At 68.9% G+C, this 57,671-nt stretch carries 44 protein-coding genes, 2 tRNA genes and 1 pseudogene; 28 read left to right on the top strand and 19 right to left on the bottom strand.

Features of this window, described 5'->3' with window-relative positions; genetic code table 11:
* The 4 genes and pseudogenes from HMPREF2883_RS03725 to HMPREF2883_RS03740 form a co-directional block, all read right to left on the bottom strand.
* Positions 1–985: pseudogene (locus tag HMPREF2883_RS03725) on the bottom strand (peptidase); the annotation flags it as partial.
* A gap of 225 nt (positions 986–1,210) precedes the next feature.
* Positions 1,211–2,314 (bottom strand): LCP family protein, encoded by a 1,104-nt coding sequence (locus HMPREF2883_RS03730; RefSeq protein ID WP_070659039.1) that lies wholly within the window; start codon positions 2,312–2,314, stop codon positions 1,211–1,213.
* Between the two features lie 157 nt (positions 2,315–2,471).
* Positions 2,472–3,434 (bottom strand): LPXTG cell wall anchor domain-containing protein, encoded by a 963-nt coding sequence (locus HMPREF2883_RS03735; protein ID WP_070659040.1) that lies wholly within the window; start codon positions 3,432–3,434, stop codon positions 2,472–2,474.
* A gap of 208 nt (positions 3,435–3,642) precedes the next feature.
* Complete coding sequence (locus HMPREF2883_RS03740) at positions 3,643–5,826, bottom strand: M13 family metallopeptidase (RefSeq protein WP_070659041.1); 2,184 nt, start codon at positions 5,824–5,826, stop codon at positions 3,643–3,645.
* Positions 5,827–5,924: 98 nt separating this feature from the next.
* Here HMPREF2883_RS03740 and HMPREF2883_RS03745 point away from each other — a divergent pair, with 98 nt between their 5' ends.
* From HMPREF2883_RS03745 to HMPREF2883_RS03755, 3 genes are read left to right on the top strand one after another with little or no spacing between them, the layout of a single operon-like run.
* Positions 5,925–6,431, top strand: a complete 507-nt coding sequence (locus HMPREF2883_RS03745) for a ribose-5-phosphate isomerase (RefSeq protein WP_070659042.1) — start codon at positions 5,925–5,927, stop codon at positions 6,429–6,431.
* A 2-nt stretch (positions 6,432–6,433) separates the two neighbouring features.
* Positions 6,434–7,435 carry an Fpg/Nei family DNA glycosylase gene (locus HMPREF2883_RS03750; protein ID WP_070659043.1) on the top strand — a complete coding sequence of 334 codons (1,002 nt, stop codon included), beginning with the start codon at positions 6,434–6,436 and terminating at the stop codon, positions 7,433–7,435.
* A 40-nt stretch (positions 7,436–7,475) separates the two neighbouring features.
* Positions 7,476–8,774 (top strand): alpha/beta fold hydrolase, encoded by a 1,299-nt coding sequence (locus tag HMPREF2883_RS03755; protein WP_070659044.1) that lies wholly within the window; start codon positions 7,476–7,478, stop codon positions 8,772–8,774.
* A 74-nt stretch (positions 8,775–8,848) separates the two neighbouring features.
* Here the strand turns inward: HMPREF2883_RS03755 and epsC are convergent, their stop codons facing one another.
* The 3 genes from epsC to HMPREF2883_RS03770 all read right to left on the bottom strand — a co-directional run bounded on the left by epsC (position 8,849) and on the right by HMPREF2883_RS03770 (position 11,830).
* A complete protein-coding gene (gene epsC, locus HMPREF2883_RS03760; protein WP_070659045.1) occupies positions 8,849–9,424 on the bottom strand; it encodes a serine O-acetyltransferase EpsC in 576 nt (191 codons plus the stop codon).
* A gap of 126 nt (positions 9,425–9,550) precedes the next feature.
* A complete protein-coding gene (gene cysK, locus HMPREF2883_RS03765; protein ID WP_070659046.1) occupies positions 9,551–10,480 on the bottom strand; it encodes a cysteine synthase A in 930 nt (309 codons plus the stop codon).
* Positions 10,481–11,041: 561 nt separating this feature from the next.
* Positions 11,042–11,830, bottom strand: a complete 789-nt coding sequence (locus HMPREF2883_RS03770) for an IMPACT family protein (protein ID WP_070659047.1) — start codon at positions 11,828–11,830, stop codon at positions 11,042–11,044.
* A gap of 155 nt (positions 11,831–11,985) precedes the next feature.
* On the opposite strand from HMPREF2883_RS03770, the gene rpmF reads away from it, so the two are divergent.
* The 4 genes from rpmF to tig all read left to right on the top strand — a co-directional run bounded on the left by rpmF (position 11,986) and on the right by tig (position 14,033).
* On the top strand, positions 11,986–12,150 hold the full coding sequence (gene rpmF / locus HMPREF2883_RS03775) for a 50S ribosomal protein L32 (protein WP_065362189.1): 165 nt from the start codon (positions 11,986–11,988) through the stop codon (positions 12,148–12,150).
* Positions 12,151–12,184: 34 nt separating this feature from the next.
* A tRNA-Gly gene (locus tag HMPREF2883_RS03780) sits at positions 12,185–12,255 on the top strand.
* A gap of 48 nt (positions 12,256–12,303) precedes the next feature.
* A tRNA-Pro gene (locus HMPREF2883_RS03785) sits at positions 12,304–12,377 on the top strand.
* A 291-nt stretch (positions 12,378–12,668) separates the two neighbouring features.
* Positions 12,669–14,033 (top strand): trigger factor, encoded by a 1,365-nt coding sequence (gene tig / locus HMPREF2883_RS03790; RefSeq protein WP_070659048.1) that lies wholly within the window; start codon positions 12,669–12,671, stop codon positions 14,031–14,033.
* Between the two features lie 172 nt (positions 14,034–14,205).
* Here tig and HMPREF2883_RS03795 read toward each other — a convergent pair whose 3' ends face one another.
* Positions 14,206–15,339, bottom strand: a complete 1,134-nt coding sequence (locus HMPREF2883_RS03795; protein ID WP_070659049.1) for a glycosyltransferase family 2 protein — start codon at positions 15,337–15,339, stop codon at positions 14,206–14,208.
* Between the two features lie 577 nt (positions 15,340–15,916).
* Positions 15,917–16,285 (bottom strand): cupin domain-containing protein, encoded by a 369-nt coding sequence (locus HMPREF2883_RS03800; protein WP_070659050.1) that lies wholly within the window; start codon positions 16,283–16,285, stop codon positions 15,917–15,919.
* 326 nt (positions 16,286–16,611) lie between these two features.
* On the opposite strand from HMPREF2883_RS03800, the gene HMPREF2883_RS03805 reads away from it, so the two are divergent.
* The 4 genes from HMPREF2883_RS03805 to HMPREF2883_RS03820 all read left to right on the top strand — a co-directional run bounded on the left by HMPREF2883_RS03805 (position 16,612) and on the right by HMPREF2883_RS03820 (position 19,805).
* A complete protein-coding gene (locus tag HMPREF2883_RS03805; RefSeq protein WP_003786603.1) occupies positions 16,612–17,250 on the top strand; it encodes an ATP-dependent Clp protease proteolytic subunit in 639 nt (212 codons plus the stop codon).
* A gap of 1 nt (position 17,251) precedes the next feature.
* Positions 17,252–17,926 (top strand): ATP-dependent Clp protease proteolytic subunit, encoded by a 675-nt coding sequence (locus HMPREF2883_RS03810; RefSeq protein WP_070659051.1) that lies wholly within the window; start codon positions 17,252–17,254, stop codon positions 17,924–17,926.
* 254 nt (positions 17,927–18,180) lie between these two features.
* On the top strand, positions 18,181–19,482 hold the full coding sequence (gene clpX / locus HMPREF2883_RS03815) for an ATP-dependent Clp protease ATP-binding subunit ClpX (protein WP_070659092.1): 1,302 nt from the start codon (positions 18,181–18,183) through the stop codon (positions 19,480–19,482).
* Positions 19,479–19,805, top strand: a complete 327-nt coding sequence (locus HMPREF2883_RS03820) for a chorismate mutase (protein WP_070659052.1) — start codon at positions 19,479–19,481, stop codon at positions 19,803–19,805. The genes clpX and HMPREF2883_RS03820 overlap by 4 nt, the downstream gene beginning before the upstream one ends.
* Positions 19,806–20,187: 382 nt before the next feature.
* Here the strand turns inward: HMPREF2883_RS03820 and HMPREF2883_RS03825 are convergent, their stop codons facing one another.
* Both HMPREF2883_RS03825 and HMPREF2883_RS03830 read right to left on the bottom strand, forming a co-directional pair.
* Complete coding sequence (locus tag HMPREF2883_RS03825) at positions 20,188–22,089, bottom strand: AMP-dependent synthetase/ligase (protein ID WP_070659053.1); 1,902 nt, start codon at positions 22,087–22,089, stop codon at positions 20,188–20,190.
* 47 nt (positions 22,090–22,136) lie between these two features.
* Positions 22,137–23,966 carry an AMP-dependent synthetase/ligase gene (locus HMPREF2883_RS03830; protein WP_256277313.1) on the bottom strand — a complete coding sequence of 610 codons (1,830 nt, stop codon included), beginning with the start codon at positions 23,964–23,966 and terminating at the stop codon, positions 22,137–22,139.
* A 372-nt stretch (positions 23,967–24,338) separates the two neighbouring features.
* Here HMPREF2883_RS03830 and HMPREF2883_RS03835 point away from each other — a divergent pair, with 372 nt between their 5' ends.
* The 6 genes from HMPREF2883_RS03835 to HMPREF2883_RS03860 all read left to right on the top strand — a co-directional run bounded on the left by HMPREF2883_RS03835 (position 24,339) and on the right by HMPREF2883_RS03860 (position 31,600).
* Positions 24,339–25,631, top strand: coding sequence for an ABC transporter substrate-binding protein (locus HMPREF2883_RS03835; protein WP_070659055.1), 1,293 nt, complete (start codon positions 24,339–24,341; stop codon positions 25,629–25,631).
* A gap of 105 nt (positions 25,632–25,736) precedes the next feature.
* Positions 25,737–26,774, top strand: coding sequence for a carbohydrate ABC transporter permease (locus tag HMPREF2883_RS03840; RefSeq protein ID WP_070659056.1), 1,038 nt, complete (start codon positions 25,737–25,739; stop codon positions 26,772–26,774).
* Positions 26,771–27,634: a carbohydrate ABC transporter permease gene (locus tag HMPREF2883_RS03845; protein ID WP_070659057.1), complete on the top strand. Its 864-nt coding sequence runs from the start codon at positions 26,771–26,773 to the stop codon at positions 27,632–27,634. The genes HMPREF2883_RS03840 and HMPREF2883_RS03845 overlap by 4 nt, the downstream gene beginning before the upstream one ends.
* Before the next feature lie 187 nt (positions 27,635–27,821).
* Positions 27,822–29,606, top strand: coding sequence for a glycoside hydrolase family 13 protein (locus HMPREF2883_RS03850; protein ID WP_070659058.1), 1,785 nt, complete (start codon positions 27,822–27,824; stop codon positions 29,604–29,606).
* A complete protein-coding gene (locus HMPREF2883_RS03855) occupies positions 29,587–30,600 on the top strand; it encodes a LacI family DNA-binding transcriptional regulator (RefSeq protein ID WP_070659059.1) in 1,014 nt (337 codons plus the stop codon). Before HMPREF2883_RS03850 ends, HMPREF2883_RS03855 begins: the two co-directional genes overlap by 20 nt.
* Positions 30,601–30,679: 79 nt before the next feature.
* The gene (locus HMPREF2883_RS03860; RefSeq protein WP_070659060.1) at positions 30,680–31,600 is read left to right on the top strand and encodes a hypothetical protein; all 921 of its coding nucleotides are present in this window, start codon (positions 30,680–30,682) and stop codon (positions 31,598–31,600) included.
* Positions 31,601–31,666: 66 nt separating this feature from the next.
* Here HMPREF2883_RS03860 and valS read toward each other — a convergent pair whose 3' ends face one another.
* Complete coding sequence (valS, locus tag HMPREF2883_RS03865; protein ID WP_070659061.1) at positions 31,667–34,483, bottom strand: valine--tRNA ligase; 2,817 nt, start codon at positions 34,481–34,483, stop codon at positions 31,667–31,669.
* A gap of 192 nt (positions 34,484–34,675) precedes the next feature.
* Here valS and arc point away from each other — a divergent pair, with 192 nt between their 5' ends.
* The 11 genes from arc to HMPREF2883_RS03920 all read left to right on the top strand — a co-directional run bounded on the left by arc (position 34,676) and on the right by HMPREF2883_RS03920 (position 49,878).
* The gene (gene arc, locus HMPREF2883_RS03870; protein WP_070659062.1) at positions 34,676–36,325 is read left to right on the top strand and encodes a proteasome ATPase; all 1,650 of its coding nucleotides are present in this window, start codon (positions 34,676–34,678) and stop codon (positions 36,323–36,325) included.
* Positions 36,326–36,330: 5 nt separating this feature from the next.
* Positions 36,331–38,106, top strand: coding sequence for a proteasome accessory factor PafA2 family protein (locus HMPREF2883_RS03875; RefSeq protein WP_070659063.1), 1,776 nt, complete (start codon positions 36,331–36,333; stop codon positions 38,104–38,106).
* A complete protein-coding gene (locus tag HMPREF2883_RS03880; protein WP_003786115.1) occupies positions 38,103–38,291 on the top strand; it encodes a ubiquitin-like protein Pup in 189 nt (62 codons plus the stop codon). The genes HMPREF2883_RS03875 and HMPREF2883_RS03880 overlap by 4 nt, the downstream gene beginning before the upstream one ends.
* Positions 38,288–39,832, top strand: a complete 1,545-nt coding sequence (locus HMPREF2883_RS03885; RefSeq protein ID WP_070659064.1) for a proteasome accessory factor PafA2 family protein — start codon at positions 38,288–38,290, stop codon at positions 39,830–39,832. The genes HMPREF2883_RS03880 and HMPREF2883_RS03885 overlap by 4 nt, the downstream gene beginning before the upstream one ends.
* A gap of 406 nt (positions 39,833–40,238) precedes the next feature.
* Positions 40,239–40,874, top strand: coding sequence for an ECF transporter S component (locus tag HMPREF2883_RS03890; RefSeq protein ID WP_070659065.1), 636 nt, complete (start codon positions 40,239–40,241; stop codon positions 40,872–40,874).
* 70 nt (positions 40,875–40,944) lie between these two features.
* Positions 40,945–43,278: an ATP-binding cassette domain-containing protein gene (locus HMPREF2883_RS03895; protein ID WP_070659093.1), complete on the top strand. Its 2,334-nt coding sequence runs from the start codon at positions 40,945–40,947 to the stop codon at positions 43,276–43,278.
* 10 nt (positions 43,279–43,288) lie between these two features.
* The gene (locus tag HMPREF2883_RS03900) at positions 43,289–45,136 is read left to right on the top strand and encodes an ABC transporter ATP-binding protein (protein ID WP_070659066.1); all 1,848 of its coding nucleotides are present in this window, start codon (positions 43,289–43,291) and stop codon (positions 45,134–45,136) included.
* Positions 45,137–45,138: 2 nt separating this feature from the next.
* A complete protein-coding gene (locus tag HMPREF2883_RS03905; protein WP_070659067.1) occupies positions 45,139–46,878 on the top strand; it encodes an ABC transporter ATP-binding protein in 1,740 nt (579 codons plus the stop codon).
* 214 nt (positions 46,879–47,092) lie between these two features.
* Complete coding sequence (locus HMPREF2883_RS03910; protein ID WP_070659068.1) at positions 47,093–48,049, top strand: ABC transporter ATP-binding protein; 957 nt, start codon at positions 47,093–47,095, stop codon at positions 48,047–48,049.
* Between the two features lie 117 nt (positions 48,050–48,166).
* Positions 48,167–48,976, top strand: a complete 810-nt coding sequence (locus HMPREF2883_RS03915) for an ABC transporter permease (RefSeq protein ID WP_070659069.1) — start codon at positions 48,167–48,169, stop codon at positions 48,974–48,976.
* Between the two features lie 98 nt (positions 48,977–49,074).
* Positions 49,075–49,878 (top strand): TetR/AcrR family transcriptional regulator, encoded by an 804-nt coding sequence (locus HMPREF2883_RS03920; protein WP_070659070.1) that lies wholly within the window; start codon positions 49,075–49,077, stop codon positions 49,876–49,878.
* A 101-nt stretch (positions 49,879–49,979) separates the two neighbouring features.
* Here the strand turns inward: HMPREF2883_RS03920 and HMPREF2883_RS03925 are convergent, their stop codons facing one another.
* From HMPREF2883_RS03925 to HMPREF2883_RS03955, 7 genes are read right to left on the bottom strand one after another with little or no spacing between them, the layout of a single operon-like run.
* The gene (locus HMPREF2883_RS03925; protein ID WP_070659071.1) at positions 49,980–50,666 is read right to left on the bottom strand and encodes a sirohydrochlorin chelatase; all 687 of its coding nucleotides are present in this window, start codon (positions 50,664–50,666) and stop codon (positions 49,980–49,982) included.
* The gene (locus HMPREF2883_RS03930; RefSeq protein WP_070659072.1) at positions 50,663–51,706 is read right to left on the bottom strand and encodes a sulfite exporter TauE/SafE family protein; all 1,044 of its coding nucleotides are present in this window, start codon (positions 51,704–51,706) and stop codon (positions 50,663–50,665) included. The genes HMPREF2883_RS03925 and HMPREF2883_RS03930 overlap by 4 nt, the downstream gene beginning before the upstream one ends.
* Before the next feature lie 17 nt (positions 51,707–51,723).
* On the bottom strand, positions 51,724–52,539 hold the full coding sequence (gene cobA, locus HMPREF2883_RS03935; protein ID WP_070659073.1) for a uroporphyrinogen-III C-methyltransferase: 816 nt from the start codon (positions 52,537–52,539) through the stop codon (positions 51,724–51,726).
* A 3-nt stretch (positions 52,540–52,542) separates the two neighbouring features.
* The gene (locus HMPREF2883_RS03940) at positions 52,543–53,901 is read right to left on the bottom strand and encodes a sulfate adenylyltransferase subunit 1 (protein WP_070659074.1); all 1,359 of its coding nucleotides are present in this window, start codon (positions 53,899–53,901) and stop codon (positions 52,543–52,545) included.
* Entirely contained in the window at positions 53,901–54,905 is a 1,005-nt protein-coding gene (gene cysD, locus HMPREF2883_RS03945; RefSeq protein ID WP_070659075.1) for a sulfate adenylyltransferase subunit CysD, read from the bottom strand. The genes HMPREF2883_RS03940 and cysD overlap by 1 nt, the downstream gene beginning before the upstream one ends.
* Positions 54,902–55,693 carry a phosphoadenylyl-sulfate reductase gene (locus HMPREF2883_RS03950; RefSeq protein ID WP_070659076.1) on the bottom strand — a complete coding sequence of 264 codons (792 nt, stop codon included), beginning with the start codon at positions 55,691–55,693 and terminating at the stop codon, positions 54,902–54,904. The genes cysD and HMPREF2883_RS03950 overlap by 4 nt, the downstream gene beginning before the upstream one ends.
* Complete coding sequence (locus HMPREF2883_RS03955; RefSeq protein ID WP_081384533.1) at positions 55,690–57,393, bottom strand: nitrite/sulfite reductase; 1,704 nt, start codon at positions 57,391–57,393, stop codon at positions 55,690–55,692. The genes HMPREF2883_RS03950 and HMPREF2883_RS03955 overlap by 4 nt, the downstream gene beginning before the upstream one ends.
* Positions 57,394–57,671: the final 278 nt, after the last annotated feature.

Raw genomic sequence — 57,671 nt, forward strand, 5'->3', positions numbered from 1 at the left:
CCTGCTTGTCGCTACCGCCGTTGTTCTCGGAGGTCTTCTGCTCGGTGGTCTTGTCACCGCCGTTGTTGTTCTCAGTGGTCTCGGTCTCTGTGGTGGAGCGCTCGGTGCTCTCGACGGTGAAGGTGTGGTGGGAGACCGTGGTGACGGTCTGGCTGGTGGCCGTCTCGCTGTGGTGGGAGCCGGTCAGGACCAGGACGTACTCCCCGTCGGGGGCGTCAGCGGGAGCGGGCAGGCTGCCCGTGAGGTTGCCGTTGGCGTCAACCGTCAGCTCTCCGAGGGTGTAGCAGATGCTGGAGTCGCTCTTGCCCTTGAGGAGAACAGTGACTCTCTCGCTGGCATAGAAGCCCTGGGCGTTGAAGGTGAAGGTCTGGGACTGGCTCTCCGTGCGGGCGGAGACCTCATAGGAGCCGGAGATGCGTGTGTCGTCGAAGTAGATCTGCGTCTGCTGCTGCTTGGTCACCTGGGTCGTCTCAGTCTTGTCGCCGTAGGTCATGCAGCCGGCGCCAATGGTCCACCCGTCAGTAGTGGTGGCCGTGGTCGAGCCGATGGACTTGATGAGCGCAGCCAGGTCGAGGTTTGACGTCCAGCTGCCGTCCGCAGCCGCCTTGGTTTTGACGACGTCGGACACGGTGCCGTCCGGTGCGTACAGCGCGATGCCGACGGTGGCCTGCTTCCCGGTGCAGCCGGTTCCCGAGACGGTGAAGGACGTGTTGGTGCTGGCCGACACGAAGGTCTTCTCCTGGGTGATCTTGAAGCTGCTGCCCTCACTGGTCTTGCCGGGAGTGGGGGTGGCCTCGCTGGTCTTGCCGGGAGCCGGGGTGGGCTGAGCAGGGCTGCCGGGGGGTGTAGTCGCCTCGGCGGTGCTGCTGGGGGTGCTCGGGCTGTTGCTGTTGGAGCTGTTGGCGAGAACAGGGGAGGCAATGAGCGAGGCTCCGGTCATTGCGGCCACCGCGCTGGCTGTGGCCAAGGGACGTCCAAGACGCATGTGTCCTCCTAGGTCTGACGAGGGGAACGATGGTTGTCGGCGATCCGATTCTTCGTCGACTCGTTATCTACCGTAACGATGAATAGGGCGAGGGCGTGGGTCTCTGAAGTGATACCAGACACATGTGCTGGTGTCCTCTCTCACGTGAAAAAGTGGGGTGTTGAGCGAGGACGGCGACGAAAGGCTGATACGGCGGGGAAGACTCGCAGTCTCGAAGGTTAGCGACTAGGAGCCTGCTGGCCGACAGGTTTTGGGGCTGTACCCATAGCGGGCCAGCAGGTCACGCGACTCCTGGTTGGGTGAGACGATGATCGACTCGTCCCGAGGTCCTGTCGGAAGGTCGACGATGGTCGTGGCTCCGGCCCGCCCGGCTTTCGAGGCGCTGCGTCCCAGTGCGGCCAGGTCGCTGAGCCCGGTACCTGAGTCCAGGGTGATGTTCCCGGCCATGGTGTGTGCCAGCTGATGGAGCGAGACGGGGTTGCTGGCCTTCTGCCCGATGGCGGACAGCACGGCCTGCATGACGGTGGCCGTGGACTGGCTGCGGCGTTGGGCGCCATCAGCCTGGCTCATGGCCACCCATCTGCCGTCGCGCAGGATCTCCGGATGCCGTGAGCGGACGAGGGCCAGGGCGTCGATTCCGCTGAGCCGGTGGTGGCCGGCGGAGGTGAGGTTCAGTCCGGTGTAGGCGTCCCGAACCGGCTCGGGGACGTCCACCTCGATGCCTCCCAAGGAGTCGATGATGGTGGCGAACTGAGCCATGTCGATGGTCACCAGATGCGAGGTGGGGATTCCCAGGCCCGTGCACAGGGCGTTGACCGTGTTCTGCGGTCCCGGGACGTAGGTGGTGGCCAGGCGGTCCAGCTCCCTTCCCTTGCTGTTGATGGTCAGGTCCCGGGGCAGGTTGATGACGGTGAGTCCCTCCTGGGAGGGGCGTACCAGGGCGATGACGTCGGCGCGGGAGCCCTCCACCTCCTGAGTGGTTCCGTAGCGGTTCTGGTCTCCCGGCACGGTGGCGCGCGAGTCGGTTCCCAGGATCAGCCAAGTCTCGCCCGCCGTCGGGGAGGACGTGGAGGGCATGGCGATATCGACGCGCGCGGGGCGATGAACCAGGACGGCCACGTCGGTTCCCAGTGCCAGAGCGGTCGTCATGACCGCGGCGCTCAGGCCGACGACGATTCTGCGTCGCCTCGACCAGCGCTTGATGCTTGTGCCTGTCCGACGTCGACGGCCTCGCTGAGGCGGAGGGGAAGCGGCGTCGGTGGGGTCCCCGGTGGCGTCCGAGGCCTCCGAGGGGGCTGCGCTGTGCTCGTCGTGGGAGGTGGGGTCCATGGTCTCAGTGTCCGCTTCGGGGCAGTGCTGTGCCGTCAGGCGCGAACGTGCGCGCCGCATGAGGGCTGCGGGATGGGACAAGGCCGCCGGGGAGACGGCACGCGGTGGTGCTGTCTCCCCGGCGGGACATGTTCCCAGTCAGACTGGAAGGAGACGATCAGGCCTTGCGGCGACGCACGACGAGGACGCCGCCACCGATGGCCACGAGGGCCGCGGCGATGCCGCCGAAGAGCAGGCCGTTGGCACCGGTCTTGGCCAGGGGCTTGCCCGAGGTGGAGGCCGCCGGGGTGGCGTTGGTGCTGGCCGGGACGTTCACGCTGCCGTTGCTGGCGGGAGCGGTCGGGTTGGCGGTGGCGCCACCGTTGTCACCGATGCCGTTGTCACCGTCAGCCACAAGGCTGAGGGAACCACCCTTGATCACGACGGTCTTGTTGGAGCTGCCGCCTTCGCCGTAGCGGGCGCCCTCGATGGTCAGCGTGTACTCGCCGTCAGGCACGTCCGAGGGGGCCGGCAGCTCACCCGTGACATTGCCGTTGGCGTCGGCCTTCAGCTTGCCGACGGGGTAGGTCTTGGAGGGGTCGTTCTTGCTGACCAGGGTGAGGGTGACCTCCTCGTTGGGGGAGAAGCCCTTGACGTCCACCGTGATCTTCTGAACGCCGTTCTGGTCGGTGGTGACCTCGTAGGTACCCTCCACCTTGGTGTCGTCGAAGGCGATGGCCTCCTGAACCTGGCCCTTCGCCTCGCCGTAGGCGACGCAGCCGGCGACGATGGACCAGCCGTCGGCCGAGCCGTCCGTCTTGGCCTCAACGCCGGTGGACTTGACCAGCTCGGGGATGTTCAGGGCGGTGGACCAGTTGCCCTCGGCGTCGGGGGTGGCCGTCACGACGGTGGACATATCACCCTTAGGGCTGTAGAGGGCGATACCGACTGCCGCGTCCTTGCCGGTGCAGCCGGTTCCCGACACCGTGAAGGCGGGGTCCGAGGGGCTGACGATGTTCTGCTGGTCCTCGGCGAACTTGAAGGCGAGAGAGTTGTCAGCCAGCGCGGGGGAGGCGGCGAGGGAGGCGCCGATGGCAGCGGCCATCACGCTTGCGGCGGCCAGGGGGCGTCCGAGACGCATGAGTACTCCTAGATAGATATGAGGGGGATGGGTGGCAACCGGTGAGTCGGGGTATCACCGCGTTGCCCCCACCTTAGCGTTCCTCGGGACGAGGTTCCACGATTTTTTGTAGATGAGGTATCGACCTCAGTGGTGGGTAGTTGTGGATTCGTCTAACTGGGGCAACGAGTTTTGGTTGCTTGGGCTTGATTCCGAGCATCCGGGCCATTTACCAAATGGAGACCCGTTCGTTGGGATCCAACCACAAGGCGTCGTTGGGATCCACCTCAAAGGCCTGGTAGAAGGCATCCACGTTGCGCACGATTCCGTTACAACGGAACTCCGCCGGCGAGTGCGGGTCGACGGTCAGGAGCAGCTCGGCGTAGTCCGGGCGGCTCTTGGAGCGCCAGATCCGCGCCCAGGAGTAGAAGAAGCGCTGCAGGCCGGTGAACCCGTCGATGACAGGAGCCTCATCCAGTGAGGGGATGCCGGAGTCGGCCAGGGCCAGGGAGTAGGCCTTGAGGGCGATACCCAGACCACCCAGGTCGCCGATGTTCTCCCCGATGGTCAAAGCGCCGTTGACGTGCGGGATCTCCGCCTGCGCCGTGCCCGCGTCCCGGTGCTTGGTGACGACGACCTCGGGCGTGTAGGCGTTGTACTGGCTGATGAGCGCGCTCGTGCGCTCAGTGAAGGCCTCCCGGTCCTCCTGGGTCCACCAGTCGCTGACCTTTCCGGTGCCGTCGAAGGTGGAGCCCTGGTCGTCGAAGCCATGGCCGATCTCGTGACCGATGACGGCGCCGATGCCCGCGTAGTTCACGGCGTCGTCGGCCTGCGGGTCGAAGAAGGGAGGCTGAAGGATCGCCGCGGGGAAGACGATCTCGTTCATGGTGGGGTTGTAGTAGGCGTTGACCGTCTGGGGGGTCATGTGCCACTCGTCGTGGTCCACCGGCTTGGTCAGCTTGTTCAGCGAGTAGGCCATATCGGCCCGCTCCACGCTGCGCACCGAGGCCAGCACGTCCCCGGGGACGACCTCCACGGCCGAGTAGTCGCGCCAGCGCACCGGGTAGCCGATCTTGGGGGTGAACAGCGCCAGCTTCTCCAGGGCCCGCTCCCGCGTGGCCGGACTCATCCACTCCAGCGAGGAGATGGACTGGTGGTAGGCCTCAATGAGCCGCCCCACCAGGGCCTCCATCGCCGACTTGTGCGACGGCGGGAAGTGCCGCTCCACGTAGATCTCGCCCAGTGCCTCGCCCAGGCAGGACTCCACCAGGCCGACGCCGCGCTTCCAGCGGGGCCGCAGCTCGTCGGTCCCCTGGAGCGTACGGCCGTAGAAGTCGAAGTTCTCCTCCACGAAGGCGCCTGACAGCAGGGTGGCGCGTCCGTGAACGACGTGCCAGGCGGCCCAGGCCTTGAGGTCCTCCAGGTCGGTCTGTCGCCAGATGCCTGCCGCGTGGGGGAGGTAGTCGGGCTGGGTGACGATGGCCTCCTCGAGGAAGGTGGTCTGCTCGATGCCGGCGGTCCGGGCCGCCGCGCGGATCCCCTCGCGCCACTCGTGCCAGGGCAGGCCCGGGGCCGAGTCCACGATCTGCCGCCAGGACATCGGGTTGTTCATCTTCTCCACGTCACGGCAGGTGACGCGGTCCCAGTGCCCCTTGGCCAGGGCGGTCTCCACGGCCATGACCCGCTCGGCCAGCTCCTCACCCGGGGCGCCGAAGGACTCCGTCAGGCCCGCCAGAGCCAGCATCCTGGCCACGTGCTCCACATAGGCCTGGCGCAGCGGGGCCTGAGCCTCTTCGCGGTAGTAGGACTCGTCCGGCAGCCCCAGCCCTGACTGGCCTATCCAGCTCGTGTAGCGCTCCGGGTCGTTGATGTCCACCTCGACATCGGCACCGACCACTCCCATGAAGCCGGCGGGCGTCATCTCTCCCAGTGCTCGGCCCAGATCCTCCTTGGAGGAGGCGCCCAGCACCGGCGCCAGCTCCTCAGCCAGTGGCTCGGCCCCCAGCTCCTCCAGGCGGGACTCGTCCATGAAGGCCTCGTAGAGGGCGCCGACTCGGCCCCGGTTGGTGGCCAGGATCTCTGAGACCTCCTCGGGTGCCACGGAGGAGAGCTGCTCGGCGAGCTCCTCAACGATCTGGCGGCAGGCGGCCTCGGCCTCGTCACGCAACGTCGTGAAGGCTCCGGTGCTGGGACGGTCCGCTGGGATCTCGGCGGTCGCGAGCCACTGGCCGTTGACGAATCGGAACAGGTCGTCCTGGGGGCGCACGGAGGTGTCGGTGTGCGCCGTCTCCAGCACGCCGGCAAGGACCGCGTCGACGGTGGGGCCGGGGGAACCCTCCGGCTGAGAGCGGCGGGCCGGTGAGTCCGATGCAGGGCCGGTGGAAGTCGGTGAGGTCGCGCAGGCGTCAGTCATAGCGGACACGCTAACCCGCTCCGCTGCTCTCAGGTGCTCTGACAGCGCCCGTTGACTCATGGTGCGAAGCGCTGTTCGCGTGAGGCACAATTCTGCCCATGCGCATCCATATCGCCTCCGACCACGCCGGTTTCGAGCTCAAGAGCGCCGTGATCGAGCACTTGAGGGAGCAGGGGCACGCCGTCGTCGACCACGGAGCCCACTCCTACGACCCGGATGACGACTACCCCGCCTTCTGTCTGGCCTGCGGGGAGGCCGTCGTGGCCGACGCCGGGAGCCTGGGCATTGTTCTCGGGGGCAGTGGAAACGGGGAACAGATCGCCGCCAACAAGGTTGACGGGGTGCGCGCCGCCCTGGCCTGGTCGATCGAGACCGCCCGACTCGCCCGCCAGCACAACAACGCCAACGTCGTCGCCCTGGGTGGCCGCATGCATGATCTGGGGGCGGGCCTGGCCATCATCGATGCCTTCCTCACCGAGCCCTTCAGCGGCGATGAGCGCCACGTGCGTCGCATCGCCCAGCTCGCCGACTACGAGAGCCGCGTTCATGACGCCGCCGCTCCAGCGGCTGATCCCACCGACGACTCCACCTCCACCGGGGCCTGAGCATGCCGGAGGGGCACACCATCCACCGGCTCGCCGCCGCCCTTGACGAGCTCTACGGTGGCCAGAGCCTGCGCGTGTGCTCACCGCAGGGGCGTTTCGCCGACGGGGCGAGCCGTCTGGACGGCCAGGTCCTCCTGGGTAGCCAGGCCCACGGCAAGCACCTCTTCCTGCCCTTCGGCCCCCGCGCCGACATGTCCCTCGACGACGCCTCCGTCACCTGGCTGCGGATCCACCTGGGTCTCTACGGGGCGTGGACCTTCGACGGCGACCGTGAGTTCACGGCGCCCCACGCCATCGGAGCGCCGCGTCGGCGCGTCGGGGAGCGCGGCGAGCACGCCCTCAAGGGCGGGGGAGGATCGGCCCTGAGCGGACTGAACGGCGGGAGCCTCGAACCCGGGGACCAGGGCGCTGGCGCGCACGGGCCCGCCCCCGAGGAGTGGGAGCCGCCCGAGCCGCGCGGTGCGGTGCGGCTTCGGCTGCTCGGCGAGCACGGGGTGGCCGACCTGACCGGACCGGCGGCCTGCGAGCTGCTGGACGCCGAGGGCGTGGCCACCGTGCGCCGCCGCCTCGGCCCGGACCCGCTGCGCGCCGACGCTGACGTGGAGGCCTTCGTGGCCAAGGCGCGCTCGCGGCGCAAGAGCATCGGGGAGCTCCTCATGGACCAGGCCGTCATCTCCGGGGCCGGCAACATCTATCGGGCTGAGACGCTCTTTCGGGTCGGGGTCTCGCCCTTCCAGGCGGGCAACCGCATCAGCCAGGAGCGGCTGCGGGCCATCTGGGAGGACCTGCGCCCCCTCATGGAGTACGGGGTGGCCACCGGCTTCATCACCACCGTCGACCTCGACGACGTCCCCGACCCCCTGCCGCCCCACGACCCTGAGGCCGGCCGGTGGTACGTCTACCACCGCACCGGCCGTCCCTGCCTTCGCTGTGGGACCCCGGTGGCCGAGCGGGAGGTAGCGTCCCGCCGGCTCTTCTGGTGCCCGACCTGCCAGGCCCGCTGAAACCGGCTGGAGTCCCGCCGATCACCATTAAGGTGGCGGCATGTCGAACGCCTCGCCCGCCCTGCACTCCTCGAGCTGGTCCTCCTCGACTGCCGGGCTGCTGACCCGCGACCACCACCTGACCGTTCCCCTGGACCGCAGCGGGCAGGGGGACTCAGCCTCCGACGGGACGGAGCCCATCACCGTCTACGCCCGTGAGATCTCAATTGCCGGCATCGACCCGCTCTCCAGGCCCCCGCTGGTCTTCCTCCAGGGCGGGCCGGGCTGCGAGGCGCCGCGCCCCAGCGCCGACTTAGGGCTCGGCTGGATCGGTGCGATCCTGGAGCACCACCGACTCATCCTTGTCGACCAGCGCGGCACCGGCGCCTCCAGCCCGGTGGACCGGCCCGATGCCGCCGGCGCTCCCGCGGACACCGCCCGGCTGCTCACCCACCTGCGCGCCGACGAGATCGTCGATGACTGTGAGGACCTGCGCCGCGCCCTGGGCCTGGAGCGCTGGAGCCTGCTGGGCCAGTCCTTCGGGGGGTTCTGCGTCACCCGGTACCTCTCCGAGCACGCCCAGAGCCTGGAGAAGGTCTACATCACCGGTGGCCTGCCCGCCGTCGGGCACAGCATTGACGAGGTCTACGCCCTCAGCTACGAGGCGATGCGCCTCAAGAGCGAGGAGTACTACGCCCGCTTCCCCCAGGACCGCGACCGCATGGCGTCCCTGGCCGAGAAGGCCGGTCGGGGTGAGCTGAGGACGGCAGGAGGGGACCTCGTCGGACCTGAGCGCCTGCGCTCGCTCGGTGCTCTGCTGGGCGGGGCCGGGGGAGCAGACACGATCCACTACCTCCTGGAGCGCGACCCCGACTCCTGGGCCTTCCGCTATGACCTGGGGCAGTGCCTGCCCTTCGGCGGCAGGTTCCCGCTCTACGCCGTCATCCACGAGTCCTGCTGGGCCGACACCGGCGCCACCGACTGGGCCGCCCAGCGGGTGCGCCCCGCGGTCTTCGACGACGATCCCACCCTGCTGACAGGTGAGCACGTGCGCCGTGAGGTCTTCGTCGAGGACGCCGGTCTGCGCCCCTGGCTGGAGGTGGCCGACCTCCTGGCCGCGCACGAGTGGCCGGCGCTCTACGACCCGGCCCGCCTCAGGTCCACGACGACTCCCGGTGCGGCCGCCGTCTACGCCCGCGACGTGTTCGTGCCGATGACCACCTCCCTGGAGACGGCCGCGCTCATCCCCGGCCTGCGCACCTGGATCACCAGCGAGTACGAGCACGACGGCTCACGCGCCTCCGGCGGCCGGGTCTTCAAGCGCCTGCGCGACCTGGCCGCCGGAGTGATCGCCCGCTGACCGCGTGCGCGGGTGGCTTCATCGGGCGACGTGAGGTGGTCCGTGAGGCGCTCGCTGGGATGCCGTGAGACGGCTCAGATATAGATGGTCGGGTCCATCATGAGCTCGGGGTCGGTGCGGGGGTCGCGGGCCCGGCTGGGCACGCCCACGGCGACATGACCCTGCGGGAGGTTCTTCACCAGGACCGCGTTGGCCCCCACCTTGGCCCCGTCCTCGACAGTGACCGGTCCCAGGACCTTGGCGCCGGCGCCGATCTGCACGTTGTTGCCGATGGTGGGGTGACGCTTGCCCGGACTCATCGACACCCCGCCCAGAGTCACTCCGTGGAACAGCAGGACGTCGTCGCCGACCTCCGCGGTCTCACCGATGACCACGCCCATGCCGTGGTCGATGAAGAAGCGCTCACCGATCTTCGCGGCCGGGTGGATCTCGATACCGGTGAAGTTGCGGGCCGCCTGAGACAGGGCGCGCGCCGCGAAGCGGTGCCCCTTGTGCCACAGCTTGTGAGCCGCCCGGTGCGCCCACAGGGCGTGGACACCCGGGTAGAGGAGGGCCACCTCCAAGCTGGAGCGGGCGGCGGGGTCGCGTCTGCGCGCCGTGGCCAGGTCCTCACGGGCCAGGTCCAGAAGAGACCGTTTGGAGTTGTGCATGGTGTGCTCCTCTGATGGGTGACGGTGCGGCCCAGGTCGGCATGTGAGCCTTCACCTCACCCGCTGCGCCGGTGACAACACCGACGGCGGCTCGCCTGTTCCCAGGTTCGCCGCCGTCGGGGAGTGTCAGTCGAGGAAGTCCTTGAACAAAGGCGTGGACAGGTAGCGCTCACCGGTGTCGGGCAGGACGGTGACGATGGTCTTGCCCTCAAACTCAGGACGCCTGGCCAGCTCGCTGGCGGCGGCCAGAGCGGCGCCCGAGGAGATCCCCACCAGGAGGCCCTCCTCGGCCGCGGCGCGACGCGCGTAGGTGATGGCGACGTCGGACTCGATGTGGAGCAGCTCGTCCCAGATGCCCTGGTCGAGAATCTCAGGAACGACGTTGGGACCCAGGCCCTGGATCTTGTGGGGGGCGGCCTGGCCCTCACTCAGCAGCGGGGACTCGGAGGGCTCGACGCCGTAGATCCGCACCCCGGGCTTCTCCTGACGCAGTACCTGGCCCACGCCGGTCAGCGTGCCCCCGGTGCCGATACCGGCCACGAAGACGTCGATGTCGCCCCCGGTCTGCTCCAGGATCTCTCGGGCCGTCGTCTCGCGATGGATCTTGGGGTTGGCGGGGTTGGTGAACTGGGAGGCGAGGATCGAGTTGGGGGTGGCGGCCTGGATCTCCTCGGCCCGCTTGACCGCTCCGGCCACGCCGCCCTCGGTGGTCAGCACCAGCTGCGCACCGAAGGCGCGCATGATCGCCCGGCGCTCCTTGGACATCGTCTCGGGCATGGTGATGATGACCTTGTAGCCCAGGGCCGCTCCCACCATGGCCAGGCCGACTCCGGTGTTCCCGGAGGTCGCCTCCACGATGGTGCCGCCGGGCTTGAGGTCACCGGAGGCCTCCGCGGCGCGCACGATGGACAGGGCGATGCGGTCCTTCACCGAGGCGGCCGGCTCGAAGGCCTCCACCTTGGCCAGGACGGTGGCGGGGGCGCCGTCGGTGACGCGGTTGATGCGGACCAGGGGAGTGTTGCCGACCAGGGCGGTTGCGTCGGGTGCGTACGTCATAGTGATGTCCTTCGGATGTGGGTTGGGTGAGCTCTGTGGTGACGGCGACCGGCGGAGCCGCGTGATGTGGCGACGTCGGGCCCGCAAGAGCTCGTGAAAGAAAAGTGAAGTGGGGACGGTCCGCGTCCGTCAGGGGTGGCCACGTCGTAGGGAGTGGCTCAAACAGCAGGGGTGACCGCCTGCTTCGGGAGCGCCGGGCATGCGCGCAGCGGTACGCGCACAGATGTCGTGGCCTGGCGCTCTACCGACACCGGCAGCAGCACATGGGCGCAACGGGCATGGAGGTCATGGAGGACATGGCGGACACGGTGCACATGACGGCCTTAACCATCATGGGTCCTCCTCTGTTCCTCACGGCGACTGAAATGCGCCTGCCCGGGCGTGAACTGCTTATCAGCTCACCTGGGGCGTGGTGCCCGCTGCTGGTAAAACCCTACCCCGCCTCCGACGGTGATCGCCACATCCGTCCGGCATCTGTTCGCATCGTGGTCGCGAACGCGGCTGATCCCGTGCGTGTCGGGTGGCCGCCGCGCCGGAGGGTCACAATGCCGGCCTCGGGTATCAGGCCGAAGGCGCAGGGATCTCAACCAGTCGGCTGCCGACGGGCTCGGCCACCCCCTCGCCCCGAGTCAGGGCTGCCAGTGGGGCGTGCAGGAGCTCAGGGTCGGCGCGGGACGTGGCCAGCACGAGGACGGCGTGGGTCGGCCCCCAGATCGTCTCCTCGACGTGAATGATCGGGGCGGCGGCGACCGCGCCGCCCTCCGCCGTCGGCCCCGATGTCGCGGTGGGATTGCGGGAGCGCAGCTCCGCCTCGATCCTGCCTGCCTGAGCCACCGGAACGCGCAGGTCCCACAGATGAAGCCGGGTCAGGGTGACACGCGTGGCCGCCTGAAGCGCCTGAGCGGTCGCCTCGGAGTAGGCGCGTACCAGTCCGCCGGTTCCCAGCAGCGTTCCGCCGAAGTAGCGGGTGACGACGACGGTCGTGTTGGCCAGCCCCGTTCCCCGCAGCACGTCGAGCATGGGCTGGCCGGCCGTACCGGAGGGCTCGCCGTCGTCGTTGGAGCGCTCGGTGGGTGGGGGAGGGGCGGCCAGGGTGTGCTCCTCGGAGAGGTCGGTGAGCGTCAGCGCCGAGCAGTGGTGGCGCGCGTCGGGATAGGTGGAGCGCACGCTCGCGATGAAGCTGCGGGCCTCGTCCATGGAGTCCGTGCGGCAGGCGCGTGCCAGGAAGTGGGACTTCCTGATCTCCAGGTCGATCTCGGGCTGCTCGCCGTGGGTCAGCGTGATGAGCCCGGGGGATGACTGCTCCTGAGACGGCTGGTGCGATGGTGTGCGAGGGGCGTGCGTGGCCATGGCAGGATCCTCGCACGGGGCGGGCGCGGGACCGATGTCACATGCCTTGAGGCGGTCTTGGACTGGAAGCAGTCCCGGCGATGTCGTTATGGTGTCCCTCGGTCCAGTTTCGAGGGGTCGTCCGATCCCCAGGTTCATGAGAGAGGAGCGGGCCCATGGCAGTGCCGAAGCGGAAGATGTCCCGCAGCAACACCCGCAACCGCCGCTCACAGTGGAAGGCCAAGCTCACCGAGCTCACCACCATCCGCGTCCAGGGCCGTGAGATCTCCGTGCCTCGCCGTCTGGCGCGGGCCTACAAGGAAGGCCTCATCGAGCAGTGAGGCTGCTGGTGGAGGGGTGAAACCCTTCATCCACGCGGGTGTAGCTCAATGGTAGAGCCTCTGCCTTCCAAGCAGATTGCGCGGGTTCGATTCCCGTCACCCGCTCTGTGAGCCGAAAGGGGCCGCTCCTCGGCGGCTCCTTTCGTCACGTCACGGGCTGTGGCGCAGTTTGGTAGCGCACCTGCTTTGGGAGCAGGGGGCCGCGGGTTCAAATCCCGCCAGCCCGACTCCTCGTCCTGTGGGCGTCCTGTGGGCGCGACCCACGAGCAGACCGCATCAGGAGCGCGTCAATGCCGGATGCGTGGCCCGTGAATATGCCGGTGCGTCCGATAGCGATGACGCACCCTGTACGGCGCCTCCTCCTGTGTCCAGACTCATGTGCCAGGGACGGGCGCAGCGTCGATCCCACTGTTCGTTTGCCCTAAGATGGCACGGATTGACGCCACAGACGCGCGTCCGCCGAGCGCCTTCGAGCGCGTCGGTGTTACCGCAGAACTCAGACCTTGGGAGCAACCCCCGTGAAGACCACTGTCGAGAATCTTGACCCCAGTCGCATCAAGCTGACCGTTGAGGTCCCCTATGAGGAGCTCAAGCCCAGCCTGGATGCCGCCTACAAGGAGATCGGCTCCCAGATCCAGGTCCCCGGCTTCCGTCGCGGTCACGTCCCCAACCGGGTCATCGACCAGCGCGTCGGCCGCGGGGCCGTCATTCAGGAGGCCGTCAACAACAAGCTCTCCGACTTCTACCGGGACGCCATCACCGAGGCCGAGCGGGTCCCCATGCTCCAGCCCGAGGTTGACGTCGTCGAGCTGCCCAACGCCACCGGAGAGAACGGCGGTCAGCTGGCCTTCACCGCTGAGGTCACTGTTCGCCCCGTTATCGAGCTGCCGGACCTGAGCAAGGCCAAGCTGACCGTGGACGCCGTCGAGGTCACCGATGAGGACGTCGACACCGAGCTGGACAACCTGCGTGCCCGCTTCGGCTCCCTGAAGTCCGTGGGCCGCAAGGCCAAGACCGGTGACTTCGTCACCATTGACCTCAAGGCCGTCATCGACGGCGAGGAGGTCGACTCCATCTCCGGTGTCTCCTACGAGATCGGCAAGGGCAACATGCTCAAGGGCCTGGACACCGCCCTGCGCGGTCTGAAGGCCGACGAGTCCGCCACCTTCACCACCGAGCTGGCCGGCGGGGAGCACGCCGGTGAGCAGGCCGAGGTCACGGTGACCGCCACTGCCGTCAAGCAGCGTGAGCTGCCCACGGTCGATGACGAGTTCGCCCAGATCGCCTCCGAGTTCGACACCGTCGAGGAGCTGCGTGAGGACCTCGTCAAGCAGGTCACCGAGCGCAAGACCGGTGAGCAGGCCGTCGCCGCCCGCGACGCCCTTCTCGAGCACCTGCGCGGCGAGGTCTCCTTCGATGTCCCCGAGGCCGTCGTCGAGGCCGAGGTCGCCCAGCACCTGCAGGCCGAGGGCAAGGACGGCGACGAGGAGCACGCCAAGGAGATCCGCGAGGACATCGTCGCCGGTGTGCGCGACCAGATCATCCTCGATGTCCTGGCTGAGGACCTCAAGGTCGGTGTGGCGCAGGACGAGCTGCTGGAGTTCCTCTTCCAGACCGCTCAGCAGTACGGCATGGAGCCCGCCCAGTTCCTCCAGGGCGCTCAGCAGGCCGGCCAGATCCCCGCCTTCGTCTCCGAGGTCGCCCGTAACAAGTCGCTGGCCATGGCGCTGCGTCAGGTCGCGGTGGTTGATTCCAAGGGCGAGTCCGTGGACCTGTCCGCCTTCATCGGTTCCGACGAGGACGCCGCCGCCGCGGCAGCTCAGGCCGCAGCCGTTGCCGCTGAGCAGGACACCGACTCCGCTGAGGACGAGGACGCTGAGTGAGCTCACAGCCGCTGAGGCGCAATGAGCTGACATAGGCTCCCGCCCGCGCAAGCGGGATGCCCCGCGGCAGGCAAGCGGGCCCACCTTCCAGAAGGTGGGCCCGCTGTGCTGTGCGGGAGTCCGCTGGGACGGGAGCGCCCGCGTTGGCCGGACGACGCGTCCCGGTCGAGGATCAGCCCGCTGTGACAAGCTCCTTGCGCTTGGGACGAATGACCCCGAAGTTACGCTCAGGAATGGCCATCTTGAAATAGTAGGCGATACCGATGGGAACTACGATGAGACTGACGAAGAGGCAGTAGAAGGGTTGGAAGATCAGCCACTTGTTGCCGTGGTCCCAGTGAAGCCACACGATAGCGGCGTAGTAGATGAACAGTGCCAGCAGAAGTGTCCATCCGGGATTCACGACGGCTATCCACCTGAGCACGAACATGCTGATAACCACAATGCCGCTGTACAGCCACAAGAATGGGTGCTGGAACACGAATCTGAAGTTGATGATGAAAAGTCTGAAGGAACCGCCGCTCCAGGCGATCCGCTGGCGCCACCAGGAGTAGAGGGTGTCGGGTGCGTTGGTGTTGACGTGGGCAAGAATGTGAACGGCTTTGTAGCCCAGCGCGTCTCCGATAATCCCGGACTCGATGTCATTGCCTTGGAAGAACAGCGAGTGGCGGGCCATGATCTGGCGCATGACGTCGGTTTTGCCAATGTGAAGGGCGCCGCTGAGCAGCCACGGCATGATTCTGCGGGCTCGCATTGAGACCACGTACTCGTGGCGCTGCATCTGGACGATGAAGGGGCCCTTCTTCTGAGGCACGATGGTGACCGAGGCGAAGTCGGCCTTGTTGGCCACCAGGGCGCCGATGATGTGGGTCAGTGGCTCCTGCGCCGTGGTGTCGGCGTCTAGGCAGACGATGTAGGAGTTGAGGGGGGCGGCCAGCAGCGCGTCGCGGACAACCGTGTCCCGGGTGATTCCCGAGGTGCTGCGCTTGCGACCCACCTTGCGCGGGACGTAGTTGCTGCGGAAGATTCTGAACCCGTAGCGAATGGCGATGTCCTCAAGGTCGCGGTAGAACTCCTGGGACTCACCCGAGGTGGTGCACAGGACTACTCGATCTCCATAGGGGTGCAGGTAATCCGCGTTCTGCAAGTACTTGACATTGCCGTAGATCGGTACCAGGACGCTGAAGTCGTCTGAGGTGATGCTCGGATTCAGCTCCACGGCTTTATACCACTTTGAGGTAATGCCGGCCCAGATATCAATTCCGATCCAGAACAGGATTCCCACCAGCAGGGTAATGACGATCATGCGGAGGTCCTCTCTGGTTCATGGAGTTGTGCGAGCGTGCTGAACACGGGTGGCCCCTTACTGGGTGGTGCGGCAGGCGGGAAAGACGTGCTGTTCGAGCGGGGACGGGGGTTATTGAATCGTAAAAGAATGTGGCCGGCTGACGGTGGTGAGAAGCCCGAGCTAGAGGGCTTTGGTGTCGTCAGGCAGGCGGGCACTCCAATGTTATCGGTTGGATAAAATCGATGGTGCCACGCCACCCTCGTCGATGCCACGATGTGGGAAGCGGGTCACGTCAAGATCTCGGGCGCCCACAATCTAATCCATGGAAGGTTTAGGTTTCCTACAAGGGGGCGTGAGTTGGCTTACCGAGGCTTCATGCCTTGGGATTCGAGTGAGCCGCAACACTGCGCCCGATACCTCAGGTAGTGTCTGGTCGCCCGGGCTCCGCTGCGTACGTGGAGGAGGCGCTTGGTTTAGTGGAATTCACAAGGAAGTGGGGTGAGGGCGAAGACCTCAGCGCTTCGCGCCCCACCCCACGCGGTGGTATCGTCCGCCGGCCGGCTGCTGACAGGTGGCGGTTGCCCGTTGCCCGGGGCTACTTCTCGTTCGCCGCCCTGGCCTTGTCGACGTCGACCATGACCAGCTGCATGCGGCACGGCGTCACGGCCGTCAGTGCGTGACGGTCGCCGGGTGCCAGATAGATGACGTCCCCGGCGCCCATCCTCTCGGTGCGCTCGCCGATGGAGAAGTCCATCTCGCCCTCCAGGAGCGTGACGATCACTGCCCGGGGGGAGGAGTGCTCGGTGAGGACCTGGCCGGCGTCGAAGGTGAAGACGACCGTGCGCAGGATGTCGTTGTTGACGACGACCCGCGAGGTGGTCGCCTCCTCGGAGATGGGGAGGGCGGCGTTGAGGCCGAGCCGGAACAGGGACTCGGTGGAGGGGGTGCTGGATGAGGGGGACATGTGTTCTCCTATGGTTCCTATGGTGTTGGTGGTGAGGGCGGTGAAGGTTACGGGGCTGCAAGGGCTGGGCCGACCGTGCCAAGAGGCGTGGGTGCGTCGAGCGCCGGATGATGCTGTCAGGGCAGACAGTACTGGCGATGAGGCCGAGGGGCGCGATCTGCCGGGACGCTGAGCGTCGAGGAAGGTGTCGTGATTGCGAGGATGCTCGACGTAGGCCACGGCTCTGGTCGTCGCACCTGCGCCGTGGGCGAAAAGGGTGCGACGGCGGGCATGGTGGCCGGGGGCATCGCGTTAGCGTTGGCGACACCGACCATGAGAGGACTGACGTGAGCGAGCTCTATACACCCGCTGCGGTCGCCCCTCCCCAGGCAGCCGACGCAGCAGGCGCGGGTCTGGGGTTGACCGACTCCATCTACAACCGCCTCCTCAAGGAGCGCATCATCTGGCTCGGCTCCGAGGTGCGTGACGACAACGCCAACGCCATCTGCGCCCAGATGCTGCTGCTGGCCGCCGAGGATCCCGAGCGGGACATCTACCTCTACATCAACAGCCCCGGCGGCTCGGTGACCGCCGGCATGGCCATCTACGACACCATGCAGTACGTCCAGCCCGACGTCGCCACCGTGGCCACGGGCCTGGCCGCCTCCATGGGGCAGCACCTGCTGTCGGCCGGCGCCAAGGGCAAGCGCTACCTCACACCTCACGCCCGCGTGCTCATGCACCAGCCCTCCGGCGGCGCAGGGGGCTCGGCCACCGACATCCGTATCAACGCCGACCTCATCATCAAGATGAAGCAGGAGCTCGCGGAGATCACCGCGGCCAACACCGGACACACCGTGGAGGAGATCATCGCCGATTCCGACCGCGACCACTGGTTCTCGGCCCAGGAGGCCCTGGAGTACGGATTCGTCGATCACATCGTGCGCTCCAGTCGGGAGATCGGCAAGCAGAACGGAGACAACTGACATGTCCTCGACCCGTCCCTACTTCGAGGCCGTCGCCCGCCAGGCCGGTGCCATGCCGCAGGCCCGCTACGTGCTGCCCCAGTTCGAGGAGCGCACCGCCTACGGCTTCAAGCGTCAGGACCCCTACGCCAAGCTCTTCGAGGACCGCATCGTCTTCATGGGCGTCCAGGTCGACGACGCCTCCGCCGACGACATCATGGCCCAGCTCCTGGTCCTGGAGTCCCAAGATCCCGATGGCCTCATCACCATGTACATCAACAGCCCCGGCGGATCCTTCACGGCGCTGACGGCCATCTACGACACCATGCAGTACATCAAGCCGCAGGTGCAGACCGTCTGCCTGGGGCAGGCGGCCTCCGCCGCGGCCGTGCTCCTGGCGGCCGGTAGCGAGGGCAAGCGCCTGGCCCTGCCCAATGCGCGCGTCCTCATCCACCAGCCCGCCATGGAGGGGATGCAGGGGCAGGCCAGCGACATCGAGATCGTCGCCAACGAGATCGACCGCATGCGCTCCTGGCTGGAGGACACCCTGGCCGCGCACACCGGCCAGGATCGCGAGAAGATCCACGCCGACCTCGAGCGCGACAAGATTCTCACGGCCGCAGCCGCCAAGGAGTACGGGATCGTGGACCAGGTGCTCACTTCTCGCAAGGCCCCGGCCTCCCCGCACTCCTCCTGAGGAGGCGCTGAGATGCTGACCGGGTCGTCGACGCCGTGCTGACGCTGCGTGCAGTGCTCCTTCCAGCAACCGGCTGGAGCACTGCACGTGCAGCCGGTGGAAATCAGACCCGCAAACGCTGGCAGCATGGTGCCCAACGTGGCATATTGCGGACTGGACACGCCGCCATGCCCTCGGCGCACCTGCCGTCTCAGCCCGTAGGCTGACGCAGGACCGCCCGGGCTCGGGGGCCGATGACGAACCTGGAGGAAACTGTGGCACGTAACGCTGAGAGTGTGGATCTGCTGAAGTGCTCCTTCTGCGGCAAGAGCCAGAAGCAGGTCAAGAAGCTCATCGCCGGGCCCGGTGTCTACATCTGTGACGAGTGCATCGAGCTGTGCAACGAGATCGTTGACGAGGAGCTGAGCGACTCCGGTGCCGGCGTACCTCTTGAGCTGCCCAAGCCCCAGGAGATCTTCGACTTCCTCAACCAGTACGTCATCGGTCAGGAGGCCGCCAAGCGCGCCATGAGCGTGGCGGTCTACAACCACTACAAGCGTGTCCAGGTCAAGGAGCGCTCCGTGGCCGAGGGGGACGGCCTGGAGCTGGGCAAGTCCAACATCCTCCTGCTGGGGCCCACCGGAACCGGTAAGACTCACCTGGCTCGAACCCTGGCTCGCCTCCTCGACGTCCCCTTCGCCATCGTCGACGCCACGGCGCTGACCGAGGCGGGATACGTCGGCGAGGACGTGGAGAACATCCTCCTCAAGCTCATCCAGGCCGCTGACGGCGACGTCAAGCGCGCTGAGAAGGGCATCATCTACATCGATGAGATCGACAAGATCGGCCGTAAGGCGGAGAACCCCTCAATCACCCGTGACGTCTCGGGTGAGGGCGTGCAGCAGGCACTGCTCAAGATCATCGAGGGGACAACGGCCTCCGTGCCTCCCGGCGGTGGGCGCAAGCACCCGCACCAGGAGTTCCTGGAGATCGACACCACCAATATTCTCTTCATCGCCGCAGGCGCCTTCGCCGGTATCGAGGAGATCGTGCGCCAGCGTCAGCGCAAGGAGTCCGGTGCCCAGATGGTGGGTTTCGGGGCGCAGCTGACCGGCAGCACGGGGGCGAAGGACGTCTTCACCTCACCGGTGCGCCCCGAGGACCTCCACAAGTTCGGCCTGATTCCTGAGTTCATCGGCCGTCTGCCCGTCATCGCGACGGTCCAGGATCTGGGGGTGCGCGAGCTCGTGCGCGTCATGACCGAGCCCAAGAACGCTCTGGTTTCCCAGTACCAGTACCTCTTCAGTCTTGACGGCGTCGAGCTGGAGCTGACCGACGCGGCCATTGAGGCGGTGGCCTCTCTCGCCCTGGAGCGCAAGACCGGTGCCCGGGGGCTGACCTCCATCGTCGAGGAGGTCCTGGGGCAGGCCATGTTCGAGGTTCCCTCCCTGCCTGAGGTCGGGCGCGTCGTTGTCGACGCCGATGCCGTCAGGGGCACCGGGAAGCCCCGCTATCAGTCCGGGTCGGGCACGCTGCGCTCGACGAACAAGGTGGGGGAGCGGAGCCGGACCGCATGAGTGAGGGGCAGGCGGGAGTTCCCCCGCAGCTGGCCGTTTACCGGGACACCATCGACAACCTCGACGCCGCCCTCGTCCATCTCCTGGCAGAGCGCTTCCGCTGCACCCAGCAGGTGGGCCTGCTCAAGGCCAGGCTGGACCTGCCGCCGGCCGACCCAGGGCGCGAGCGGCAGCAGGTGGCGCGTCTGCGGGCACTGGCCGAGGAGTCCGGCCTGGACCCGGTCTTCGCCGAGAAGTTCTTCACCTTCATCGTCGCCGAGGTCATCCAGCACCACGAGGAGATCCGCGACGACCACGAGGCCGAGCGCGCCAAGCAGTCATAGCCGCAGAAGCCACCGGGCGCAGCTGTTCGGGTGAGTTCCTGGTGGACTCCCTGCGACATGAGCCGTTGAGGCCGGGGCGAGTACGAGGGCAGTTGTGGAGCAGCCGGCGCGCCCGGAGCCGTTACGCGGCCCAGGCCCTGGTCGGGAACGTACTTCGTGCTCGAGGACTGCGTTGTCCCGCAGCTGACTGCGGGCGGATGGCAGTCGTTTGCCGGACAAGTACGTTCTGGACGGACAACGCAGTCCCCGATTCGTGAGCCAGTCCTTCGGAGTCGCCATGGAGCGTGGCCGGCTCAGGACACAGCGGCCGATCCTGGTTCCGTACTCATCAACTTCCGGAAGTGATGGCCGACGACGTCGCAGCGGGATCGTGCGGCAGCCTCTAGCCCTGCGACGGCGAGACAGTGGCATTGGGGACGAGTGGCGTGCGCGTGTAGAGAGCCTCGATCTCGGCCGAGAAACGCCTCTCCGCCTCAGCGCGGCGCACCTTGAGCGAGGGGGTCAGCAGGCCGTTGGCCACGGTGAAGTCCGTGGGCAGCACCTCGAAGGTACGGATCGACTCCGCCCGTGAGACCGCTTCATTGGCCCGGGCCACGGCCCGCTCCAGGGCGGCGCGCACCCGCGGGTCCCGGGCGGCGTCGACGACCGTCATCTCCTCCAGCCCGTGGGAGGACAGCCACAGCGGCAGCATCTCGGCATCCAGGGTGAGGAGCGCGCCGATGCAGGGGCGGTTCTCACCGACGACGAGCACCTGGCTGACCAGCGGATGACCACGCAGGCGGTCCTCCAGAGGGGCCGGGGCGACGTTCTTCCCACCTGCGGTGACAATGAGCTCCTTCTTGCGCCCCGTGATCCGTAGGAAGCCCTCGGCGCCTTCGAAGGAGCCGATGTCCCCGGTGCGCAGCCAGCCGTCGGCGGTGAAGGCCTCGGCCGTGGCCTCAGGGTTGTTGTGGTAGCCGGTGAAGGTGCCGATGCCCCGGACCAGGATCTCCCCGTCGTCGTCCAAACGGAGCGCGCAGCCGGGCAGCGGGGTGCCGACGGTCCCGATCCGGGTGGCCCGGGGCAGGTTGACGCTGCACGGCCCCATGGTCTCGGTCAGGCCGTAGCCCTCCAGGACGGTGACCCCGGCGCCGCGGTAGAAGTGCCCCAGGCGCTCGCCCAGAGGCCCGCCCCCGGAGATCACGTGGGTGACCTGCCCGCCCAGCACGGAGCGTAGGGTGGAGAAGACGAGCTTGTCGAAGGCAGCGCGCTGAGCCTTGAGGCGGCGCGACGGGCCCTGCGGGGTGTCCAGGGCGCGTGAGTAGGCGATCGCGGTCTTGGCCGCCAGGCGGAAGACCTTCTGCTTGGCACCGGTCGCCTTGGCGTCCGCGGCGTTGTAGATCTTCTCGAAGACGCGGGGGACAGCCAGGACCGCGGTGGGCCGGAAGGAACCCAGGTCGTTGAGGAGATTCCGCACGTCGGGCACGTGCCCCAGCACGCCCGCGCGCGAGCAGACGAGCGCGATCTCCATGAACCGGCCGAGCACGTGGGCCAGGGGCAGGAACAGCAGGAAACGGACCTCGGCCCCGCCTAGGACCTCGGGCACGTGCGGGCAGACGTTGACGCACAGGTGCACGAGGTTGCCGTGGCTGAGCTCGACGCCCTTGGGACGGCCGGTGGTGCCGGAGGTGTAGACGATGGTGGCCAGGGACTGTGAGGTCAGGGCCGCGCTGCGCCGGTCGAGCTCGCCGGCGTCCACGCCTCGACCGGCCCTGATGAGCCCCAGGACGTCCTCGCTCTCGACGCACATCACCTGCAGACTCTCCAGCTCGGGCACGGTGGAGGCCAGTGCACCGACCATGGAGGCCATGGCCTCGTTCTCCACGACGATGAGCTTCACACTGGCGTCGGTGAGGATCCACTGGGCCTGCTCGGCCGAGGAGGTCTCATAGACGGGGACGACGACGAGGCCCGCCTCCCAGGCGGCGAAGTCCAGAAGCGTCCACTCGTACGACGTGTGCGACATGATGCCGACGGCGTCTCCGGGCTGAAGTCCTCGGGCCACCAGGCCCGCGGCCACCTCACGCACCTGGGTGCGGAAGGCACTGGCGCTCATCTCCCGCCAGCGCCGCCCCAAGGGGGACTTGCGGGCGATGAGCCCGCCGTCGGGATTGCGGCGCACACGCTCGGCCAGCACCCAGGGCGTCGTCATGCCGTTGTGAACCGGGACCAGGAGCTCGGTGACGTGCTCCTCTAACGAGGCGGAGGGGCCGGAGTCGGCCGGTCGGGCGGAGGCGTCGGTCATGGTGGCAAGTATGCCCGCCCGAGGCCGCCGGCGACGTTTGCCTCCGTTTACTCCTGTGGTCCTTTGCGGGTGGAACCGTAGATGTCCGCGATGACGTTGGCGTGGGCCTCCATGACCGGGCCGCGCTTGACCTTCAGCGACGGGGTGAGCAGGCCGTTGGCCTCGGTGAAGTCTGTGGCCAGCACCCGGAAGGTGCGGATCGACTCGGCCCGGGAGACCGCGCGGTTCGTGCGCGCCACGGCCCGGTCCAGGGCGGCGAGCACCTGCGGGTGGGAGGAGGCCTCGACCACGTCCATGGCCGGCAGCCCATGGTTGCGCAGCCACTGGGGGAGCATGTCCTTGTCCAGCGTGATGAGCGCGGAGATGAAGGGCTCCCCGTCCCCGATGACGAGCACCTGGCTGATGAGCGGGTGGCCGCGCAGGCGGTCCTCGAGCTGGGCGGGGGCGACGTTCTTGCCGCCGGCGGTGACGATGAGCTCCTTCTTGCGTCCGGTGATGCGCAGATAGCCGTCGTCATCGAGGGCGCCGATGTCGCCGGTGCAAAACCAGCCGTCGGCGGTGAAGGCCTCGGCGGTGGCCGAGGGGTTGTTGTGGTAGGTGGAGAAGACGCCCAGGCCGCGGACCTGGATCTCGTCGTCCTCACCGATGCGGATCTCGTTGCCGCAGACGGGCGGGCCGACAGTGCCGATCTTGTTGAGCCAGTCGGTGTTGACGCTGACCGGGCCGATGGTCTCGGTCAGGCCGTAGCCCTCCAGGATGACCAGTCCCAGCCCGCGGTAGAAGTGGCCCAGACGCTGTCCCAGCGGCCCCCCGCCGGAGATGATGAAGCGGGCATTGGGGCCCATGAGTCCCCGGATCTTGCGGAAGACGAGACGGTCGGCCACGGCGTGCGCCCGACGGAGGCTGCCGGAGGGGCCTTGAGGGGTGTCCAGGGCGCGGGAGTAGGCGATGGCGACCTTGGCGGCCCAACGGAACAGCTTGAGCTTGGCGCCGCTGCCGGCCTTGGCGTCGGCGGCGTTGTAGATCTTCTCCAGGACGCGCGGGACGGCCAGGATGTAGGAGGGGGCGAAGGACTGCAGGTCGGGCAGAAGGGTCCTGGCGTCGGGGGTGTGGCCCAGCACACCCTCGCCGGCCAGGGACAGCAGCTGGAGGCAGCGGGCGTAGACGTGGGCCAGCGGCAGGAACAGCAGCAGGCGCACGTTGTCGCCCCACAGGACTCCGGGCAGGTAGCGCACCCCGTGATAGGGGATGCCGACGGCGTTGCGGTGGGTGAGCTCGACGCCCTTGGGACGGCCCGTGGTGCCGGAGGTGTAGATGATGGAGTAGACGTCGTCGACCGTGAGGGCGTTGGTGCGCTGGTCGACCTGGGAGGGGCTGACGCCCGAGCCCGCCTGGACGATGGTGGTGATGGCGTCGGAGTCCAGGGCGAGGACCCTCACCGTGTGCCCGATACCGGCGACGGCGCCGCGTACGAGCTCGGCCAGTGTGCCGCTCTCGGTGATGACCACCCGCACGTCGGAGTCGGTGGCGATCCACTCGACCTGCTCGGCTGAGCTCGTCTCGTAGATGGGCACGGATATGAGGCCCGCGCGGGCGATGGCCATGTCCAGGAGGAACCAGTCGTAGGAGGTGTGCGCCATGATGCCGACGGTGGCACCGGCCTCGAGCCCCATGCCGATGAGACCCGCGGCCACGTGGGCCACCTCCTCGCCGAAGGCTCGGGCCGAGACCTCCTGCCATTCCCCCGACAGGGGCGACTTGCGGGCCACGAGTGGCCGGTCACCGCTGCGGGCGATGCGGTCGGCGAGCAGCCACGGAACCGACCAGTGCTCCTCGGGCTGGAAGGGGATCTCGGTGCTGGAGACCCCGTCGGTCATATGGCCGGGATAGCGTGGTGGCCTGGTGCTGGTGGCCTGGGGCGAGGAGTGGTGAGAGCTCACGGCCTCATTGTGTCAGGCGGTGGTCAGGGCGGCGCACCGTTGAGGTGAGAGAAGGAGAGCGACGCTGTGGAGGTTTTCACAGGTGGTGCGCAGTGGTCTCATGGAGATCACGGGATGTGGGTGATGGGAGGGGAGTGTGCGGCTCGGAGGTTCCTCTCAAGGTGCCTGAGGAAACGAGAGCGATAGGTTTGACCGCTTGGTTACATATGTGTAACGTGCCCCTCAGCCCTAGTCGACGCGCGTCGACAATGTGGGTCCTTCCGGAACGGAGCTGGTGGGCTCCGCAACAGTTTCAAGGAGGAAACACGCATGACACCCCTACCCCGTCGTCAGTTCATCCAGGGCTCGGCCCTGGCGGCGGCGCTGGCCTCAATGGCGGCCTGCTCCACGTCCCGCGGAGACGACGACGGCCCCGTCACCTTTGAAGGCACCGGACCAATCACCTGGGTCCAGGGCAAGGACAACTCGGGCGGCAAGGTGCAGGCCCGGATCGATGAGTGGAACAAGGCCCACCCTGGCGAGGAGGTCAAGCTCATCGAGCTCTCCGCCGAGGCCGATCAGCAGCGCACCTCCCTGATCAACGCCGCCAGAATCAACTCCAAGGCCTACGACGTCGTCTCCCTGGACAACGTCTGGGTCTCCGAGTTCGCCGCCAACCGGTGGGTGGTCGAGCTGCCCCAGGGCGAGCTCAAGAACGACGACATCCTCGAACCCGTGTGGAAGACCGGCCTCTACAAGGACAAGCTCTTCGCGGTCCCCTTCGTCACTGACGCTCCGATGATGTTCTACCGCAAGGACTTCCTGGCGAAGGCCGGCGTCGCGGTTCCCAAGACCTGGGACGAGGTCAAGGCCGCCATCGACAAGGTGCGGGCCCTGCCCGGCCACGAGAACATCGGAGGGTTCGGCGGTCAGTTCGCCAAGTACGAGGGCCTGACCTGCTGCGCCTCGGAGTTCATCCACACCGCAGGCGGCGACTTCTACGACGACGATGCTCAGGTCATCGTCGACTCCGCCGAGTCGGTTACCGGTCTGCAGTGGCTCATTGACGGCTTCTCCAAGAACTACATCCCCAAGGAGTCCTTGGAGTGGAAGGAGGAGGACGGGCGTAACGCCTTCGAGGCGGGCGACCTCCTGTTCCTCCGTCAGTGGCCCTATCAGTACGCCAATAACAAGGAGTCCCTGGGGACGGACAAGTTCGACGTCGCCGCCCTGCCGAGCATCGATGGCAAGTCATTCGTGCCGACCCTGGGTGGGCACAACTGCGCCATCACCAAGGGGTCGAAGAACAAGGCCACTGCCTTGAAGTTCGTCAAGTGGTGGATCAATGAGGACTCCCAGCGTTATCAGCTTAAGACCCAGACGCTCGCCCCGATCCTCGGATCCCTCTACGACGACCCCGAGCTTCTCAAGGACTTCCCCTACCTGCCGATTCTCAAGCAGAGTCTTAAGAACGCCAAGAGCCGTCCTCAGGCCGTCTACTACGGCGACGTCACCGCCAAGATCCAGGACAGCATCTATCCCGCGATCCAGCAGCCGGGGAGCAGGGCAGCCAAGGACGTTATCGCCGGCCTGAGCAGCGGCCTGAAGAAGCTGGAGGGCTAAGAGCCTCGATACGGTGACCGCCTTGCGGCGGAGCCTCTCGTGAACCCGGTCATGTCATCTAGGACAGTCAGCAAGGACAGTCAAAAGGACGGTCAAAGGACAGTCATGAGTACAACGACGCACTCCGAACAAGTCGTCAATCGCCAGTCCAAGAGCTCCAAGGCCCAGGCCCGTCTGGCCTGGCTGCTCATCTCGCCCACGGTGCTGGTACTGACGATCGTCATCCTCATCCCCATCGCCCAGTCTCTCTACCAGTCGCTCTTCGGGCGGCCCCGCCTGGAGGACAACGGCTTCTTCTCCACCACTGAGCCCTTCGTGGGTCTGAAGAACTACACCGACATCTTCTCCAGCGCCGGGGAGAGGTTCTGGGTGGCCTTCTACAACACGACCCTCTTCGGCGTGGTCACCGTAGTCCTGGAGACCATCCTGGGTGTTGCCATGGCGCTCATCATGCACAAGGCGATGAAGGGACGCGGCATCGTGCGCGCCTCGATCCTCGTGCCCTGGGCGATCCCCACCGCGGTCTCCGCCATCCTGTGGGGCTGGATCTTCAACCAGAACGGTGTCGCCAACGCCATTTTGGGCCGGCACGTCATGTGGGCCTCAGGGGACCTGAGCGCCAAGGCGGCCATCATTATCGCCGACGTGTGGAAGACGGCGCCCTACATCGGGCTGCTTACCCTGGCTGGGCTCCAGCTCATTCCCGATGAGGTCTACGAGGCCGCCAAGATCGACGGCGCCAGCGCCTGGAAGCGCTTCACCTCCATCACCCTGCCGCTGGTCAAGCCCGCGCTCGTCGTGGCCGTGGTCTTCCGGGCCCTGGACGCCCTGCGCATGTTCGACCTGCCCTACATCCTCATTGGCCCCAGGAAGGGCAGCGTGGAGACCCTCTCCATGCTGGTCCAGGACGAGAGTTCCAACTCCCGCTACGGCAGTGCCGCGGCCTACGCCCTCATCCTGTTCCTCTACGTCTTCGTCTTCGCCGTCGCGTTCTTGAAGATCACCAACACCGACATCAGTGGTAACGACGAGGCCAGACGCAAGCGCAATGAGCGCAAGCTGCCGGTCAGCGCCTTCTTCAAGCGCTCCGGCTCCTCCACCCCGGCCTCCCAGACGGCTACTGAAAGGAGCCAGCAGGCATGAGCACCTCCACCGCCGCACCTGTCCGCAAAACCAAGAGGGACTGGGGAAGCCACTTCTCCACCGTCGGAATCGTCCTCATCGTCATCTACTGCCTGGCGCCTTTCTACTGGATGCTGGTCTCCTCACTGCGCCCCGACAGTGAGATCTTCGAGAACAGCTGGTGGCCCCGCCACCCCTCCTTCGAGAACTACAAGGCGGTCTTCTCCGAGAAGAACGACTTCGCCAACGGCCTCATCAACTCCCTGGTCGTCTCGATCGTCGTGACGGTCGTGGCGCTGGCAGTGGCGACCTTCACCGCCTACGCCCTGGCGCGCCTCGACTTCCGGGGCAAGGGCCTGCTAATGCTCCTCATCATCGCCACCTCGATGTTCCCACTCGTGGCCATCATCGTGCCCCTGCTGAAGAACTTCGCCGCCTGGGGCTGGACGGACACCTACCAGGCGATGATCGTCCCGGACCTGTCCTTCTCACTGCCACTGGCGGTGTGGAACCTGACGAGCTTCTTCCGGCAGATGCCCCAGGAGCTCGAGCAGTCCGCCATGGTCGACGGATGCACCCCCGGCCAGGCCTTCCGCAAGGTCATCCTCCCGCTGGCCGCGCCGGGAATCTTCACTACCGCCATCATCATCTTCATCGGCGCCTGGAACGAGTTCCTCGTGGCCGTCACGATGATCATCAACCCCTCGATGCAGCCGGCCACGGTGCTGCTGTCGAAGTTCACCGGGGACTCCCAGTTCAACACGCCCTTCGGCTCCCAGATGGCGGCCGGTGTCATCATGACGCTGCCGCTGGTCATCATGGTGCTGCTCTTCCAGCGGCGGATCGTGGCCGGACTGGCCGCAGGAGGACTCAAGCAGTAGACAGACGCAAGCCCGGGCCCGGCTCCCTGGAGAGCCCGCCCATCACCCGTTCGTCTCTGTGGGGCGGCACCACCGCACCGCCCCACAGGGATCGTTCGGGGCGACGCTGGTTGCCTCCGACCCCCTCTCTCATCCCTCGTCTTCATTCACCTGGCCGCAGCGCAGCGGCCTGACATAGGACCCGTCCATGACCTTGACCAGTGCCCGCCCGCAGGGCCTCGTATCGCGTACCGACACCGAAGCCTGGTGGCGCGATGCCGTCATCTACCAGATCTACCCCCGCTCCTTCGCCGATGCCAACGGTGACGGCATCGGCGATATTCAGGGGATCCGGGAGCACATCGACCACCTGGTGGCACTCGGCGTGGATGCCGTGTGGCTCTCGCCCTTCTACCCCTCGCCCCAGGTCGACGCCGGCTACGACGTCTCGGACTACTTCGACCTGGCCCCCGAGTACGGTTCCCTGCAGGACCTCGATGCCCTCATCGCCGACCTCCACGAGGCCGGCATCCGCGTCATCATCGACCTGGTCCCCAACCACTCCTCCGACCAGCACAAGTGGTTCCGCGCCGCTCTGGAGGCCGGGCCCGGTTCGCCCGAGCGCGACCGCTATATCTTTCGGCACAGCACCGACGGCGCCCCGAACAACTGGGGCTCGCTCTTCGGCGGACCCGCCTGGCAGCCGGTCGAGCCGCTTACCGGCCGCAGCGAGGACCAGGACTGGTACTACCTTCACCTGTTCGCAGCCGAGCAACCCGACTTCAACTGGTCCAACGAGGACGTTCACGAGCACTTTCACACCTTCCTGCGCTTCTGGGTGGAGCGCGGCATCGACGGGTTCCGCGTCGACGTCGCCCACGGGCTGGTCAAGGCCGAGGGGCTGCCCGACGACGATCTCGGTCCGGACAGGTGGAATGTCGTCGCCGTAGAAGGCGAGGACGCTGCCGCCGCCCGCGAGAAGCTGCCCGACGTTGGGCCGGCCTTCAACCAGCCCGGGGTCCACGACATCTACCGCGAGTGGCACCGTGTCCTGGACGAGGTCGGCGAGGACATCCTCCTGGTCGCCGAGGCCTGGGTGCCCACGGAGGCCGATGTCGCCCAGTACGTGCGCGCCGACGAGATGAGCCAGGCCTTCAACTTCCCCTTCCTGGGCGCCGGGTGGGACGCCGACGCGCTGCGCCGCGTCATCGACGTCTCCCTGAGCGAGTACGGCGCCGTCGGGGCGCCAGCCACCTGGGTGCTGTCCAACCACGACGTCGTGCGCCACGCCTCCCGCCTGGCCTACCCCGCCGACATGGACACCAACCCCGGGATCGGCCCCAAGGATCCCCAGCCCAACGCCGAGCTCGGCCTGGCCCGGGCGCGGGCCGCCACCCTATTCATGCTGGGCCTGCCCGGCAGCGCTTACCTCTACCAGGGCGAGGAGCTGGGACTGCCCGAGCACACCACCATGGAGGACGAGGCCCGCCAGGACCCCCTGTGGGAGCGCACCGACCATCTCGTACCAGGGCGCGACGGCTGCCGGGTCCCCCTGCCCTGGACGCGGGACGGAGCCTCCTACGGCTACAACGCCACCGGCCTCACCTGGCTGCCCCAACCCGAGGGGTGGGGCGAGTACTCGCCTCAGGTCCAGGAGGAGCGCGAGGGCTCCACCCTCAGCCTGTACCGGCGGGCCATCGCCCTGCGCCGCGAGCTCCGACTGGGGCGCGGCTCGGTGGAGTGGCTGGACAGTGAACCCGGGATCCTGCTCCTACGCAACGGCACCACAGGGATCGTCCTCAACACCACCGAGCAGCCGGTGGCGATCAAGGCAGCCGGCAGAACCCTCATCACCTCCTGGCACCGAAGCGAGGTGGACGGGGCGGATTCGGCGGATACCGTGGATGCCGCCGACGCCGTCGTCGTACCACCCAACGGTGCCTGCTGGCTGGATCTTTTCGCCGGAGGAACCGATGGCGGCGACCCGCGCTGACGTGGCCCGGGCGGCGGGGGTGTCGCCCTCGACCGTCACCTACGTCCTGAGCGGCCAGCGCTCGACGCGCTCGAGCACCCGGGAGCGGGTCATGCGGGCCGTGCGCGAGCTCGACTACCACCCCAACACCGCAGCCCGCTCACTGGCCTCGCCGGTGCTGCGCACCGTGGGGGTCCTGTTCCGGCGCCAGCGCTCCACCATTGACGCCAATGACCTGGACTACGTCGATGGGGTGCGCCGCGCACTGGCGCTCAGCGGAATCCAGGTCGTCATCCCGGTCATGACCTCTTCGACGCCGCTGATCGAGCTGCGCTCGCTCGTGCGCTCCGGCGCCCTGGGCGGGGTGGTTCTCATGGATGTGGCCGACGGCGATGAGCGCGAGGCGATGCTGCTGGAGGAGAAGGTCCCCACCGTCCTCATCGGCTCCTCCGATCGCGCCGGCGGGGCGCCCGGCATCGACGCGGACTTCGCTCAGATGGCGCACGCCGGCGTCGAGCACCTGACCGGGCTCGGGCACCGCCGCATCATCGCACTCATGCGGGAGACCGCCTCCGACGACGCTCACGCCCGCCAGGACCACACCCACGAGCTCCTGCGCGCCGCGCAGAAGCTGGGGGTGGAGATCCTGGTGCGCCAGGTCCCGGAGGCGGCGCTGGCCGGCGCCGACATCGTGCGATCCGGCGGCCTCATCGAGGGGTGCAGCGCAGTCCTGTCCAACAACCCCGCCGCCGTGGTGGGACTTGCCTGCGCGGCGCAGGCCCACGGCCTGTCCGTTCCCGCCGACCTGTCCGTGCTCACCCTCGGGATCACGCAGGACAGCGTCCGCCGGGGGGAAGCCTTCAGCGAGCTCAGCGTCAACCGTGAGACCATGGGGGCCGAGGCGGGCTCGCTCCTGCTGAGGCGCCTCAGAGGAGAACCGGACCCGTCCCAGCACCGTGGGCTCATGCCCGCCGTCCTCACTGACCGCGGCTCCACGGCGCTCTGCCGGAGCTGAGGAGCGGACGTGAAAGCGCCCGGATTGCTGCAATGTCTGCCAGACTCGATGATGAATGTGAGACGTTGAAGGAGAGGGCATGACGCTGAGTAGAACCCGCATAATCAACACTCTCATCGGCCTGCTGATCCTGGCCGTGGCGGCTCTCGCCGCTGTCCCGTGGCTGGTTCCCAGGATCCAGGAGGCAGCACGGGACGAACCCGACTCCGACCTCGTCCTGGCCGCGGTCAAGAAGCATCAAGCGCTGCTGGACGCCGAATGGACTAATCCCGAGGCCTCCACCGGAGCCGCCCCACCTATGCAGGCCGAGCTGATGATCCGAGATGCGCGCAAACAGCTGACCCAGGACGGTATCCCGGTGACCTCCGCGACGAGCGAGGTCAAGCGCATCAGGCCCACCTACCAGGGTGACGGCAATGTTCATGTGATAGCCGAGGTCTCCACCTCCAAGACCTACGCAGACGTTTCCAGCACGACCAGCGTGGAGACGAACCGCCACAGTCTCGTCCTCACTGGCAACGACGACCGCGGGTACTCGGTGGCGAGCGACGAGGTCGTTGATCCGGCGCGGCCCAGTCCTCCCATGAGCATCCGGCACCGCGCCGACCTCATGGGGCTGGGAGTGAGCATCGTGTTCGCCTCCATCGCCGTCGTCGCGGTGGTGCTGTCCCGGCGGAATCGAGCCCACCTGCCCCGTGGCTTCTCCTGGCTACCATTCGGCGGCACCTTCGCACTGACGATCGGGGTCGCCTGGGGCTACACGGTCGGCAGCGCCAGCACTCGGGATGACCTCGGGGACACGATGAGCTGCCTCGGGGAGCGCCTGACCTCGCTTGACTCCCGACTCATTCCCTTCCTCAGCCGCGACTGCGTGACTCACAGCCGCATCGACGTGCTTGCGGCCCTGCTGGCCGCCGTGGTCATCGTCCTCATCGAGTACCGGATCCTCCTGAGCCTCCGGCAGAGAACCGACCGCGTGAACCTGCCCGGCAGGCCCTAGAACGACGACGGTGGCGCCGCCCGAGGGGGCGCGCCACCGTTCGTCACAGGACCGGGTGCTCGCGGCTCACTTCTTCTTGGCCGGGGCCTGGCCGAGCTCGGCGGCGGTCACGGTCACCGGGAAGGCGCCTTCGGCTGAGTCGGCTGCCGGGGCGGCCTGCTCCACGGTGAAGGGGCCGGTGACCTTGGCGGCCTCGGTCAGGTCCGCACGCACCACCTCGATGGCCTCGGCGTACTCGGGCCGGTCGGCGGCAACGGCCAGCGCCACCGAGAGGATCGGTGTCTTCTGGCTCGTCTTGGCCTCCGACTTCACCTTGCGCAGCGCCGCCAGAGCGGCCCCGGCGCGGGCCACCAGCTCGGCGTCGGCCCCGGCGGAGGCCTCCCGCAGACCATCGGACTGCGGCCAGGCGGCCCGGTGCACCGAGCCGGTGCGGTACCAGCTCCACACCTCCTCGGTGGCGAACGGCAGGAAGGGGGCCAGCAGGCGCACGAAGGTGTCCACCGCGATCGCCAGCGTCGCCCGCGCCGAGCGGACAGCAGCGGCGTCGTGAGAGCCGTCGAAGTCATTGGCCCGGTCCTTGACCAGCTCGATGTAGTCATCGCAGAAGGTCCAGAAGAAGGACTCGGTGACTTCCAGAGCCCGGGCGTGACCGAAGTCCTCGAAAGCCTCCGTGGCGGCGTCGACGACGTTGGCCAGAGCCGCCAGGACCGCGCGGTCGATCGGCTCACTGACCACCGAGGCGTCCAGGCAGGGGGCGGGGGCCGCGGCCACGGCGGCCTCGTCGGCATCCCAAGGGATCCCCATGGACAGGGCGAACTTGGAGGCGTTGAGGACCTTGATGGCCAGGCGCCGGCCGATCTTGATCTGGGTCTCCTCGAAGGCCGCGTCCAGGCCCAGACGGGCCGAGCTGGCCCAGTAACGCACGGCGTCGGAGCCGTACTGCTCCAGCAGGCCCATGGGAGTGACGACATTGCCCTTCGACTTGGACATCTTCTTGTGGTCGGAGTCCAGGATCCAGCCCGACAGGCCGGCATTCGTCCACGGCAGGGCCGCGAACTCCAGGTCCGCGCGCACCACCGTGGTGAACAGCCAGGTGCGGATGATGTCCTGCCCCTGCGGGCGCAGGTCCATCGGGTAGACCCGGCCGAAGAGGTCCTCGTCGCTCAGCCAGCCTGAGGCCAGCTGGGGTGAGAGGGAGGAGGTGGCCCAGGTGTCCATGATGTCGAGCTCACCGACGAAACCACCGGGCTTGCCGCGCTGGTCCTCGGTGTAGCCGGCTGGGACGTCGGAGGAGGGGTCCACGGGCAGCTCGGACTCGGCCGGCGTCAGGATCGCGTCGTAGTCGACCTCGCCATCAGCCCCGACCTTGTACCACAGCGGGAAGGGGACGCCGAAGAAGCGCTGACGCGAGACCAGCCAGTCGTTGTTGAGGCCACGCACCCAGTTCTCGTAGCGCACGCGCATGAAGTCGGGGTGGAACTCCAGCTGGCGGCCGCGCTCGAGCAGCTCCTCGCGCAGGTCGGTACCAGAGGCCGGGTTCGTCCACTCCTTGCCGCCGTTGCGGATGTACCACTGGCGGGAGGTGACGATCTCCAGGGGCTTGTCACCCTTCTCGAAGAAGTTCGTCTGACGCACCGTCTTGACGGGCTCACCGCGCATCTCACCGGTCTGGGCCAGGCGGGCAACGAGGACCTCACGGGCCGAGAAGGTGGTCTTGCCGGCCATGGCCTCGTACATCTCACGGCCGGCCTCGGAGGTGATCCACTCGGGGGTCTCGGTCTCGATGCGCCCGTCCTTGCGCAGGATCGCGCGCAGCGGCAGCTGCAGGTCGCGCCACCAGTCGATGTCCGTGGTGTCACCGAAGGTGCAGCACATGGCGATGCCGGCGCCCTTGTCCTTCTCCGCGGCCGGGTGCGGCAGGACCGGCACCTCGACGCCGAAGACGGGGGAGGACACGGTGGTGCCGAACAGGGGCTGGTAGCGCTCGTCGTCGGGGTGGGCCACCAGAGCCACGCAGGCCGGCAGCAGCTCGGGGCGGGTGGTCTCGATGCACACGTCGACGCCGCCCTCCACCGGGGCGCCGGCGGCCTCGGCCTTGACAGCGGCCGCCTCATCCACGATGTGGAAGGCCAGGCGGTGGTAGAAGCCGGGGTACTCGCGGGACTCCAGCTCTGCCTGGGCCACCGCCGTCTGGAAGGTGACGTCCCACAGACCCGGCGCCGCCGCCTGGTAGGCCTCCCCGCGCTCAAGGTTGTGCAGGAAGGCGGTCTGGGCGACCTTGCGGGCCCGCTCGCCGATGGTCTGATAGGTGTGCGACCAGTCCACGCTCAGGCCGAGCCTACGCCACAGGGCCTCGAACTGCTTCTCGTCCTCCACCGTGAGGCGCTCGCACAGCTCGACGAAGTTGCGACGCGAGACCGGCACCTGGTCGCGGGCCTTGATCGACTTACCCTCCCCGCCGGTGTGCGGAGGAGTGAAGTCCGGGTCATAGGGCAGCGAGGGGTCGCAGCGCACCCCGAAGTAGTTCTGGACGCGACGCTCAGTGGGCAGGCCGTTGTCGTCCCAGCCCATGGGGTAGAACACCGCCTTACCGCGCATGCGCTGGAAGCGAGCCACGGTGTCGGTGTGGGTGTAGGAGAAGACGTGCCCCACGTGCAGGGAGCCGGAGACCGTCGGCGGCGGAGTGTCGATGGAGAAGACCTCGGCGCGCTCGGCGCTGCGGTCGAAGGCGTAGGTCCCCTCGGACTCCCAGCGCTCGCCCCAGGTGGTCTCCAGGCCGTCGGTCGACACCTTGGCCGGCACTCGCGGGCTGTGGGGCTCGGAGGGCAGCAGGCGGCTGGACGATGACGGGGGAGCGGTGTGGCTCGTGGGGGTCTCAGACATGGGGTCGATTCTGTCACGGTGCGGCCCGGACCCTCGACACGGCCAGGTGTGAGGTCGGTGGGCGTCGGCGCCGCCCCAGCTGCCTCATAGATATGGATCCGGGTTACGAAACGGGCGCTGATTGGTACGCTTGTACCAATACGGATCGAGCGGGCCCGCAGCGGCCCCGGGCCGCGGTCGAGGAGGACGCGCATGGATGAGGAGCCGGTGGAGCACAAGTACCCAGCCGCACAGACGTCGTCGGGCGTCTCCCGGGACCCGTCAGCGCAGGGAGGCAGCCAGGCCGGAGGGGACGTCACCGACCGCCTGCGGGAGCTCAGCGAGCACGCCGGCGTCCTCAGCCGCAAGAACACCCACCTGGCCAATGCCCTCAGGGCCGCGCGCCAGGAGCTGGCGGCCCTCCACGAGGACGTCAAGGCCCTTCAGCTCCCGCCCCTGGCGCACGCCACCGTCCTGGCCGTGGACGCCACCGCGCGCACCGCCGACGTCTCCATCGCCGGGAGGCGCCACCGGGTGGGTGTGGGACCCGCCGTCGTGTCCTCCTCCCTCCACCCGGGCGACGACGTCGTCCTCAACGAGCACCTCGTCATCACCGCCACCTGCCCCTCGCCGCGCTTCGGGGAGGTTGTCACCGTCAAGGAGACCTACGACGACGGCACCGTCCTGGTCCTGGCCCGCCACGACGAGGAGCAGGTCCTCAGCCTCTCGGAGACCCTGAGCGACCACCGCCCCCGGGTCGGTGACGCCCTCGTGGCCGACCTGGCCGTGCGCATGGCGCTACGACCCGTGGTGCGCTCCGAGGTCGAGGAGCTCGTCCTGGAGGAGGTGCCCGACGTCGGATACGGCGACATCGGGGGACTGGGCGAGCAGATCGAGCTCATCCGCGACGCCGTCGAGCTGCCCTTCCTCCACCCCGACCTCTACCGCGAGCACCGGCTCACCCCACCGCGCGGAGTGCTGCTCTACGGTCCGCCCGGATGCGGCAAGACCCTCATCGCCAAGGCCGTCGCCGCCTCTCTGGGGGCCGGCGGGCGTGGCGAGGCCTACTTCCTCAACATCAAGGGCCCCCAGCTGCTGGACAAGTACGTGGGGGAGACCGAGCGGCGCATCCGTGTCATCTTCGCCCGCGCCCGGGAGAAGGCGGCCACCGGGGTGCCCGTCGTCGTCTTCTTCGACGAGATGGACTCCCTGTTCCGCACCCGCGGGTCTGGGCGCTCCTCGGACGTGGAGACCACCGTGGTCCCGCAGATGCTCGCCGAGATCGACGGCGTCGACGAGCTCGACAACGTCGTGGTCATTGGCGCCACCAACCGTGAGGACATGATCGACCCGGCGATCCTGCGGCCGGGCCGCCTGGACGTCAAGATCCGCATCGGGCGGCCGGACCGGCGCGGCGCCGCCGAGATCCTGGCGACCTACCTGACCCCCGACCTGCCCATCAGCGAGGAGCTCCTGGCCGCTCACGGCGACGCGCAGGGGGCGGTGGACGCTCTCATCGAGCAAGTGATCGAGGCCCTCTACACCCGCCGCCGTGCCACCGAGATGGTCGAGCTCACCCGCTTCGACGGGCAGGCCGAGATCCTCCACGTCGCCGACCTCGTCAGCGGCGCCATGCTCGCCAACATCGTCGACCGAGCCAAGAAGGCGGCCGTCAAGGACCTGGTCACCAACGGCAGGCGCGGCCTGACGTCAGAGCACCTGCGCCGCGCCGTCATCGAGGAGATCATGGAGAACGAGGGCCTGCCCGCCACCGTCCACCCTGACGACTGGGCCCGCGTCAGCGGGCGGCGCGGCACCCCCGTGGTCTCCATGAGCGTGCTCCAGCGCTCGCGCGAGGAGTGAGAGCCGTGGCGCCGGAGAGTACCCAGTGGGTCCCCGGCCGTGAGGTCACGGTCCTGGGTCTGGAGACCGAGTACGGCATCCTCGGGGCCGAGCCCGAGGACGTCGTGGCCGCCTGCCTGGACGCCGAGGGTGAGGCGGGGCGCAGTCGAGGCGTGCGCTGGGACTACTCCGGGGAGTACCCCCTGCGTGACGCCCGCGGCTTTGAGATGGACCGCGCAGCGGCCGACCCCTCCATGCTCACCGACATCCCCGGAGCCGCCTCCGTCGAGGCCCCCGTCCCCGGACGGGTACGCACCACCGCCGTCGTGCGCCTGACCGCCCAGGAGGAGGCCTGGCAGCGCGGCACCGCGACCTGCGTGGGCACCGGCGGGCGCCTTTACGTGGACCACGGCCACCCCGAGTACGCCACCCCCGAGTGCACCGGTGCCGCCCAGGCCGTCCTGGCTGACCGGGCGGGGGACCTCCTGGTGGCCAGGGGCGCCGAGCAGCTGCGCCGGCGCGGCGTGAAGGCGCGCCTGTTCAAGAACAACGTCGACGGCAAGGGCGCCACCTACGGCACCCACGAGAACTACCTCGTGCCCCGCGCCCTCGACTTCAACGACCTCGTCCAGGCCCTGGTCCCCCTGCTCGTGGTCCGCCCGCTTCTGGTGGGCTCGGGCCGGGTCGGCACCGGCGCCGTCGCCCAGGGCGCCGACTTCCAGATCAGCCAGCGGGCCGACTACCTGGAGAGGATCGTCGGCCTGGGCACCACCGTGGACCGCCCCCTGGTCAACACCCGCGACGAGCCCCACACCGACCCCCAGCGCTGGCGCCGTCTCCACCTCGTGGCAGGCGACGCCAACTGCTTCGGCACCATCGCCTGGCTCAAGCTCGGCATGACCGCCCTCGTCCTCCAGGTGCTGGCCGACGGCGTTCCCACCGCCTGGCGCCACCTGCGCCTGGCCGACCCCGTGACCCAGGCCCGGGACGTCTCCCGCGACACCCGCCTTCAAGACACGCTGGAGCTGGCCGACGGGCGGCGCCTGAGCGCCCTGGAGATCCTGGAGCACTACCTACAGACGGTGCGCAGCCACCTGAAGGACCGCGGCCGCCCCGCGCCGGCACCACCAGGCGACCCCCTGCGCCCAGACCTGGCCGCGCTGGCCGACGGCGCCGACACCGACGGCGCCGAGACCGGAGCGATCCTCGCCTTCTGGGAGGCCTCACTGGCCTCACTGCGCGAGCTGCAGGCCCAGGGCGCCGGCGGCCACGAGCCGGGGGAGTCGCAAGGAGCGGCCGGGCACCTGGAGTGGGTCGCCAAGAAGCAGCTCCTGGACGCCACCGCCCGCCGCCATCCCGGCACCGGCGGACACGACGTCCTCCACGCCGTCGACCTGGCCTGGTCCGAGCTCTCCCCAGGTGGGAGAGGCCTGGCCGAGCGGGTTCCCGCCGGCGTCGACGCGCGCGGCGGGTTCAGTGACGAGGTGGTGGAGGCGGCCCTCGCCGAGCCGCCCACCACGACCCGGGCCTGGCTGAGAGGTAGGCTCGTGAGCGACTTCCCCGGGCAGGTGGTCGCCGCCGGTTGGCACTCCATGGTCCTGGAAACCGGTGAGAGGGCCCAGCGCCGCCTGCCCCTGACCGACACCCTGGCCTTCACCTGCACCGCCACGGCGCCGGCCCTCAAGGACGCCGCCGACGTCGTCGAGGTCCTCTCGCGCCTCACGGGTGAGCGCCCCGGCGACCCGGGGCGAGCCACCGAAGCAGTGACCACATCCGCCACCCTGTCAGGAGAGCAGACATGAGTGAGTTCGCCCAGCCGTCCCGCAGCCGCCAGGACGACCCCGCCCCCGACGACGACCCGACCCCCGCCCCCGCAGGCCCTGCCCGGGGCCAGGGCCTGGACTCGGTGCTGGACATGATCGACGACGTCCTGGCCGTTGACGCCCAGGAGTTCGTGCGCGGCTTCGTCCAGAAGGGCGGCCAGTGAGCACCAGCGTCCCGGGGCCGCGCGTCACCGGACTGGAGACCGAGTTCGGCCTCCTGTGCGCCCCCGCGGGGCCGCCGGAGGAGAGGAAGGCGGACCTGCCGGACGTCGAGCGGGCGGCGGCGCTCATCTTCCGTCACCGGCCGGTCGGCTACCGCAGCACCAACCTCTTCCTGCCCAACGGCGGGCGCCTCTACCTCGACATCGGAGTCCACCCCGAGTACGCCACCGCGGAGTGCGTGAGTGTGCGCGACCTCGTTGCCCAGGACCAGGCCGGCCGGGCGATCCTGGCCGCCATGGCGCAGCGCGCCGCCGAGAGCCTCGCCCAGGAGGGGGCCGCGGTCCGCTTCCACCTCCTGGCCAACAACACCGATTCGGCCGGCCACACCTACGGCTGCCACGAGAGCTACTCCGTGCCCCGCAGCCTGCTCGACGCCCCCGACGACGCATCGGCCGCCAGCAGTGAGACCACCATGGCGGTCCTCACCTCCTTCCTGTCCACGCGTCCCGTCCTGGTCGGCTCCGGGCGCCCACTGGCAGGCGGCCCGACGGAGCCGAACGACGGCAGCCGCGGTGCGGGGGAGGAGGCCGCCTGGGGTCTGTCACCGCGCGCCCCCCACCTGCAGGCCCTGACCTCGGCCGACACCACCGGGCAGCGCGCCCTGGTCAACACCCGCGACGAGCCCCACGCCGACGCGAGCCGCCTGCGCCGCCTGCATGTCACCTGCGCCGACACCACCATGGCCGAGCCGACAACGGGCCTGCGCGGCGCTGTGACCCTGTTGCTCCTGGACGCCCTCGAGGTGGGATGGGACTTCAGCGACCTGACCCTGGCCGACCCCTTGGCCACGCTATCGGCGCTGGGGGAGAGCCCCTGGGGGGACGTGCCCGCCACCACCGTCCAGGGCCGGTGCTTGAGCGCCGTCGATATCCAGGAGGCCTTCCTGGAGCGACTGACCTCCTACCTGGACGACGCCGGAGTGCCGGACTTCCTGCGCGGTGCCGAGCATCTGCTCGCCGACTTGGCGCCACGCGTCATCTCCGCGCTGCGCCACCACGACGACAGTGCCATCGACACCGAGATCGACTGGGCCATCAAGCGACGTCTCATGCGCGCCCAGCGTGAGCGCCACCCCCAGCTGAGCGGCCAGTCCCTGGAGACCCTGCGCTCGCGGGTGGACCTGGCCTACCACGACCTCAACGCCGAGACCGGACTGGTTCCGCGCCTGGTCGCCCAGGGGGCCATGGTGAACCTGTGCGATCCGGAGGAGATCGAGCGTGCCCGCCAGACGCCCCCGGCCACACGCGCCGCCCTGCGGGGGGCCTTCGTGGCGGCCTGCCTGGAGGTGGGCGCTGACTTCTCCGTCTCCTGGGAGAGCTTGCGACTGGACTCGCCGCCCACTGCTCCAGTGGATCTGCCGGATCCGCTGGAGACGAGCCACGAGGCCGCCGAGTCCCTGACTCAGCGGGTGCTGGGACTGCGCCCCGAGGAGATGCACCGCATCGACCTCGTGGGCCGCGGCGGCCTGGGTGCGCCGGGCTGAGACTCCTGAGAGCCTGGGCCCCGTCGCCCTTCAGTGCTGTCCGCTACCGGTTTCTCCCGTCCTTTCAAAGGCTGGGGCCGGGTGTTCCCTCACGGCCCGGGGCCAGGTCGACCCTTGCGTGAACTGCCAAGAAGGAGTAGACACTTAGGTATGCCTCACCAAAGCTAGTGGGGCGAGTCGCTTCTCGGGGTGACGCCCCTGGAGCGGCTCGTTCGACATGTTGATCGCGCAACTCGGGTCGGGTATTTCTCTGAGCAAGTCAATAATGATAATGATTTGCAAAACAGGCTGGGGGTGGAGTAGATGTGCGGTCATCACGCCGGCGCGCCCGACGCGGCCTGCCCCGGGGCTGCGGCACGACGTCGGAGCGGTCACCGTGACCCGTGAGAACACGCAAGGAGAAAGCATGAGCACCACCAATCGCACGCCGGCCGCCACCGAGCAGGACAGGCCCTCGGTTCACACCTCATCGCGCTCAGGTCTGGCCGACTCCGCCCTGGGAACCCGCAACCTCATGATGATCGCCGCGCTGGCGGTCGTCTCCATGATCCTCCTGGTTCCGCTGAACTACCTGGCTCCGGCGGCGGGAGCCTCCCGGGATGCCGTGCTCCTGGGCTGCGCGATCATGGGGCTGTGGCTCGTGCCGTACCTGCTGCCCGCAACCGTTGTGCGGCGCCCCGGCGCCGTCATGATTGCGGCTCTTCTCATGGGCATCATGTCCGTCTTCACCACCCCGGTCGGCCCCGCGGCCATCGTCGGCAACCTCATCGGCGGGGCCTTCGTCGAGGTGCCCCTGGCCATCCTGCTCTACCGGAAGTGGACCTGGTGGTCCTTTCTCATCTCGGCGGCAACCTTCGGCCTGCTCAACGGCATCATGTACGTCTCCGTCATAAGCGCCGCAGCGGGCATGGCCTCGGCGAGCGCCGGCGTCGTCATCGCCGTGGTCTCGGCCCTGGTCGGCGGCGGCCTCACCATTGTCCTGACCCGACTGCTCAACCGCGCCGGCGTCGGCATCGATCACCGCACGACCAGCCGTGCCTGAGACAGTGCCCGCCGCACCGGCTGCTCCGGAGGTGGAGCGGCCTCTGGGAGAGTCGGCCGATCCGGCACTGGTGAGCATCGAGGGCCTGAGTGTCCACTACCTCGGACGCGAGAACTGGGTCCTGGATGCCGTCGACCTCGCCCACCTGCGCGCTCAGGTCACCGCCGTCATCGGTCCCTCGGGCTGCGGCAAGACCACCCTCGTGCGCGCGCTGTGCGGCCTCATCCCGCACTGCCTGCCCTCTGAGTACGCCGGCAGCTTGAGACTGGCCGGCACCGAGGTCGCCGACGCCACCGTCCAGAACCTGGCCCAGACCGTCGCCTACGTCGGCCAGAGCCCCGACGCCGCCGTCGTCACCCGCACCGTCCACGACGATGTCGCCTTCCCGCTGCAGAACCTGTGCCTGACCAGGTCGGAGATCACCGCGCGGGTCGAGCAGGCCCTGCGCGCGGTGGGACTCATCGAGCGCATCTGGGACGATCCCTGGACGCTCTCGGGCGGACAGCGTCAACGGCTCGCGCTCGCCGTCGCCCTGGCCATGCGCCCACAGCTCCTCGTGCTCGACGAGCCGACCAGCACTATCGATGCCACCGGCCGGGACGAGTTCTACACCCTCATCTCCTCCCTGACCACCTCCGGGATGGCGGTCGTCGTCATCGACCATGACCTCGACCCGGTGCTGCCCATCGTCGATCAGGTCCTGGCCCTCAACGCCGACGGGCGGACCATCGCCGTCGGCTCGCCGCGGGAGGTCTTCATGAGCCACCGCCGCGAGCTGACCGACGCCGGAGTGTGGATGCCCCGAGCCCTGCGTGACACCGACGACGACCTCCCCGTTGGGACGCAGGCGTCGGAGGCGGCCCTGACCTGTGCCGAGGCCGGAATCCGGGTGCCCCGGCTCGCCGACCTGTGCGCCCACAACGAGGTGCGCTACCTGGAGAAACAGGTGCGGGACTCCGCTGAGAGCTGGCAGCAGGTCGAGGCCATCGACACCCGCGAGGTAGTCGCCGGCCGCCCCCGGCCCGAGGCTCGAACCAGTGTCGAGCTGGTCGACCTTGAGGTCCCGGGGCGCGCGCCCCGGGTGTCTCTGCGTCTGGGTGGTGGCGAGCTCGTGGCGCTGGTCGGGCCCAACGGCGCGGGCAAGTCCTCGATCCTGTCCGCCCTGGCCGGACTCGTCCGCTCACGGGCCGACAAGGCAATGGTTGGCGGCCGGGACGTCGGCAAGGGCAAGCACCTGGTCGGATACGTCTTTCAGAACCCCGAGCACCAGTTCGTGGCCACCACCGTCGGGGCGGAGCTCGCCGTCGGAGGGACCTCGCCGGAGCGGGTCAGTGAGCTCCTCGAGCAGTTCCACCTGACCGCCCACCGGAACCACCATCCCCTGACCCTTTCGGGCGGTCAGGCCCGCAGGCTCTCGGTGGCCACCATGGTCAGCGAGGAGCGCGACGTCGTCGTCCTGGACGAGCCCACCTACGGGCAGGACTGGGACAACACCCGTGAGCTCATGGACTTCATCGACCAGCTGCGCCACCAGGGGCGCACGGTCATCATGGCCACCCACGACCTCGAGCTCGCCCTGGAGCACTGCACCCACATCGTCGCCCTGCCCGGGGCGGCCGGAACCGGAGCAGCGGACTCGCGCGCCGGTCTGCCCGAGCCCGCCCCGGTACCGCCCCGGCCCCAGCCACGGCGAGGCCTGTTCACCTCGCTCAACCCCTTGACCCTCTTCGCCTCGGTCCTGCCGTTCATGGTGATGGTCTTCGCCCTGCGCAACCATCACCTCAACCTGGGCGTCCTGCTGACCTCCTCGGTCCTCATCGTCGCCGCGCGCGCCTCCCTGAGACGCACTGTGGCCTCGGTGGTCGCCCCCTGGGTGGTCACCGCACTCATGATGTGGATCTTCAGTAGCGGGGTCCACCACCAGGAGACGGCTGCGCGCCTCTACGACCTGGGTGACGCGGTGACGGGAGGCACCGGTATCGGCGCGCTCATCGCACTGGTTCTCGTCTCGGGCGTCTCCACCGACCCCGAGGCCCTCATCCGCACCCTGACCACCACTTTTCACATGCCCTACCGCCTCGGGGCGGCGGGCACCGCTGCCATCGCCTTCATCACCCGCTTCCACGGCGACTTCGTTCTCCTGCGCACCGCCAGGGCGCTGCGCGGGGTCGGCGGCCGCTGGGGGATGCTCGCGCCCGTGGTCCGCTGGATCGGCTCCATCCTGCCGCTGATGATCCTTGCCATCCAGCACGCCGAGCGCGTCGCCCTGTCCATGGACTCACGCGCCTTCGGCGCCCACCGACGGCGCACCGAGATGACCGACGAGCCCTGGAGAGGATGCGACTGGGGAGTCGTTGTTCTCACCTGGGCGATGGCCCTCATCATCTGGAACACCCTCCGCTGAGGAGACAACCATGCCCAAGCAACCGATGCACCGGACGAGTCACCAGGAGGTCGCAGGCGTTGCCGTCGGCGACCTCATCCGACCGGCGCGCCCGGCCATGATTGCGACCGGGCTGCTGACCGCCCTCGGAGCGCTGCTGTCCATCGTCCCCTTCGAGGCCATGCGCAACCTGGCAGCCATCTGGCTGGGCGAGACCTCACCGCAGGGCTGGCGCGGCAGCCTGTGGACCTGGGCGGCCATCGCCGTCGGGGCGCTCTTCGCTTCCCAGGCCCTCTACCTGGCGGGCCTGGGGATCACGCACCTGGCCGAGGCCCGGCTGCGCCACCACCTGCGTGAGCGGGTCGTCGAGGCCATCAGGGGCCTGCCCCTGGGGCGGGTGGCGCAGATCCCGCACGGCACCATCCGCAAGATGGTCTGCGACGACACCACCTCCATCCACACCCTCGTCGCCCACGTCCCCGGGGACGCCACCAACGCCGTCGTCATGGCGGCGGCGGGGACGGCCTACCTGCTGTGGACCGACTGGCGCCTGGCCTGTGCGCTGGTGGGGCTGTGGGTCCTCGCCCTGGGCGCGATGCTCCTGACCATGACTGGCCTGTCGGGCATCACCGAGCGCTTCGGGGTCGCTCAGACCGCGCTGGCCGCCGCGACCGTCGAGATGCTCGAGGGCATCAAGGAGATCAAGGGCTTTCAGGCCACCGATGCCTCCCGCACGCGCTTCAGCCAGGCGCGCACCGAGTTCTCCAGCCTGTCCTACGAGTGGGTGAGCAGGTCCGGGAAGGCCATCAGCGCCATGACCGCCGTCCTGCGTCCCTCCACGGTCTTCGCCACGGTTGCGCTCCTGGCTGTCCTGTTCACCTCCCAGGGCTGGACGCCCCTGTCGGCCACCCTGCCGTTCTTCCTGGTGGCCCTCGGACTGCCGGAGGGACTCATGACCCTCATCGGCCTCATGCAGCACATGTACGAGTCCAGGATGGCCGCCCAGGCCACCGCCGACCTGCTCTCCCTGCCGCCGATGCCCGAGGGAACCCATGACGAGGGCGAGGGACCCGCCCCCGGGCGCGTCGACGTCGAGGACGTCACCTTCTCCTACGAGGCCGGCTCCCCGGTCCTGCACGGCGCCTCCTTCACCGCCGAGCCCGGAACCGTGACAGCGCTCGTCGGCCCCTCCGGCGGGGGCAAGTCGACCCTGGCCCGCCTCATCGCCCGCTTCTACGACGTCGACGACGGAGCCGTGCGCATCAGCGGCGTCGACGTGCGCGAGGCGACCTTCCCCTGGCTGCTCTCGCGCGTGGCGGTCGTGCTGCAGGACGTGGCCCTGGCCCACGAGTCCGTCCACGACAACATCGCCCTGGGGCGCCCCGACGCCACCCGGGAGCAGGTCGAGGCCGCTGCCCGCGCGGCCTGCATCCATGAGCGCATCGCGCGTCTGCCCCATGGCTACGACACGATTCTGGGTGAGGAAGGCGGGTTCCTCTCCGGAGGGGAGCGTCAGCGCGTCACCCTGGCGCGCGCCTACCTCCAGGACGCCCCCGTCCTCGTCCTGGACGAGGCCACCGCCCAGGCCGACCCGGCCTCCGAGCGCGACATCCACCAGGCCCTGTCCCGGCTCGCCGCCGGGCGGACCGTCATCATCATCGCCCACCGCCTGTCCACGATCCGCGACGCAGACCAGATCCTCGTCGTCGACGCCGGACGCATCACCGAGCGCGGCACGCACGAGGAGCTGCTGGCCGCCGGCGGACGCTATGCCGCCATGTGGCGCAGTCAGGACCTGAGTGAGGAGACCGACGCCGCCGCACTGACCGCCCAGATCGACCGGCTGAGAGCCGAATCCGCCGGGCAGGAGGAGAAGTAACCATGTGGAAGCTGCTGACGCGAGTCGTCAACGCCGCCGAGATGCGCACCATCATCGCCTGGTTCGTAGCCTCCGCCGTCCTCCAGGGCCTCACCCTGGCCCTCATGATCCCCTTCCTGCGCGCCCTCTACTCCCGCTCGCAGTTCCTGACCGCCTGGCTGATCGCCGTCGTGGTCATGGCAGTCAGCGCCGCGCTCGTCGACACCATCGCCATGCACCGCTCCTACCGGGTCAGTGTCTTCGAGGTCTGCGACACCATGATCGACCGCGTCGCCGATCACGTCCTGACCCTGCCGCTGGGCTGGTTCAGCGCCGAGCGGGAGGCCGCCGTCGTCAACGCCACCTCCAAGGAGGTCAACACCCTCTCCCACCTGGCCTCCATGGTGATCCCCAACCTGTGCAACGCCTTCATCGTCCCGATGGTCATGCTCGGGGCCACCGCCATCGTCGAATGGCCCCTGGCGCTCATCATGGCCGCAGCCATCGTCCCACTGGTCCTGACGTGGCGGCTCATGGGCGCCGCAACCACCCGCGCCAACGAGATGGAGGACCGCACCTCGAGCGCCGCGGCCGGACGCCTCGTGGAGTTCGCCCGACTCCAGCCCGTACTGCGCGCCACCGGTGCCACCAAGACGGGCTGGGCGCCGGTGCAAGCCGCCCTGGAGGCCGACTCCGCCTCCACCCTGGACGGCCTACGGGTCAAAGGCAGGCCCGGGCAGTACTTCAACCTCATCGTCAACGTCGCCTTCGCCCTGGTCATGGCGGTGGGGCTGGCACGGGTGAGTGGGCACCGGCTCGACGTCGTCGCATACCTGGCGATCATGGCCGTCACCGCGCGCACACTCCTACCACTGACCAAGGCCGCCATGTACGGATCCGAGGCCGACAACGCGAAGGTCGCCCTACGGGCCGTGGGGGACATCCTCGACGCGCGTCCCCTGTCCGACCCCGAGCCCGGTCGGGAGATCGAGCCCCGGGGGACCACGATCGCCCTGAACGACGTCTCCTTCTCCTACGACGTCGGCCGCCCCGTCCTGGCGGGCGTCTCCTTGAGCGCACCGCAGGGGAGAGTGACCGCCCTGGTAGGGCCCTCAGGGGCGGGCAAGTCCACGATCCTGCGTCTGGCCGCCCGGTTCTGGGACGTCGACGACGGGACCGTCACCATTGGCGGCGCGCCGGTCCGCTCCATGCGCGCCTCTGCGATCATGGGAATGACCTCCATGGTCTTCCAGGACGTCTACCTGTTCGACACCACCATCCGGGAGAACCTGCGCATCGCCCGACCCGAGGCCACCGACGCCGAGCTGGCCGAGGCTGCCCGGCGCGCCCGCCTGGACCGCGTCATCGAGGCGCTGCCGCACGGGTGGGACACGCGGGTCGGTCCTGGCGGGATGAGCCTGTCCGGCGGGGAGCGCCAGCGCGTCGCCATCGCCCGGGCCTTCGTCAAGGACGCCCCCATCCTGCTGCTCGACGAGATCACCTCGGCCCTGGACGGGGAGAACGAGTCCGCCATCACCGAGGTGGTGCGCGAGCTCTCCGAGGGGCGCACCGTCATCGTGGTGGCGCACCGCCTGTCCACCGTCCGCCAGGCCGATGAGGTCGTCTTCCTCGAGCCGAGTCAGGCCGGCGCCCGCGTGGCCCAGCGCGGTACGCCCCAGGAGCTGGCTGCTGTCCCCGGCCCCTTCCGCGAGTTCATCGAGGCCTCCACGGCCTCCTCACGCTGGCACATCCGTCAGGGGTGACGCGGGGCCGCTTCAGGTCAGACGACATGGTGGGCAGACGCTGTCCCGTACCGATTGGTATGGGACAGCGTTTCTGTTGCTATGAAAGCTCTCATGACTCTATGAAACCTCCTGGCAATACTGAGTGGTATCCTCAATACCAACCGGTACGGATCGGTCTGGTGGCCGATCGGGTGCTCGGATCCAGGTAGTTGAACGAAAGGAGGGGGGCTTCATGGCCGACGTACTAGCCATCGAGGACCTTCACAAGCACTTCGGAAGCGGGTCGCACGCGGTGAGGGCCAACGCCGGCGTCACCATGCGGGTGGGTGCCGGCGAGGTGGTCGGGCTCCTCGGGCACAACGGTGCGGGCAAGACCACGCTGGTCAACCAGGTGGTGGGGCTGCTGTGCCCGACCTCCGGGAGCATCAGGGTCGACGGGGTTGACGCCGTCGCCAACCCTGCTCTCGCCCGGCGCCTCACCAATGTCCAGGCGCAGGCCAATGTGCCCATCACGGGACTTACGCCCCTGACCGCGATCGACCTCGTGGGGCGCATGCGAGGAGGGCGCCCGCGTCAGACACGCAGACGCGCCGAGGAGCTCATCGAGGCTCTTGACCTGGGGGAGTGGGCGAGGACTCCCGCGCAGAAGATCTCCGGCGGTATCGCCCGCCTGACAGCCTTCGCCATGTGCGCCGTCGTTCCCGGGCGCCTGGTCATCCTCGATGAGCCCACCAACGACGTCGACCCGGTACGCCGGCGCCTGCTGTGGGACCAGATCCGACTCCTGGCCGATGCCGGATCCGCAGTCCTCCTCGTGACCCACAACGTGCGGGAGGCTGAACGGGCTGTCGACCGGCTCGCCGTCCTGGACCACGGCCACGTCATCGCCGAGGGAACTCCCGCAGCGCTCGTTGCCGGCCACGGATCCTCCTTCGTCCTGGAGATCAGTCGGACTCCCGGCCGACGGATCGAGCCGCCTGCGGGAATGAGCCTGACGCAGCACGACGCCGTGCGAGCATCCGTGGCAGTGTCCTCCGACCGTACAGCGCAGGCCGTGGACTGGGCGGCTCACGCCCTCAAGGACTCCGCGATCGAGCGCTATGAGCTGGCACCGATCTCACTGGAGGACGTCTACGTCCGCCTCACCGCGAGTACAGGACAGGAGGCGGCGCATCGTCATGTCGCCTGAACCGAGTGAGGCAGCGGGAGGCCCGGCCCGTTCCAAGGATCCACGTTGCCCCCGTGCCGCCATGTCAGCGCGGTACGACTCCAGCCCCCAGAGAAACAGGAAGTGAAGGAGAAGCCGATGCCTGCTTCAACCAGCGCCGCTACTGAAACGGCTCCAGCCGCTGTGACTGCTCTCGAGGTCACGTCCCAGACGACATCGCTCTGGCGTCAGCTCGGCCTGCTCATCCAGTGGCAGTTCCGACGCAGCCTGCCCATGCTGCCGCTGTTCATCATCGTCCAGACGCTGCTGTCCGTCTCCATGGTCCTGGGATACGGGCTCATCGCGGGACACCCAGACCGCGAGGCGAGCCTCTACCTGGCCGGCGGTGGCCCGGCGATCGCGCTCATCTCACTGGGACTCATCATGACACCCCAGTGGGTCTCCCAGTCCCGCACCGAGGGCAGTCTGGACTGGATGCGCACCCTGCCCGTCCCCAGGATCGCCTTCCTCCTGGCAGACCTCGCGATCTGGACCGCCCTGGCACTACCCGGCTTGGTCGTGGGCGTCATCGTCGCCAACGCCCGCTTCGACGTCGACCTCGCCCCACAGTGGTGGCTGGTACCCGGCGCCGTGCTGGTCGCCCTGACAGCGGCCTGCATCGGCTACGCCATCGCCACGCTCCTGGCTCCGGCCCTGTCTCAGATCCTTTCCCAGGTGCTCGCCTTCGGCATCTTGCTGTTCTCTCCCATGAGCTTTCCTTCCGACAGACTCCCCGACTGGGCCCAGGAGCTCCACCGCTGGCTGCCGTTCGAACCCATGGCGCAGGTGGTGCGCGCCGGCCTGTTCTCCCACGACGCCACCATGCCCACCCGGTCCTGGGTCCTGCTGGTTGGATGGTGCCTGGTGTCCATCGTCGGAGCGTCATGGGCCCTGGGAAAGCGGCCCTGAACAACCGGCCCGCATGGTCGGAGCCCGGTGGAGGACGTGACGAATGTGGGGGAAGGACCGTGAAACCCTTTCTGAGGAACCTCCTCTACAGTGGGGGCATGACCGCCAGGAGCTCCGCCCGCGGGCCGGACAGTGACAGTGACGACTCCGGGGCCTCCGCCTCGGATGACATCAGGGAGGCGACGCGCGCCCTCAACGAGGCGATCACGGCACTGTCCCGTGCGGTGGGGGCGGCCGGTCAGGAAGCGCGCCGGAGCAGCGAGAGTGCGGTGGCGGCCTCCCTGGACCTCGCCTCCCGGAAGCTGGCCTCCGCCTCCACCGCAGTCAGCGGCGCCGCCCCGGGGCGGGGCGGTGGACGGCGCCGGAGCGAGGAGACCAGGGCGCGGATTCTTGCTGCTGCCAGGGAGGTCTTCGCTGCCAAGGGCTACGAGGGGGCGTCGGTCAGTGACATCGTCTCGGCGGCCGGATTCACCAAGGGCGCCTTCTACTCCTCCTTCCCCTCCAAGGAGGCCCTGTTCCTGGAGGTCGTCACCTGTGGTGAGGAGAGCTCGGATGAGACCGCTCGCCAGATGGCGAGCCCCGACCAGTGGGGCGAGCAGCTCCAGGAGCTTGCCATGGAGGATGTTGTCCTGCACCTGGAGACCTGGCTCTACGCCATTCGTCACGAGGACTCCCGGGACCGGCTGGCCGGCAGCTGGCGGCGCTGGCTGAGAGAGACCTCTGTCATGGTGGCCCGTTCCCACGGACGCCACGAGCCGGCCCAGCAGGATGAGGAGACGGCCTTCGGACTCCTGGCGGTGGGCATCTTCGGCCGCGTGAGCGCCGCAGCCACCACCTCGCAGGAGGTCGAACCCATCATCCAGCGCCTGTCCGAGCGACTCCTTGAGAATGGCAGTGACTGACGTTCCGCCTCCGCCGAGAACAACCTGTTTCACATAGGGGCGCGGAAGAACGGCTGCCTTCCGCCAACAGTGTCCTTCTCGGTGGAGGCCGGGCCTCGCGATCAGGCGACCTGCTCGCGGTAGCGGTGGGCCACCAGCTCGGCAACCGCCGGGTGGTCGCCGATGGGGGCGGCCACGACGTCGGCGCCCGTGGAGTGCAGGGCCTGGTGAAAACGTCCCTCCGCCAGCAGGTAGGTGGCCACGCCCACCCGCCCGGCACCCCGGGCCCGGGCCGTGCTCACCGCGTCACGGACGCTGGGGCGCGCAGCCGACAGGTAGGCGGGCGTCACCTCGCGCCCCAGGCGCACCTCGAGCAAGCGGGTGATGGCCTCAACCTCCTCCAACGCCGCCGCCTGACGCGACCCGGCCGCGCCCAGAACAATATGGTCGAGCCCCGCGAGCCCACCCAGGGGCGCGGAGGCCTCGTGAAGCCGCTGCGCCACGGCCTCCACCAGGCGTGCCTCGACCCCCAGGTGCCCGGCGACCGTCCCCGATCCGTGCCGCTCCACCGCGGCCGGTACGTCATGGACAACGTGATAGCCCCGAGCCAAGAAGAAGGGCAGCACCACCGGATCCACCAGCCCCTCCAGCGCCGTGGCCGGGTCCGGGGACTGGAGCTCGACGTAACCGGTGCGCACCTCCACCTCGGGCAGGATCGTGCCGACGCGCTCAGCGGTGCGCGACAGGACTGAGGACGGCCCGGGCCGTCGCGAGCCGTGGGCCAGTAGTACCAGGGGACGAGTGCTCATACCGGCTCCACCACCAGAACCGCGTGCGCGTGAGGACGAGCCGGCCCGACCGGCCTCGACCCGAGCGGACCACTCGAAGTGAGAGGCTCGTCCGGCACAGCAGCCTCAGGTGCGTGGCCGCACCGAGGAGCGGAGCGGGCCTCCTCAAGCACCTGATCGGTCTGCTTTCGAATGTCTGTGGCCGTGGCGCGCGCCTTGCGAATCGCCAGGGCCAGGGAGGCCGCCCATATCACCCCGAGCGCGCCGTACACCATGACTCCGGTTCGGGCCGAGGCCTCGGCCCAGGACAGGAGCACCCGCAGGTTCGTGGCCAGGATCAGCCCGCCGACGGCGGTGCCCAGCACCGCTCCAGGCAGACGGGAGACCAGCCAGGCGGCGATCGGTGCGGCCACCAGCCCGCCGGCCAGCAGGGTCAGGACGATCCCCAGGCTGATGCCCGCGGTGCCCAGTCCGGTGAGGAAACCGGCCGAGGCCGCCACCGTCACCAGGAACTCCGAGGCCCCCACCGAGCCGACCACGGTGCGCGGCGCCGTACGACCACCCGTGAGCAGCGTCGTCGTCACCACCGGTCCCCAGCCGCCACCGCCGGTGGCGTCAACGAAACCGCCCACCACTCCCAGGGGAACCAGGAGCCGCCTACCGTGCGGGGAGCGCCGGCTACCGGATCCCCTGGGTGGGCGCAGGGCGAAGCGCCCCAGGACATAGGTTCCCAGCAGGATCAGCAGGCTCGCCGTCACCGGGGTCGCCGCGCGGGTCGACAGGTGCGACAGGACCGTGGCGCCGCCGAAGGCCCCCACCGCACCGGGCAGCCCCAGCCGGACCACCAGGCGAGGATCGGTGTTGCCCAGCCTCCAGTGGGAGGCCCCCGAGGCCAGGGTCGTGCCGATCTCAGCCAGGTGCACTGAGGCCGAGGCGAGCGCCGGGCTCAGCCCGGCCAGAAGCAGCAGGGAGGAGGAGGTCATGCCGTACCCCATCCCGAGGGAGCCGTCGACCAGCTGGGCGGCCAGGCCGACGAGGGCGAGAAGAACAAGCTTGCGCATCAGTGACTCCGGGACATTCAGTCTGCATGCGCCGAGGCGGGCTCACGCGGCGGGACTCGCCGGCCGGGCCCCTCGACGACTCGGTCAGCCCAGTACGGGCTCAGGGTGACGACGTCGCCGATGACGATGACCGCGGGGGCGGTCACGCCGCAGCGGGCGGCGACGTCGGCCAGACATCGCAGCTCGGTGGTGGTCACGCGCTGGTCGGGGTGGTAGCCGCGCTCGATGATCGCCGCCGGTGTGGCTGGATCGCTGCCGGCCTCCAGCAGGGAGGCGACCGAGTCCGGCAGCCGGGAGACCCCCATGAGCAGGATGAGGGTGTGGTCGCGGCGCTGGGGGAGCACCCCCAGATCCGCATGAGCCGTGATGACCGAGAATCCGCGCGACAGCCCCCGGTGGGTGACGGGGATCCCCGCCGCCGCGGGCACGGCGATGGCGCTGGTGATCCCCGGGACGACCTCGACGGCGACACCGGCCCGGCGGCAGGCGGCCGCCTCCTCCCCGCCGCGCCCGAGCACGTAGGGGTCACCGCCCTTGAGGCGGACCACCCCCTTGCCGCGGTGGGCCAGGTCGACCAGGAGCGCGTCGATCTGCTCCTGGCTCATGACGTGCCGGCCGCGCCGCTTGGAGGCGTCGATGACCTCGGTTGTGGGGTCAAGGTCCTCCAGGAGGTCGCGGGGCGCCAGTGCGTCGACGACGACCACGTCCGCCTGGCCCAACAGCTCTAGGCCGCGGGCGGTGATGAGGCCGCTGCTGCCTGGGCCGCCGCCCACCAGGGCCACCCAGCCATCCGCGGAACCGTCGGGTCCATGGGGAGAGACGTCGTGGGTCATGCCTCAGCCCCTGCCTGAGGAGGCGGCCGCAGCCGGTTCGTCGCGCCCTGCGTCCGCCAGCTGCACCATGCCCGCACCGAGCGTGCCACCCTCGTGGGCGTCAATGAGGAGGAAGGCGCCGTCGGACCGGGAGACCGAGTAGTCGGCCAAGGGCACCGGTGAGGCCAGACGCAGCCGCACCAGGCCGATGTCGTTGAGCTCCAGGGCATCAGCCGGCACCGTGGTCAGGTCGTCCAGGTCGAGGCGCCCCTCAATGGCGCGCACCATCGCCTGCACCGTCTGGGCGCCGTGCTTGAGCAGCACCCGCGCCCGGGGGCGCAGGGGCTCCTCGCTCAGCCAGGACACGCGGGCGTCGACCTCGGTGAGCACCTGGGGCGCGTCGCCCGCCGCGGCCAGGGTGTCACCGCGGGCGACGTCGATATCGTCGGTGAGGCGAACCGTCACCGACTGGCCCTCAACGGCCTCCTCCAGGCTGCGCTCGCCCAGGTCGATGCCGGCCACGCGCGAGCGCCTGCCTGAGGGCAGCACCACCACGGGGTCACCGACACGCACCGTGCCCGAGGCGATCCGCCCGGCGTAGCCGCGGTAGTCGCGCAGCTCGGGCCTCGGCGCCGCCCCCTGGGGGCGGATGACCAGCTGGATCGGCAGGCGGAAGGCGCCCTCGTCGCGGGCGGTGGGCAGGGACTCCAGAAGCCCCAGCAGGGTCGGCCCCTCATAGAAGGGCGTGCTGGTCGAGACCTGGACGATGTTGTCCCCCAGGAGCGCGGAGGTCGGCAGGACATGGATCTCGGCCACGCCCAGCTCGGCGGCCACGGCGCGGATATCGGCCTCGATGGCCGCGTAGACCTCGGCGGAGAAGTCCACCAGGTCGATCTTGTTGACCGCGACGATGACGTGCGGGACCCGCAGGAGGGCGGCGACCGCCAGGTGGCGGCGCGTCTGCTCCAGGACCCCGTTGCGGGCGTCCACCAGCAGCACGACGACGTCGGCCGTGGAGCAGCCGGTGACCGTGTTGCGGGTGTACTGCACGTGCCCGGGGCAGTCGGCGAGGATGAAGGAGCGCTGCGGGGTGGCGAAGTAGCGGTAGGCGACGTCGATCGTGATGCCCTGCTCGCGCTCGGCCCGTAGACCGTCGGTCAGCAGCGCGAGGTCGGCGCTGGTCAGGCCCCGATCCAGGCTGACCCGCTCGACGGCGGCCAGCTGGTCGCGCAGCACGGACTTGGAGTCGAACAGCAGACGGCCCACGAGCGTGGACTTGCCGTCGTCGACGCTACCGGCCGTGGCCAGCCGCAGCAGCGAGCCGGTGGCGGCGGCGCGAGCCTCGGCCTCGGCGGGGATGTCGGTGAGGGTGGGGGTGCTCATCAGAAGTAGCCCTCCTTCTTGCGGTCCTCCATGGCCGCCTCGCTCAGGCGGTCATCGGCGCGGGTGGCTCCCCGCTCGGTCAGGGTGGAGGCGGCGACCTCCAGGACGATGTCGTGGTTGGTGGCGGCGGTGGACTCGACGGCGCCCGTGCAGGACATGTCACCCACGGTGCGGTAGCGCACGGTGCGGGTGACGACCTGCTCGCCGTCGCGCAGCCGGTTGACGCCTCCGGCCGCCAGCCACATCCCGTCACGCAGGAACACCTCGCGCTCGTGGGCGTAGTAGAGGCCGGGCAGGGAGATGTCCTCGCGCTCGATGTAGCGCCACACGTCCAGCTCGGTCCAGTTGCTCAAGGGGAAGACCCGCACATGCTCACCAGGGCGGTGGCGGGGGTTGAGCAGGTTCCACAGCTCGGGGCGCTGGTTGCGCGGGTCCCACTGGCCGAACTCGTCGCGCAGGGAGACGATGCGCTCCTTGGCCCGGGCCTTCTCCTCGTCGCGGCGCCCGCCGCCGAAGACGCCGTCGAAGCCGCCCTCCTCGATGGCGTCGAGGAGCGGGATCGTCTGGAGCGGGTTGCGGGTGCCGTCGGTGCGCTCGCGCAGACGGCCGTCGTCGATGTAGTCCTGGACGCGGGCCACCACGAGCCGCAGACCGAGCTCCTCGACCGTCCGGTCACGGTAGGCCAGCACCTCGGGGAAGTTGTGGCCGGTGTCCACGTGCAGGACGGGGAAGGGGATCGGGGCGGGCCAGAAGGCCTTGCGCGCCAGGTGCAGCATGACCACGGAGTCCTTGCCCCCGGAGAACAGCAGCACGGGGCGGCGGCACTCGGCGGCGATCTCCCGGATGACGAGGATGGCCTCGGCCTCCAGGACGTCAAGAATGTCCAGGGCCTCAGAGGTGGCGGGAGCCCGGGAGAGGTCGGCCAGACCGGCCGGTTCGAGCTCCGGCGCCTGCGCGGAGGAGGGGACGGGGACCGGACGGGTGTGGGTCAGGGTGATGCTCATAGGTGGATTCCGCATTCTGTCTTGGTGAATCCGGCCCAGCGGCCGGAACGGGGGTCGTCTCCGGGCTTGACTCGCGCCGTGCACGGGGCGCAGCCGATCGAGGGGTAGCCGTCGTACAGGAGGGGGTTGATGAGCACGCCGTGCTGGTCGGCGTAGCCGGTCAGCTCCTCCATGCTCCAGGCCGCCAGGGGGTTGATCTTGACGATCTCGTGGGTGGCGTCCCAGCCGATCAGCGGCGTGTGGGTGCGGGTGGGGGCGTCCTCACGGCGCACCCCGGTGGCCCAGGCCTCGTAGCCGCTCAGGGCCCTCGCCAGCGGTTCGACCTTGCGCAGGCGGCAGCAGGCGGCCGGGTCCCGTGACCACAGATCCGGCCCGTAGCGCTCGTCCTGCTCAGCCACGCTCAGCTCGGGAGTCACGTCGACGACGGTGACGTCCATGGTGGCGGCCACCGCGTCGCGGGTGCCCACGGTCTCGGCGAAGTGGTACCCGGTGTCCAGGAAGAGGACGTCGACGCCGGGCAGGACCCGGGAGACCACGTGCGGCAGGACGGCGTCGGCCATGGAGCAGGCCACGGCCAGCGTGCTGGGGAAGTTCTGGGCCGCCCACTGGGCGACGTCGAGGGCCTCGGCATCGTCACCGAGCTCGCGTGCACCGGCCTCGGCCAGGGCGCGCAGCTCCTCCGTGGACCGCAGCGGGGCCGAGCCTGCGCCGCGCGACCTCGAGGCGGCAGGAGCAGGGTGCGCCACGTTCAGGGACGCCTGGGCGCTGTCAGTGGTTGTGGCGCTCACTGCAGGGCCTCCTCATCGGCTCGGTGTGCCCACTGGGCGAAGGTCTCCTCAGGGAGGCGCTGGTCCAGGTAGCGGCGCACCAAACGCTCGACGTAGTCGACCAGGCCGGAGGCGGGAACCTTCAGACCCCTCACCGTGCGGCCCAGGCCGGCCTCGGCGCGCCCGTCAGTGGCCAGACCGCCGCCCAGGTGCACCTGGAAGCCGGGCATCTGCTCGCCGTCGACCGTGATGATCTGGCCCTTGAGGCCGATGTCCGCGATCTGGATGCGGGCGCAGGAGTTCGGGCAGCCGTTGACGGTCAGGGTGATGCGCCGATCCAGGTCGGTGTCGGCCAGGCGCGCGTCGAGCTCGGCCGACACGCGCGCCGCCAGCTTCTTGGTCTCCACGATCGCGAACTTGCAGAACTCCAGCCCGGTGCAGGCCAGGGTCGAGCGGGTGAAGGCGCCCGGGTCGGGATCGAGCCCCAGCTCGCGCAGACCCGCGACGGCGTCGTCGACTTTGTCGGCAGGCACGTCCAGGAGCAGCAGGTTCTGCAGAGGGGTGGTGCGCACCCGGTCCGAGCCGACCTGCTCGGCCAGGTCGGCCAGGCCCAGCAGGACGTCCCCGCTCAACCGGCCGACAGGCGGCTTGGCCCCCACCCAGAAGCGGCCGTCCTTCTGCTCGTGGACGCCGATGTGGTCGGAGTCCCCGCTCGGCTTCTCAGGGGCCGGGCCATCGGGCAGGGCGCGCCCCAGGTAGTCGTCCTGGAGGACTCGCCGGAACCTTTCCGGCCCCCACTCGGCCATGAGGAACTTCAGCCGGGCCTTGTTGCGCAGGCGGCGGTAGCCGTAGTCGCGGAAGATGCGGATGACGCCGTACCAGACGTCCAGGGCGTCCTCAGGGGTGACGAAGGCCCCCAGCCGCTGGCCCAGACGCGGGGCGGTGGACAGGGCTCCGGCCACCCACAGGTCGTAGCCGGGACCGAGCTCGGGGTGGTTGACGCCGACGAAGGAGACATCGTTGATCTCGTGGAGGATGTCGAGGCTGGGGGAGCCGGTGATGGCCGTCTTGAACTTGCGGGGCAGATTGGCCAGCTCGGGGTCACCCAGGTAGGTGTCCTTGATGGCACGGGCCAGCGGGGTCGGATCGATGACCTCGTCCTTGGCGACGCCGGCCACCGGGGAGACCAGGAAGCCCCGAGGCGTGTCCCCGCAGCCCTCGACCGTGGTCAGCCCCACCGACTCCAGGCGCCGCCACAGCTCTGGGACACTGTCGATCTCCACCCAGTGGAGCTGGATGTTCTGCCGGTCGGTGATGTCGGCGGTGCCGCGAGCGAAGTCGTTGGAGACCGAGCCGAGCACCCGCAGCTGCTGGCGGCTCAGGCTCCCACCGTCCAGGCGTACCCGCTGCATGAAGTAGCGGTCGGACAGCTCGGAGACGTCCAGCTGGGCGGTGCGGCCGCCGTCGATCCCCTGCTTGCGCTGGGTGTAGAGACCCCACCAGCGGAAACGGCCGTTGAGATCGTCGGGTGCGATGCTCTCGTAGCCGCCGGGACCGTAGATGCGCATGATCCGGTCGCGCACCGCCAGCGGGTCCCCGTCCTGCTTGAAGGCCTCGTTGTCATTGAGCGGCTTGCGCCCGTCGAGGGCCCACTGGCCGTTGGAGCGGGCCTTGCGCGGCGGGCGCAGGGTGCGGGCGGGTGGCGTGACGGTGGTGGTCATTGCTCCTCCATGACGGTGGCGTGTCATTGGCGTATGAGGAGCGTCCGGGGCCGGCCTGGTGCGCTGCTGCGTGCAGAGCCTGCAGTGCCGTTCGGTTGGCGTCAGCCGTCTCAACGGGGCCTTCCGGACGCTTCATTGCGCCGGATACCTCGTTGCGGGGTGAAGTCCCCGTGGTGTCAGGCGCTGGTCAGGCCCGACAACACATGACCGCATGGGCACGCAGAACGTCAGCGGGATGAGTGCCGCTGAAGAGTGCTGCGTGAGGGAAGGTCATGGCC

The sequence above is a fragment of the Actinomyces sp. HMSC075C01 genome, assembly GCF_001812965.1.
Taxonomy (GTDB): domain Bacteria; phylum Actinomycetota; class Actinomycetes; order Actinomycetales; family Actinomycetaceae; genus Actinomyces; species Actinomyces acetigenes.

Coding starts and splice junctions, on each gene's coding strand:
- HMPREF2883_RS03730 (WP_070659039.1), bottom strand. CDS start 2,314: ATGGACCCCACCTCCCACGACGAGCACAGCGCAGCCCCCTCGGAGGCC.
- HMPREF2883_RS03735 (WP_070659040.1), bottom strand. CDS start 3,434: ATGCGTCTCGGACGCCCCCTGGCCGCCGCAAGCGTGATGGCCGCTGCC.
- HMPREF2883_RS03740 (WP_070659041.1), bottom strand. CDS start 5,826: ATGACTGACGCCTGCGCGACCTCACCGACTTCCACCGGCCCTGCATCG.
- HMPREF2883_RS03745 (WP_070659042.1), top strand. CDS start 5,925: ATGCGCATCCATATCGCCTCCGACCACGCCGGTTTCGAGCTCAAGAGC.
- HMPREF2883_RS03750 (WP_070659043.1), top strand. CDS start 6,434: ATGCCGGAGGGGCACACCATCCACCGGCTCGCCGCCGCCCTTGACGAG.
- HMPREF2883_RS03755 (WP_070659044.1), top strand. CDS start 7,476: ATGTCGAACGCCTCGCCCGCCCTGCACTCCTCGAGCTGGTCCTCCTCG.
- epsC (WP_070659045.1), bottom strand. CDS start 9,424: ATGCACAACTCCAAACGGTCTCTTCTGGACCTGGCCCGTGAGGACCTG.
- cysK (WP_070659046.1), bottom strand. CDS start 10,480: ATGACGTACGCACCCGACGCAACCGCCCTGGTCGGCAACACTCCCCTG.
- HMPREF2883_RS03770 (WP_070659047.1), bottom strand. CDS start 11,830: ATGGCCACGCACGCCCCTCGCACACCATCGCACCAGCCGTCTCAGGAG.
- rpmF (WP_065362189.1), top strand. CDS start 11,986: ATGGCAGTGCCGAAGCGGAAGATGTCCCGCAGCAACACCCGCAACCGC.
- HMPREF2883_RS03795 (WP_070659049.1), bottom strand. CDS start 15,339: ATGATCGTCATTACCCTGCTGGTGGGAATCCTGTTCTGGATCGGAATT.
- HMPREF2883_RS03800 (WP_070659050.1), bottom strand. CDS start 16,285: ATGTCCCCCTCATCCAGCACCCCCTCCACCGAGTCCCTGTTCCGGCTC.
- HMPREF2883_RS03810 (WP_070659051.1), top strand. CDS start 17,252: ATGTCCTCGACCCGTCCCTACTTCGAGGCCGTCGCCCGCCAGGCCGGT.
- HMPREF2883_RS03820 (WP_070659052.1), top strand. CDS start 19,479: ATGAGTGAGGGGCAGGCGGGAGTTCCCCCGCAGCTGGCCGTTTACCGG.
- HMPREF2883_RS03825 (WP_070659053.1), bottom strand. CDS start 22,089: ATGACCGACGCCTCCGCCCGACCGGCCGACTCCGGCCCCTCCGCCTCG.
- HMPREF2883_RS03830 (WP_256277313.1), bottom strand. CDS start 23,966: ATGACCGACGGGGTCTCCAGCACCGAGATCCCCTTCCAGCCCGAGGAG.
- HMPREF2883_RS03835 (WP_070659055.1), top strand. CDS start 24,339: ATGACACCCCTACCCCGTCGTCAGTTCATCCAGGGCTCGGCCCTGGCG.
- HMPREF2883_RS03840 (WP_070659056.1), top strand. CDS start 25,737: ATGAGTACAACGACGCACTCCGAACAAGTCGTCAATCGCCAGTCCAAG.
- HMPREF2883_RS03845 (WP_070659057.1), top strand. CDS start 26,771: ATGAGCACCTCCACCGCCGCACCTGTCCGCAAAACCAAGAGGGACTGG.
- HMPREF2883_RS03850 (WP_070659058.1), top strand. CDS start 27,822: ATGACCTTGACCAGTGCCCGCCCGCAGGGCCTCGTATCGCGTACCGAC.
- HMPREF2883_RS03855 (WP_070659059.1), top strand. CDS start 29,587: ATGGCGGCGACCCGCGCTGACGTGGCCCGGGCGGCGGGGGTGTCGCCC.
- HMPREF2883_RS03860 (WP_070659060.1), top strand. CDS start 30,680: ATGACGCTGAGTAGAACCCGCATAATCAACACTCTCATCGGCCTGCTG.
- valS (WP_070659061.1), bottom strand. CDS start 34,483: ATGTCTGAGACCCCCACGAGCCACACCGCTCCCCCGTCATCGTCCAGC.
- arc (WP_070659062.1), top strand. CDS start 34,676: ATGGATGAGGAGCCGGTGGAGCACAAGTACCCAGCCGCACAGACGTCG.
- HMPREF2883_RS03880 (WP_003786115.1), top strand. CDS start 38,103: ATGAGTGAGTTCGCCCAGCCGTCCCGCAGCCGCCAGGACGACCCCGCC.
- HMPREF2883_RS03890 (WP_070659065.1), top strand. CDS start 40,239: ATGAGCACCACCAATCGCACGCCGGCCGCCACCGAGCAGGACAGGCCC.
- HMPREF2883_RS03900 (WP_070659066.1), top strand. CDS start 43,289: ATGCCCAAGCAACCGATGCACCGGACGAGTCACCAGGAGGTCGCAGGC.
- HMPREF2883_RS03905 (WP_070659067.1), top strand. CDS start 45,139: ATGTGGAAGCTGCTGACGCGAGTCGTCAACGCCGCCGAGATGCGCACC.
- HMPREF2883_RS03910 (WP_070659068.1), top strand. CDS start 47,093: ATGGCCGACGTACTAGCCATCGAGGACCTTCACAAGCACTTCGGAAGC.
- HMPREF2883_RS03915 (WP_070659069.1), top strand. CDS start 48,167: ATGCCTGCTTCAACCAGCGCCGCTACTGAAACGGCTCCAGCCGCTGTG.
- HMPREF2883_RS03920 (WP_070659070.1), top strand. CDS start 49,075: ATGACCGCCAGGAGCTCCGCCCGCGGGCCGGACAGTGACAGTGACGAC.
- HMPREF2883_RS03925 (WP_070659071.1), bottom strand. CDS start 50,666: ATGAGCACTCGTCCCCTGGTACTACTGGCCCACGGCTCGCGACGGCCC.
- HMPREF2883_RS03930 (WP_070659072.1), bottom strand. CDS start 51,706: ATGCGCAAGCTTGTTCTTCTCGCCCTCGTCGGCCTGGCCGCCCAGCTG.
- cobA (WP_070659073.1), bottom strand. CDS start 52,539: ATGACCCACGACGTCTCTCCCCATGGACCCGACGGTTCCGCGGATGGC.
- HMPREF2883_RS03940 (WP_070659074.1), bottom strand. CDS start 53,901: ATGAGCACCCCCACCCTCACCGACATCCCCGCCGAGGCCGAGGCTCGC.
- cysD (WP_070659075.1), bottom strand. CDS start 54,905: ATGAGCATCACCCTGACCCACACCCGTCCGGTCCCCGTCCCCTCCTCC.
- HMPREF2883_RS03955 (WP_081384533.1), bottom strand. CDS start 57,393: ATGACCACCACCGTCACGCCACCCGCCCGCACCCTGCGCCCGCCGCGC.